63 protein-coding genes, 1 tRNA gene and 2 other annotated features (1 of these 66 only partly in view) are annotated in these 57,671 nt (G+C 32.5%); of the genes, 59 read left to right on the top strand and 5 right to left on the bottom strand.

The window, feature by feature from the left end; all coding sequences use genetic code 11:
- The 7 genes from M3005_RS00910 to M3005_RS00880 form a co-directional block, all read left to right on the top strand.
- Window positions 1–430, top strand: partial view of a RecQ family ATP-dependent DNA helicase gene (locus M3005_RS00910; RefSeq protein ID WP_293792854.1) — the final stretch only. The gene continues 1,016 nt to the left of window position 1, outside the view; the window shows 430 of its 1,446 coding nt (coding positions 1,017–1,446); its start codon lies beyond the left edge, outside the window; it ends in the stop codon at window positions 428–430.
- Window positions 431–480: 50 nt separating this feature from the next.
- Entirely contained in the window at window positions 481–1,011 is a 531-nt protein-coding gene (locus M3005_RS00905; RefSeq protein ID WP_293792852.1) for a LysM peptidoglycan-binding domain-containing protein, read from the top strand.
- 19 nt (window positions 1,012–1,030) lie between these two features.
- On the top strand, window positions 1,031–1,711 hold the full coding sequence (cmk, locus tag M3005_RS00900) for a (d)CMP kinase (RefSeq protein WP_293792851.1): 681 nt from the start codon (window positions 1,031–1,033) through the stop codon (window positions 1,709–1,711).
- A 76-nt stretch (window positions 1,712–1,787) separates the two neighbouring features.
- Window positions 1,788–3,005, top strand: a complete 1,218-nt coding sequence (gene rpsA, locus M3005_RS00895; RefSeq protein WP_293792850.1) for a 30S ribosomal protein S1 — start codon at window positions 1,788–1,790, stop codon at window positions 3,003–3,005.
- A 78-nt stretch (window positions 3,006–3,083) separates the two neighbouring features.
- A complete protein-coding gene (der, locus tag M3005_RS00890; protein ID WP_053950089.1) occupies window positions 3,084–4,391 on the top strand; it encodes a ribosome biogenesis GTPase Der in 1,308 nt (435 codons plus the stop codon).
- 171 nt (window positions 4,392–4,562) lie between these two features.
- Complete coding sequence (locus tag M3005_RS00885; RefSeq protein ID WP_053950088.1) at window positions 4,563–4,838, top strand: HU family DNA-binding protein; 276 nt, start codon at window positions 4,563–4,565, stop codon at window positions 4,836–4,838.
- 78 nt (window positions 4,839–4,916) lie between these two features.
- A complete protein-coding gene (locus M3005_RS00880; protein ID WP_293792848.1) occupies window positions 4,917–6,176 on the top strand; it encodes a tetratricopeptide repeat protein in 1,260 nt (419 codons plus the stop codon).
- Here the strand turns inward: M3005_RS00880 and M3005_RS00875 are convergent.
- The gene (locus tag M3005_RS00875) at window positions 6,168–6,998 is read right to left on the bottom strand and encodes a phage integrase N-terminal SAM-like domain-containing protein (RefSeq protein WP_293792846.1); all 831 of its coding nucleotides are present in this window, start codon (window positions 6,996–6,998) and stop codon (window positions 6,168–6,170) included. The genes M3005_RS00880 and M3005_RS00875 overlap by 9 nt on opposite strands.
- Window positions 6,999–7,120: 122 nt before the next feature.
- Between M3005_RS00875 and M3005_RS00870 the strand changes: the two genes are divergently transcribed.
- The 13 genes from M3005_RS00870 (at window position 7,121) to M3005_RS00810 (ending at window position 20,181) form a co-directional block, all read left to right on the top strand.
- A complete protein-coding gene (locus M3005_RS00870; RefSeq protein ID WP_293792844.1) occupies window positions 7,121–8,320 on the top strand; it encodes a CCA tRNA nucleotidyltransferase in 1,200 nt (399 codons plus the stop codon).
- A gap of 12 nt (window positions 8,321–8,332) precedes the next feature.
- On the top strand, window positions 8,333–10,234 hold the full coding sequence (locus tag M3005_RS00865) for an ABC-F family ATP-binding cassette domain-containing protein (protein WP_293792843.1): 1,902 nt from the start codon (window positions 8,333–8,335) through the stop codon (window positions 10,232–10,234).
- Window positions 10,235–10,243: 9 nt separating this feature from the next.
- A complete protein-coding gene (locus M3005_RS00860) occupies window positions 10,244–11,194 on the top strand; it encodes a thymidylate synthase (protein ID WP_293792842.1) in 951 nt (316 codons plus the stop codon).
- 20 nt (window positions 11,195–11,214) lie between these two features.
- Window positions 11,215–11,706: a dihydrofolate reductase gene (locus M3005_RS00855; protein ID WP_293792841.1), complete on the top strand. Its 492-nt coding sequence runs from the start codon at window positions 11,215–11,217 to the stop codon at window positions 11,704–11,706.
- A gap of 50 nt (window positions 11,707–11,756) precedes the next feature.
- Window positions 11,757–12,644, top strand: coding sequence for an SGNH/GDSL hydrolase family protein (locus M3005_RS00850; protein ID WP_293792840.1), 888 nt, complete (start codon window positions 11,757–11,759; stop codon window positions 12,642–12,644).
- Window positions 12,645–12,657: 13 nt separating this feature from the next.
- The gene (locus M3005_RS00845) at window positions 12,658–13,248 is read left to right on the top strand and encodes a YpmS family protein (RefSeq protein WP_293792839.1); all 591 of its coding nucleotides are present in this window, start codon (window positions 12,658–12,660) and stop codon (window positions 13,246–13,248) included.
- 11 nt (window positions 13,249–13,259) lie between these two features.
- Window positions 13,260–13,478 carry a YozE family protein gene (locus tag M3005_RS00840; protein WP_053950079.1) on the top strand — a complete coding sequence of 73 codons (219 nt, stop codon included), beginning with the start codon at window positions 13,260–13,262 and terminating at the stop codon, window positions 13,476–13,478.
- Between the two features lie 77 nt (window positions 13,479–13,555).
- Complete coding sequence (gene ylqF, locus M3005_RS00835; protein ID WP_293792838.1) at window positions 13,556–14,413, top strand: ribosome biogenesis GTPase YlqF; 858 nt, start codon at window positions 13,556–13,558, stop codon at window positions 14,411–14,413.
- A gap of 5 nt (window positions 14,414–14,418) precedes the next feature.
- The gene (locus M3005_RS00830; RefSeq protein ID WP_293792837.1) at window positions 14,419–15,186 is read left to right on the top strand and encodes a ribonuclease HII; all 768 of its coding nucleotides are present in this window, start codon (window positions 14,419–14,421) and stop codon (window positions 15,184–15,186) included.
- Window positions 15,187–15,228: 42 nt separating this feature from the next.
- Window positions 15,229–16,107 carry a DNA-processing protein DprA gene (gene dprA / locus M3005_RS00825; RefSeq protein ID WP_293792836.1) on the top strand — a complete coding sequence of 293 codons (879 nt, stop codon included), beginning with the start codon at window positions 15,229–15,231 and terminating at the stop codon, window positions 16,105–16,107.
- Window positions 16,108–16,154: 47 nt separating this feature from the next.
- A complete protein-coding gene (topA, locus tag M3005_RS00820; protein WP_293792834.1) occupies window positions 16,155–18,263 on the top strand; it encodes a type I DNA topoisomerase in 2,109 nt (702 codons plus the stop codon).
- Window positions 18,264–18,332: 69 nt separating this feature from the next.
- A complete protein-coding gene (xerC, locus tag M3005_RS00815; protein ID WP_293792833.1) occupies window positions 18,333–19,244 on the top strand; it encodes a tyrosine recombinase XerC in 912 nt (303 codons plus the stop codon).
- A 67-nt stretch (window positions 19,245–19,311) separates the two neighbouring features.
- Window positions 19,312–20,181 (top strand): aldose 1-epimerase family protein, encoded by an 870-nt coding sequence (locus M3005_RS00810; RefSeq protein ID WP_293792832.1) that lies wholly within the window; start codon window positions 19,312–19,314, stop codon window positions 20,179–20,181.
- A 37-nt stretch (window positions 20,182–20,218) separates the two neighbouring features.
- Here the strand turns inward: M3005_RS00810 and yidC are convergent, their stop codons facing one another.
- Window positions 20,219–21,148: a membrane protein insertase YidC gene (yidC, locus tag M3005_RS00805; RefSeq protein ID WP_293792830.1), complete on the bottom strand. Its 930-nt coding sequence runs from the start codon at window positions 21,146–21,148 to the stop codon at window positions 20,219–20,221.
- 72 nt (window positions 21,149–21,220) lie between these two features.
- Window positions 21,221–21,499: an acylphosphatase gene (locus tag M3005_RS00800; RefSeq protein WP_293792828.1), complete on the bottom strand. Its 279-nt coding sequence runs from the start codon at window positions 21,497–21,499 to the stop codon at window positions 21,221–21,223.
- A 112-nt stretch (window positions 21,500–21,611) separates the two neighbouring features.
- Between M3005_RS00800 and M3005_RS00795 the strand changes: the two genes are divergently transcribed.
- The 8 genes from M3005_RS00795 to greA all read left to right on the top strand — a co-directional run bounded on the left by M3005_RS00795 (window position 21,612) and on the right by greA (window position 29,382).
- On the top strand, window positions 21,612–22,382 hold the full coding sequence (locus M3005_RS00795; protein WP_293792826.1) for a TrmH family RNA methyltransferase: 771 nt from the start codon (window positions 21,612–21,614) through the stop codon (window positions 22,380–22,382).
- A 30-nt stretch (window positions 22,383–22,412) separates the two neighbouring features.
- Complete coding sequence (locus tag M3005_RS00790; protein WP_293792824.1) at window positions 22,413–22,904, top strand: HD domain-containing protein; 492 nt, start codon at window positions 22,413–22,415, stop codon at window positions 22,902–22,904.
- Window positions 22,905–22,916: 12 nt separating this feature from the next.
- Window positions 22,917–23,264, top strand: coding sequence for a winged helix-turn-helix transcriptional regulator (locus M3005_RS00785; RefSeq protein ID WP_435370532.1), 348 nt, complete (start codon window positions 22,917–22,919; stop codon window positions 23,262–23,264).
- 44 nt (window positions 23,265–23,308) lie between these two features.
- Window positions 23,309–23,539 (top strand) — a binding site (T-box leader).
- Window positions 23,540–23,578: 39 nt separating this feature from the next.
- Window positions 23,579–24,619: a phenylalanine--tRNA ligase subunit alpha gene (gene pheS, locus M3005_RS00780; RefSeq protein WP_293792822.1), complete on the top strand. Its 1,041-nt coding sequence runs from the start codon at window positions 23,579–23,581 to the stop codon at window positions 24,617–24,619.
- A 12-nt stretch (window positions 24,620–24,631) separates the two neighbouring features.
- The gene (pheT, locus tag M3005_RS00775) at window positions 24,632–27,043 is read left to right on the top strand and encodes a phenylalanine--tRNA ligase subunit beta (protein WP_293792821.1); all 2,412 of its coding nucleotides are present in this window, start codon (window positions 24,632–24,634) and stop codon (window positions 27,041–27,043) included.
- Window positions 27,044–27,064: 21 nt separating this feature from the next.
- On the top strand, window positions 27,065–28,189 hold the full coding sequence (gene mltG, locus M3005_RS00770) for an endolytic transglycosylase MltG (protein ID WP_293792820.1): 1,125 nt from the start codon (window positions 27,065–27,067) through the stop codon (window positions 28,187–28,189).
- Between the two features lie 22 nt (window positions 28,190–28,211).
- Window positions 28,212–28,886: a uridine kinase gene (udk, locus tag M3005_RS00765; protein ID WP_293792818.1), complete on the top strand. Its 675-nt coding sequence runs from the start codon at window positions 28,212–28,214 to the stop codon at window positions 28,884–28,886.
- A 19-nt stretch (window positions 28,887–28,905) separates the two neighbouring features.
- Window positions 28,906–29,382: a transcription elongation factor GreA gene (greA, locus tag M3005_RS00760; RefSeq protein WP_293792816.1), complete on the top strand. Its 477-nt coding sequence runs from the start codon at window positions 28,906–28,908 to the stop codon at window positions 29,380–29,382.
- A gap of 22 nt (window positions 29,383–29,404) precedes the next feature.
- Here the strand turns inward: greA and M3005_RS00755 are convergent, their stop codons facing one another.
- Window positions 29,405–32,011, bottom strand: coding sequence for a YfhO family protein (locus M3005_RS00755; protein WP_293792814.1), 2,607 nt, complete (start codon window positions 32,009–32,011; stop codon window positions 29,405–29,407).
- Window positions 32,012–32,109: 98 nt separating this feature from the next.
- Here M3005_RS00755 and M3005_RS00750 point away from each other — a divergent pair, with 98 nt between their 5' ends.
- From M3005_RS00750 to M3005_RS00720, 7 genes are all read left to right on the top strand, one after another.
- Complete coding sequence (locus tag M3005_RS00750) at window positions 32,110–34,173, top strand: peptidoglycan D,D-transpeptidase FtsI family protein (protein ID WP_293792812.1); 2,064 nt, start codon at window positions 32,110–32,112, stop codon at window positions 34,171–34,173.
- A 132-nt stretch (window positions 34,174–34,305) separates the two neighbouring features.
- Window positions 34,306–34,455: a 50S ribosomal protein L33 gene (gene rpmG / locus M3005_RS00745; protein ID WP_053950061.1), complete on the top strand. Its 150-nt coding sequence runs from the start codon at window positions 34,306–34,308 to the stop codon at window positions 34,453–34,455.
- Between the two features lie 59 nt (window positions 34,456–34,514).
- Window positions 34,515–35,045, top strand: coding sequence for a 5-formyltetrahydrofolate cyclo-ligase (locus tag M3005_RS00740; protein WP_293792810.1), 531 nt, complete (start codon window positions 34,515–34,517; stop codon window positions 35,043–35,045).
- The gene (locus M3005_RS00735) at window positions 35,014–35,709 is read left to right on the top strand and encodes a rhomboid family intramembrane serine protease (RefSeq protein ID WP_293792809.1); all 696 of its coding nucleotides are present in this window, start codon (window positions 35,014–35,016) and stop codon (window positions 35,707–35,709) included. Before M3005_RS00740 ends, M3005_RS00735 begins: the two co-directional genes overlap by 32 nt.
- Before the next feature lie 42 nt (window positions 35,710–35,751).
- On the top strand, window positions 35,752–35,949 hold the full coding sequence (locus tag M3005_RS00730) for a YqgQ family protein (protein ID WP_293792808.1): 198 nt from the start codon (window positions 35,752–35,754) through the stop codon (window positions 35,947–35,949).
- A gap of 26 nt (window positions 35,950–35,975) precedes the next feature.
- Window positions 35,976–36,944 (top strand): ROK family glucokinase, encoded by a 969-nt coding sequence (locus M3005_RS00725; protein WP_053950058.1) that lies wholly within the window; start codon window positions 35,976–35,978, stop codon window positions 36,942–36,944.
- A 23-nt stretch (window positions 36,945–36,967) separates the two neighbouring features.
- Entirely contained in the window at window positions 36,968–37,348 is a 381-nt protein-coding gene (locus M3005_RS00720; RefSeq protein ID WP_293792805.1) for a rhodanese-like domain-containing protein, read from the top strand.
- A 40-nt stretch (window positions 37,349–37,388) separates the two neighbouring features.
- Here the strand turns inward: M3005_RS00720 and M3005_RS00715 are convergent, their stop codons facing one another.
- Window positions 37,389–37,565 (bottom strand): DUF3042 family protein, encoded by a 177-nt coding sequence (locus M3005_RS00715; RefSeq protein WP_293792804.1) that lies wholly within the window; start codon window positions 37,563–37,565, stop codon window positions 37,389–37,391.
- A gap of 135 nt (window positions 37,566–37,700) precedes the next feature.
- Between M3005_RS00715 and miaA the strand changes: the two genes are divergently transcribed.
- The 24 genes from miaA to M3005_RS00595 all read left to right on the top strand — a co-directional run bounded on the left by miaA (window position 37,701) and on the right by M3005_RS00595 (window position 57,601).
- Window positions 37,701–38,618, top strand: coding sequence for a tRNA (adenosine(37)-N6)-dimethylallyltransferase MiaA (miaA, locus tag M3005_RS00710; protein WP_293792801.1), 918 nt, complete (start codon window positions 37,701–37,703; stop codon window positions 38,616–38,618).
- Between the two features lie 89 nt (window positions 38,619–38,707).
- On the top strand, window positions 38,708–39,079 hold the full coding sequence (locus tag M3005_RS00705; RefSeq protein ID WP_293792800.1) for a MerR family transcriptional regulator: 372 nt from the start codon (window positions 38,708–38,710) through the stop codon (window positions 39,077–39,079).
- Window positions 39,080–39,115: 36 nt separating this feature from the next.
- The gene (glnA, locus tag M3005_RS00700; RefSeq protein ID WP_293792799.1) at window positions 39,116–40,459 is read left to right on the top strand and encodes a type I glutamate--ammonia ligase; all 1,344 of its coding nucleotides are present in this window, start codon (window positions 39,116–39,118) and stop codon (window positions 40,457–40,459) included.
- A gap of 91 nt (window positions 40,460–40,550) precedes the next feature.
- Window positions 40,551–41,066: a hypothetical protein gene (locus M3005_RS00695; protein WP_293792798.1), complete on the top strand. Its 516-nt coding sequence runs from the start codon at window positions 40,551–40,553 to the stop codon at window positions 41,064–41,066.
- A gap of 74 nt (window positions 41,067–41,140) precedes the next feature.
- Window positions 41,141–41,214 (top strand) — tRNA-Arg (locus M3005_RS00690).
- A 99-nt stretch (window positions 41,215–41,313) separates the two neighbouring features.
- Window positions 41,314–41,388 (top strand) — a sequence feature (ribosomal protein L21 leader region).
- 18 nt (window positions 41,389–41,406) lie between these two features.
- Complete coding sequence (gene rplU, locus M3005_RS00685; protein ID WP_034531057.1) at window positions 41,407–41,715, top strand: 50S ribosomal protein L21; 309 nt, start codon at window positions 41,407–41,409, stop codon at window positions 41,713–41,715.
- Window positions 41,716–41,729: 14 nt separating this feature from the next.
- Window positions 41,730–42,071 (top strand): ribosomal-processing cysteine protease Prp, encoded by a 342-nt coding sequence (locus M3005_RS00680; RefSeq protein ID WP_293792796.1) that lies wholly within the window; start codon window positions 41,730–41,732, stop codon window positions 42,069–42,071.
- 22 nt (window positions 42,072–42,093) lie between these two features.
- Window positions 42,094–42,390: a 50S ribosomal protein L27 gene (gene rpmA / locus M3005_RS00675; protein WP_034531059.1), complete on the top strand. Its 297-nt coding sequence runs from the start codon at window positions 42,094–42,096 to the stop codon at window positions 42,388–42,390.
- Window positions 42,391–42,552: 162 nt separating this feature from the next.
- On the top strand, window positions 42,553–43,116 hold the full coding sequence (gene efp / locus M3005_RS00670) for an elongation factor P (protein WP_053950050.1): 564 nt from the start codon (window positions 42,553–42,555) through the stop codon (window positions 43,114–43,116).
- 43 nt (window positions 43,117–43,159) lie between these two features.
- Window positions 43,160–43,597 carry an Asp23/Gls24 family envelope stress response protein gene (locus M3005_RS00665; RefSeq protein ID WP_293792788.1) on the top strand — a complete coding sequence of 146 codons (438 nt, stop codon included), beginning with the start codon at window positions 43,160–43,162 and terminating at the stop codon, window positions 43,595–43,597.
- Window positions 43,597–43,998 (top strand): transcription antitermination factor NusB, encoded by a 402-nt coding sequence (gene nusB / locus M3005_RS00660; RefSeq protein ID WP_293792787.1) that lies wholly within the window; start codon window positions 43,597–43,599, stop codon window positions 43,996–43,998. Before M3005_RS00665 ends, nusB begins: the two co-directional genes overlap by 1 nt.
- A gap of 100 nt (window positions 43,999–44,098) precedes the next feature.
- Window positions 44,099–44,959 carry a bifunctional 5,10-methylenetetrahydrofolate dehydrogenase/5,10-methenyltetrahydrofolate cyclohydrolase gene (locus tag M3005_RS00655; protein ID WP_293792786.1) on the top strand — a complete coding sequence of 287 codons (861 nt, stop codon included), beginning with the start codon at window positions 44,099–44,101 and terminating at the stop codon, window positions 44,957–44,959.
- Entirely contained in the window at window positions 44,952–46,292 is a 1,341-nt protein-coding gene (xseA, locus tag M3005_RS00650) for an exodeoxyribonuclease VII large subunit (protein ID WP_293792785.1), read from the top strand. The genes M3005_RS00655 and xseA overlap by 8 nt, the downstream gene beginning before the upstream one ends.
- Complete coding sequence (locus tag M3005_RS00645) at window positions 46,292–46,525, top strand: exodeoxyribonuclease VII small subunit (protein ID WP_053950045.1); 234 nt, start codon at window positions 46,292–46,294, stop codon at window positions 46,523–46,525. The genes xseA and M3005_RS00645 overlap by 1 nt, the downstream gene beginning before the upstream one ends.
- Window positions 46,525–47,418: a polyprenyl synthetase family protein gene (locus M3005_RS00640; RefSeq protein WP_293792782.1), complete on the top strand. Its 894-nt coding sequence runs from the start codon at window positions 46,525–46,527 to the stop codon at window positions 47,416–47,418. The genes M3005_RS00645 and M3005_RS00640 overlap by 1 nt, the downstream gene beginning before the upstream one ends.
- Before the next feature lie 13 nt (window positions 47,419–47,431).
- Window positions 47,432–48,238, top strand: a complete 807-nt coding sequence (locus tag M3005_RS00635) for a TlyA family RNA methyltransferase (protein ID WP_293792781.1) — start codon at window positions 47,432–47,434, stop codon at window positions 48,236–48,238.
- Window positions 48,239–48,256: 18 nt separating this feature from the next.
- Window positions 48,257–49,948, top strand: coding sequence for a DNA repair protein RecN (recN, locus tag M3005_RS00630; RefSeq protein WP_293792780.1), 1,692 nt, complete (start codon window positions 48,257–48,259; stop codon window positions 49,946–49,948).
- Window positions 49,949–50,010: 62 nt separating this feature from the next.
- Window positions 50,011–50,628, top strand: a complete 618-nt coding sequence (gene gmk, locus M3005_RS00625) for a guanylate kinase (protein ID WP_053950041.1) — start codon at window positions 50,011–50,013, stop codon at window positions 50,626–50,628.
- The gene (gene rpoZ / locus M3005_RS00620; RefSeq protein ID WP_293792777.1) at window positions 50,628–50,831 is read left to right on the top strand and encodes a DNA-directed RNA polymerase subunit omega; all 204 of its coding nucleotides are present in this window, start codon (window positions 50,628–50,630) and stop codon (window positions 50,829–50,831) included. The genes gmk and rpoZ overlap by 1 nt, the downstream gene beginning before the upstream one ends.
- A 95-nt stretch (window positions 50,832–50,926) precedes the next feature.
- Window positions 50,927–52,117, top strand: a complete 1,191-nt coding sequence (gene coaBC, locus M3005_RS00615; RefSeq protein WP_293792775.1) for a bifunctional phosphopantothenoylcysteine decarboxylase/phosphopantothenate--cysteine ligase CoaBC — start codon at window positions 50,927–50,929, stop codon at window positions 52,115–52,117.
- Between the two features lie 18 nt (window positions 52,118–52,135).
- Window positions 52,136–54,550 carry a primosomal protein N' gene (gene priA, locus M3005_RS00610; protein ID WP_293792774.1) on the top strand — a complete coding sequence of 805 codons (2,415 nt, stop codon included), beginning with the start codon at window positions 52,136–52,138 and terminating at the stop codon, window positions 54,548–54,550.
- A 15-nt stretch (window positions 54,551–54,565) separates the two neighbouring features.
- Window positions 54,566–55,525, top strand: coding sequence for a methionyl-tRNA formyltransferase (fmt, locus tag M3005_RS00605; RefSeq protein ID WP_293792772.1), 960 nt, complete (start codon window positions 54,566–54,568; stop codon window positions 55,523–55,525).
- A complete protein-coding gene (rsmB, locus tag M3005_RS00600; protein WP_293792771.1) occupies window positions 55,512–56,852 on the top strand; it encodes a 16S rRNA (cytosine(967)-C(5))-methyltransferase RsmB in 1,341 nt (446 codons plus the stop codon). The genes fmt and rsmB overlap by 14 nt, the downstream gene beginning before the upstream one ends.
- Before the next feature lie 2 nt (window positions 56,853–56,854).
- A complete protein-coding gene (locus M3005_RS00595) occupies window positions 56,855–57,601 on the top strand; it encodes a Stp1/IreP family PP2C-type Ser/Thr phosphatase (protein ID WP_293792769.1) in 747 nt (248 codons plus the stop codon).
- The last annotated feature ends 70 nt before the right edge of the window (window positions 57,602–57,671 follow it).

Here is a 57,671-nt window from a genome sequence, read left to right as displayed (position 1 = left end):
AGATGAAGTACTACAATATCGATTTATTGATGAAGCTATTCCGACAGAAGATATGATTGATTTCTTTTACCATAATAGTGAAAAACTATTAAAAGCTAGTTTGGATGAAAAAGGAGAGTTAGTTCGCTACTATTTTGAAAAGGGATATGACTTAGAAGAAACCAAGTTCATTTTCTTTAGCAGAAAAAATGAACTTATTACATCCTTAAACGACATCGTAGAATATGTTCATTCAAATGGCTGTTATAGAGAGAAATTATTGCATCATTTTAACGAAAATTTCAATAATCATGATAATCAATGTTGTAATGGAATGCAGACGGAATTAAAATTAGACCATATGGATTTGATTTCCATTAATAAAGATATGGAAACTAATCAGAAAAGAGAAAAATGGCAGAATATTATACAATCTCTTTTTTCTAATTAGTTAAATTCATGTATAATTAAGACATAAGAAATAAATAGGAGGTCATTATTTTGAATAATAACGACGATAACAATTCATATTCAAGAGTAGAAGCTAGAAGAAAGCATCGTGGTCACAAAACCATTGCAATCGTTTTAATTACAATTCTTGTAGTAATTGGATTAAGTGCATTAGTATTTGGTATGATTAGTAGCCCAAGTAACGATAGTACAACTGATTCTACATCAACATCCACAAGTGTTTCTTCAAGTAGTCATAAGATGAAGAAAGAAAAAGAAGAATCAAGCTCAATGTCATCTTCAAGCTCAATGAGTAGTTCATCAATGAGCAGTTCAATGAGTAGCGATGCAAGTAGTAACAGTAGCTCATCAGCTAGCATGCAAAGTAGTTCAGCAAGCACAACTAGTCAATCACAAGCTGCTACAACTAATAATAGTTATGTTGTAATTGGTCAAAATGGAATGACAGACTTATATCAAGTTTCTAAACGTTATAACATTTCAGTTCAACAACTAATGAAACTAAACGGTATCACTGATGCTAACAAAGTGGTTGCCAACCAAAAAATCAGAGTAAGATAATTAAGTGGTGTTAAATTTTATGGATAATAGTAAGTTACAAGTAGCAATCGATGGACCAGCATCTGCTGGAAAAAGTACAGTTGCCAAGTTAGTCGCAACAAGATTTTCATATATTTATTGCGATACTGGTGCAATGTATAGATCAACAACTCTAAAGGCAATTAGAAACAATTTACCTTTAGATGATGAACAAGTTATTTTAAAAATGTTGAATGATACAGAAATTACCTTTGAACCAGGTGAAAAACAACAAAAAGTTTTCTTAGATGGTAATGAGGTAACTAATGATATTCGACAAGAAGATGTTACTAATAACGTTTCCACTGTTGCTAGTTTAGGAGCAGTAAGAGCTGAATTAGTTGAAAGACAACAAGAAATTGCTGCTAAAGGTGGTATTGTTATGGACGGTAGAGATATCGGAACAACAGTGTTACCAAATGCAGAAGTAAAAATCTTCTTAATTGCTAGTGTGGAAGAAAGAGCTGATCGTCGTTTCAAAGATAACGAAGAAAAAGGTATTCATGTTCCACTAGAACAATTGAAGAAAGAAATCGAAGAAAGAGACTACAAAGACTCGCATAGAGAGGTATCACCATTAACTAAAGCTGCTGACGCTATTGAAATTGATACAACATCAATGTCAATTGATCAAGTAGTTGATGCCATCTCTGATGAAATTAATAAAAAACTATCACTATAAATTAGTCAATAAACTAGATTTTATTAATAACATAGTCTAAAATAATAATTATAGTAGTCTCAAGGAGGAATATCACATGAGTGAATCAGATGAACAAACAAACAAAGATTTATTAGAAGCCTTGGATAGCGTGGACCAAGTTAATATCAACGATGTTGTTGAAGGTGAAATTTTAGCCTTTGATAAGGATCATCAATTAATTATTGGTATCGATAATGCTGGGGTTGAAGGGGTTGTTCCTCGTCGTGAACTATCATCTCAACCTGTTGAAGATGTAGAAAGCAAATTTAAAGTTGGAGACAAAGGTAAATTTGTTGTTATCTCACGTATTGGTGACGATAAAGAAGGCGGAAGCTTCCTTCTATCAATCCGTCGTTTAGAAGAACGTAAGGTTTGGGATGAATTAAAAGCTAAAGCTGAAAACAATGAAACAATTAACGTTACTGTACAAAACGCAGTTCGTGGTGGTTTAGTAGTAAATGCTGGTGTACGCGGATTTATCCCTGCATCAATGATTACTAACCATTTTGTTAGAAACCTAAGTCAATATAACGGTCAAGAATTCGAATGTAAAATTGTTGAAATCGTACCTGAAAAGAATCGTTTAGTTCTATCACATAGTGATGTCGTTGCTAAGAACCAAGAAGCAGCACGTAGTGAAGTTATGGGTAAATTAAACGTTGGTGACGTTGTTGAAGGTAAAGTTGCACGTATGACTGATTTTGGTGCATTTGTTGATCTAGGCGGAATTGATGGACTAGTTCACGTATCAGAAATTTCATACGATCGTGTAAACAAACCTGCTGATGTTCTTGAAAACGGTCAAGATGTAAAAGTTAAGGTTATTGCTATGGACGAAGAACGTGGCAGAATCTCACTTTCAATCAAACAAACTCAAGCTCAACCATGGGATGAAATTGAAGAAAAAGCACCTCAAGGTAGTACTGTTAAGGTAACTATTAAGAGAATCGTTGATTTTGGTGCCTTTGCTGAAGTAATTCCTGGTGTCGAAGGATTAATTCACATTTCACAAATTTCACACAAGCATGTTAATGCGCCATCAGACGTACTTAAAGTTGGTGAAACTGTTGATGCTAAAGTATTAGATGTTAACCCTAGTGAACATCGTTTAGCTTTATCATTAAGAGCTCTTGAACCAGAACCAGAAAATGCACAAGGTTCAAACGAACAAGTCGAAGCTACTGATAATGCTACTGAAAATGCTCCTGAAGAAGAAAATGGATTCACTTTAGGTGACATTGTTGGTAAAGGATTAGACGAAGATAATCAATAATATTTTCAATCTTTAAAAATATCCTTCATTTTTGGTGAAGGATATTTTTTTAATGAAGTAAGGAAAGGGTGAATGCTAATGGGTTTACCTACAGTTGCAATTGTTGGAAGACCAAATGTTGGAAAATCAACAATTTTTAACCGAATTGCCGGTGAGAGAATTTCGATTGTAGAAGATACTCCAGGAGTAACCCGTGATAGAATTTATTCTCACGGTGAATGGTTAGGTCACGAGTTTAGTATGATTGATACAGGTGGTATTGAAATCGGTGATCAACCTTTTGTTAAACAAATTACCGCGCAAGCTGAAATAGCAATTGAAGAAGCTGATGTAATTATCTTTATGGTTAATGGTAAAGAAGGAATTACCAACGCTGATGATAACATTGCTAGAATTTTATACAGAACTAACAAACCAATCGTATTAGCTGTTAATAAAGTTGATAATTTCGAAAGTAGATCAAGCATCTACGACTTTTATTCATTAGGTTTTGGCGACCCATATCCAATCTCTGGGGCCCATGGATTAGGTCTAGGTGATTTATTAGATGAAGTTATCAAACACTTTAAAGAAGAAACAGAAGAAGAAAATGACGATAAAATTCGTTTTAGTTTGATTGGTCGACCAAATGTTGGAAAATCATCATTAGTTAATGCTATTTTGGGTGAAGAAAGAGTTATCGTTTCTAACGTTGCTGGAACCACTCGAGATGCCATTAATACTGAATTCGAACAAGATGGCCAAGAATTCACAATGGTTGATACTGCTGGTTTAAGAAAACGTGGTAAAGTGTATGAAAATACCGAACGCTACTCAGTATTAAGAGCAATGAAAGCAATTGATAACAGTGATGTAGCGCTAATTGTTTTGAATGCTGAAGAAGGTATTCGAGAACAAGATAAGAGAATTGCCGGATATGCCCATGAAGGTGGTAAGGGAATCATTATCATTGTTAATAAATGGGATACACTTAAAAAGACCAGCAAAACTCAACAAGAATTTGAAGCTGGGATAAGAAGTCAATTCCAATACCTTTCATATGCACCAATCCTATTCGTTTCGGCACTTACCAAGCAAAGATTAAATCAAATTCCAGAATTGATTAAACGTGTTTATGATAACCATGCTAAGCGAATTTCTTCATCTATGCTTAACGATGTCTTGATGGATGCAATTGCAATGACACCAACTCCAAGTATTAATGGTCGTAAGTTAAGAATTTACTACGCAACTCAAGTGAAGAGTGAACCACCTACTTTGGTGATCTTTGTAAATGATGAAGATTTAATGCATTTCTCATATAGAAGATATATTGAAAATCAAATTAGAGAACATTTTGATTTCTCTGGGACCCCTATTAAAATAATTTCTAGAAAGCGCAAGTAGACAGTAACTATTAATTCTAACTTTTTTATAAATTATGTGAAAAAAATAATAAAATCGTTGAATTGTAGGCGTTTATGTGATATCTTGAATAAATGTAATGACATTAATTTGTTGTGATTACATAAGTCGAAAAGCATTATTGTTTTCCGAACATTGTGGGAGGTGAAACACATGGCTAATAAGGCAGAATTAGTAAGCGACGTAGCTACTAAAACTGGTTTGACTAAGAAGGATGCAACTTCAGCAGTTGATGCTGTTTTTGAATCAATCCAAGGTAGTTTAGCTAAGGGCGAAAAGGTACAATTAATCGGCTTCGGTAACTTCGAAGTACGTGAACGTGCTGCTCGTAAGGGTCGTAACCCTCAAACTGGTGCAGAAATTCAAATTCCTGCAAGTAAAGTACCTGCTTTCAAACCAGGTAAGGCTTTAAAGGATGCTGTTAAATAATAACAGCTTGCTTTATAATTAGGCTGGTCCGACAAATGTCGAACCGGCCTTTTTATTTTAATCATAGGAGTGATAAATTTGAGTTATTCGCAGAAGGCATTAGATTTTCTGGAAGACGGAAATATTGAAGAATTTAATAAGCAATATAATTTGGCACTTCATCATGATAGTGATGAAATGGTTTATTCACTCGCAGAGGAGTTATATTCTTATGGTTTCACCAACCAAGCTAAAGAATTATATGAAAAGTTATTAAAAAAATTCCCCGATGAAGACGAATTAAGAACAGACATTGCTGATATTTTAATCAGTGAAGGTAATACAGATGAAGCACTTGAACAATTAAGTAAGATTGGCAAAGATTCACCTGCATATCTTCAATCTTTAATGGTGCAAGCTGATCTTTACCAAACTCAAGAATTATTTGAGGTCAGTAGAGAAAAGCTATTAGAAGCCCAAAAAATAGAGCCAGATGAAGATGTAATTACATTTGCATTGGCTGAATTGTTCTATACGATGGGGGAATACAATAAAGCAATTCCTCAATATTTAACTTTAATTAAAAAAGGAATTATGAACTTATCCGCAGTTAATCTGGTTGAACGAGTTGGAATTTCATACGCTAATGACAGTAATTTTGAAAATGCAATTGGTTATTTAAAGCAAATTAAGACAGTTGATATGTCATCCGATGTTAAGTTTGAAACTGCATTTACGTACCTTCAGTTGAAAGAATACGATCAAGCAATTGATATCTTTAAAGAATTACGTGATAGCGATCCACAGTACGCGACCTTATATCCATACTTGGGTCAAGCACTCGAAGCAACTAATAAAATTGAAGATGCTTATAAAGTACTTCAAGAAGGTTTGAGTGTTGATCAATATAATGAAAAATTGTATTTATCTACAGCTAGAGCAGCGCTTAAATTATCTGAAACTGATGACGCACTAAAATACCTTCAAGAAGGTAATAAGATTGATCCAGATGATATTGAAATCGTATTGGAATTATCTAACTTATTTGTATTTAGAGAAGACTTTGAGGAAAATGTAAAGTTATTAAATACTTATATTGAAAATCATGAACTCGATCCACAATTTTATTGGAATTTAGCAATTTCATATGATAAGTTAGACAATTTAAAATTAGCGCATAAAAATTATTTAGCTGCTAAACCATATTTTGAAGATAATGCCGACTTTTTAAAGGAAGCTGCATTATTCTTTAGGGAATATGGTGATAAGGATAATTCATACGAATTATTGAGCAGATATGTAAAAATGCAACCTAATGATGAAGAGGCTGCATTTATGTTAGAAGAGTATTTAGATTAATTTAGCTGCTAATTGTTTATAATAATTGATTGAGGATAAATCCAAATTTAAATGTGTAGATAAGTCTATATCATTTAGGTTTGGATTTTTTTGAATGTAAAAAACAATATAGGATTGAAATAAGGTGGAAGGATTAAGTGACATGTTTAAAACATCTTCACTCGGTTTAAGGTATTTATGAAGCCCTTGAATTGTAATGTTGGGTTGCTTAGATAATCTTTGTTTCAAAAAAATATCAGAAGAACGTTGCTTTTCTTGGATGGGCTTAATAAATTCATCGAACGATGTTTTGAAAATTAATTCATTTTCAGTGAAATTAATAGAGTCTAGTTGTTTATAAAATCCTGTTTGAAGAAACTCTTCGGATTTATATCCCTTGCTAGTTAACAACATTGTCATACGGGCATAAAAATGAACGTTATTGTTCTTTAAAATAGAGTCTAGTTCATTTATCCATTTAACATTGACATCTTCCTTAGATGTCTTTTTTAAGCCTTTTAATTCAATTGTAGGTAAATTGGAGTTCAAATTATGTGTGAAAAGGTAATTAAAGTAGACGTTGATGTGCGATAAAATTTTGTTATAGGTCGAATTACTAATTTGGCGATTATTTAATAGCATATTTAAATATTCCTCAATATCTCGGTTGAATAGATTTTCAACACGATGATCTGATTGATATCCTTTATTAAACTCAGATAAATAATTAAATAATTCGGTTAATATTTTGTTATATTCATCAATTGTAACTTCAGATAAATCTTTAGATGATAAATGCTTTGTAAAACTATCTTGATAAGGGTAATTATTTTTAGCTGACAAGTTAAAATCACTCCTTCTTATATGAATATATTACAGCACTAAAACTGTTAAACTTCAATCTGTAAATTGAGGGATTAATCTGTTAATATTTAATATAGATTGTATTGAGAGTAGGTATAAAAATGAAAATCGAAAAATTACCGAACGAATTTGAAAAAGCGCGTCCTGTAATGCAACAAATTGAAGAAGGTGGCTACCAAGCTTATTTCGTTGGCGGTAGCGTGCGTGACACTATTTTAGGGTTACCAATTCATGACGTTGATATTGCCTCAAGTGCTTATCCACAAGAAATTAAGCAAATATTCAAGAAAACCGTTGATACTGGAATAGAACACGGAACAGTGATGGTTTTATACAATAAAAAAGGTTATGAGATTACAACATTCAGAACTGAATCTGGCTATCAAGATTATCGAAGACCTGATAAAGTAGAATTTGTGAGATCCTTAGACGAAGACTTAAAACGTCGTGATTTTACAATTAACGCTTTTGCCATGAGAGAAAATGGTGAAGTTACTGATTTATTTGATGGACTAGAAGACATTCAAAAACGCTTAATTAGAGCCGTGGGTAATCCTAACGAACGATTTAATGAAGATGCATTGAGAATGATGAGAGCCGTTAGATTTGCCAGCAAATTGGACTTCGACATCGAAGAAAAAACAATGAGCGCGATTAAAGAAAACAGTCACTTATTAGATAAAATTGCAGTCGAAAGAATTTACACTGAATTTGTGAAAATGATGATGGCTAATCGACCTAAGCAAGGAATTTCTGACATGCTCAATACAGACATGTATAAATACGTACCAGTATTTGGAAATTATCCAAAGCAATTAGAAGCGATTACTAAAGTTGATAATTTAACATTATTGGATGAAATTGAAGTTTGGTCATTTATCGCATTTAATTTTGCAATGAATAGAAACGAAATTAGCTCAATGCTAAAAAAATGGAAAGCATCTAATGACATTATTAAAAATACTCAACAATGTGTTGACGCTATTAATAATATTAAGCAAGACCGATTAGATGAATGGGAAATGTATCAAACGGGAGAAGATTTGTTGATAAAGGCCAACCATATCGCTAAATTATATGGTTTTGAACAAAATGAATCAGATCTAATTAGCAAATATGAACATCTTAATATTAAAGATAAGAAAGAAATGGCTATTAACGGTGGCGATTTGATAAAATCAGGCGTAGTTAAGCCAGGTCCAGAAATGGGTAAAATCTTGTTCAAACTAGAAAAAGCACTGGTATGTAATGAGATAGATAATGACAAGGAATCGTTGATAGAAGCCGCTAAAAATTTTTGAGAGAGTGATTAAATGCAAACCCTACGTGCAGAAGCATTAACTAAAACATATGGTGAAAAAACGTTATTTAAAGACCTTGATTTCATAATTAATGAACAAGATCGAATTGGATTAATTGGTACCAATGGTAGCGGAAAATCATCATTATTGAATGTGTTATCACAAGAAGATATTGATTCAACCGGAAACATCGTAACCTCTAAGACTTATACAATTGGATACCTAAAACAACAACCCAAATTGGATGAAGAACTTACAATTTTAGAAGCGGTTTTTGCTGGTAGCCAAGATGTATTTAATACAATCAGACGTTATGAACAAACATTGGAAAATTATTCTAATCATCCAGATGATCCAAAAGCCGAAAGACAGTATTTAGATGCTGAAGCTAAGATGAATGAGGATGACGCTTGGAATGCGGAAAGTGATGTTAAAACGATTTTAACGCAACTAAAAATTGATGATGTAAATCAAGTAGTTAGTACGTTATCTGGTGGTCAAAAACGACGTGTTGGATTAGCACAAGTTTTAATTCAATCTCCAGATTTGTTAATTTTAGATGAACCAACCAACCATTTGGATTTTGATTCCATCGAATGGCTACAAGAATATTTAGCCAAGTATAAAGGTGCATTATTATTTGTAACGCATGATCGATATTTCTTAGATCAAATTGCAAATAAAATCTGGGAATTATCATTTGGAGAATTGTTCGAATATACAGGTAATTATCAAGATTATTTAGCACAAAAAGCCGAAAGAGTTGATCTTGAAGTTGCAGCAGAACATAAGAAACAAAAGTTGTATAAGCAAGAATTAGCTTGGATGAAAAAGGGTGCCAAAGCTAGAACTACTAAACAACAAGCTCGAATTAATCGTTTTAATGATTTAAAAGAAAATGTTGGTAACCTTCAAACTGAAGAAGATGTTGATATTAACCTAGGTCAACAAAGATTAGGTAAAAAGGTTATTGAAATCGAGGATGCTAGTCTAAATTTAAATAATAAAATTATTTTGAGTCATTTTAGTGAATTAATCCAAAGAAATGAAAGAATTGGTATTTCAGGTGAAAATGGTGCGGGTAAATCATCATTATTAAACGTTATTGCCGATAAGTTACCACTGGATAGTGGTACCATTGAGATTGGTGAAACTGTAAAGATGGCTTACTACACCCAACAAACTGAGCCAATTCCAGACGATAAACGTGTTATTAACTACTTAACAGATGTTGGTGAACATGTTACTGATAATACCGGTAATAAGATTAGTGTTACAGATTTATTGGAACAATTCCTGTTCCCTAAATTTATGCATGGAACATTAATTAGAAAGCTATCTGGTGGGGAAAAAAGAAGACTGTACCTACTTAAATTGTTAATGCAACAACCTAATGTATTATTGTTGGATGAACCAACTAATGATTTGGACATATCTACTTTGACCGTGCTAGAAGATTATATCTCTCACTTTAGTGGAACGGTAATAACGGTTTCACATGACCGATATTTCTTGGATAAAGTGGCAAGTCGATTGCTTATTTTTAATGGTGATGGCCAAATTGAAAGTTATGTTGGATTATTTACGGATTACTTAAGAAAGTCTGCGGATAACCAAAAAGTTGAGAAAAAGAAAAATCATGAACAACATATAACTGAAAAGAAACAACAAAATGATACTTCGGATGAAAAGACGAAGAAGAAACTAACTTATGCTGAAGAAATTGAGTATAATGATTTAGAAAAAGAAATTGACGAATTAGATAGTCAAATTAGCACATTAAAAGAAGAAATGACGCACTTAGGTAATGATTACGATAAATTAGCAGATACACAAGTTCAAATTGATGAATTAACTCGTCAATCTGATGAAAAGATCGCTAGATGGGAATACCTAAGTGAATACGTAGAATAGGGGAACGTTATGTTAGAGGATGCATATTTAAAATTAGCTAGTGATGTATTAAAAAATGGTCATCGTAAAGAAGATAGAACCGGAACAGGTACAATTAGTACCTTTGGATACCAAATGCGTTTTGATTTATCCAAGGGATTCCCACTTTTAACTACCAAGAAAGTACCATTTGGTCTTATTAAAAGTGAATTACTATGGTTTTTAAGAGGAGATACAAATATTCAATTCTTACTAAAACACAAAAACCACATTTGGGATGAATGGGCATTCAAGAACTGGGTTGAATCTGATGAATATGATGGTCCTGACATGACAGATTTTGGACTAAGAGCTGAAGAAGATGATGAGTTTAAGAAAGTATATTTAGATGAAAAAAAGAAGTTTTGTCAAAGAATAGTTGAAGATGATGATTTCGCTAAGAAATATGGTGATTTAGGATTGGTTTATGGTAGTCAATGGCGTAAGTGGAAGACCACTACTGGAGATACTATTGATCAAATCCAAAATGTAATCGATGAAATTAAACGTAATCCAGATTCAAGAAGATTGATTGTCTCAGCATGGAATCCAGAAGATATTCCATTTGTTGCTCTACCACCTTGTCATACAATGTTCCAATTCTATGTAACCGATGGTAAGTTGAGCTGTCAATTGTACCAACGTTCAGGTGATATCTTCTTGGGTGTTCCATTTAATATTGCTAGTTATGCATTATTAACATCATTAATCGCTAAGGAATGTGGACTAGAACCGGGTGAATTTATTCATACTTTAGGGGATGCTCATATTTATTCTAATCATGTAAATCAAATTGAAGAACAATTACAAAGAGAACCATATGAAGCACCAAAACTTTGGTTAAATCCTGATAAAAGCAGTATTTTTGATTACGATATGGAAGATATTAAAGTAATCGATTATAAGCATCACGATCCTATTAAAGCACCAGTTGCTGTATAAAATAAAAAGGGGTAAAAATTATGATTTCTTTTCTTTGGGCTGAATCAAACGATCACATTATCGGATTAAATGGCGATTTACCATGGCATTTACCTGCCGATATGAAGTATTTTAAGGAAACTACTACTCATCAAATTATTATGGCCGGTAGAACTACTTATGAAAGCTTTAAAAGACCGCTACCAAATAGATTAAATACTGTATTAACAAGTCATGACAAATCAGAATATCCTAATGATGTTGTTGTATTTAATGAATTAAGTGAATTCTTAGAATTTGCTAAAAAATTTAGTGATAAAGAAATATTTGTCGTTGGTGGTGCTAAAATATTTAGTGAACTAACCGAATATGTTGATAGATTATATAAAACTGTGATTGATTATGATTTTGATGGTGATACAAAGATGCCAGAAATAAATTATAATGACTTTAATTTAGTATCAACTAAAGAAGGAATCTTAGACGATAAGAATATTTATCCACACCGATTCGAAGTTTATGAACGAAAATAAAAAAAGAGGTTACGGATTATTCCTAACCTCTTTTTATGGGGGATTTTAGTTTGAAAAGAATATTAAAATGTCTGCTCTTTTTATTGTTAATTGGCTGCATTGCTGGAATTAGTTTTACTGTGATGTCAGAGAAACTTAATTCAAACAATTCACGTGTTAACTTGTCAAAAAATGCTAAAGTTAATATTGTCGCACTTGGTGATTCTCTTACCCAAGGGGTCGGAGATCCCAAAAAATCAGGTGGATATGTTTCTAGAATAAAAACGCAATTGCAAAAACGTGGTTATAAAAACGTTCAAAGTTATAATTACGGAATTGCTGGTCAAAGAAGTGACCAAATCAATGCCAGAATTCAACAAAATAAAAATCAGCTTACTAATCAATTAAGAAAAGCAAATGTAATCGTAATAACCGTTGGTGGAAACGATTTACTTCAAAGTTTACAGAAAAATGCATTAATAAGTAGCGATTCTGCATTTGAAAAAAATATGGATGTTGCTATTAAAACATACCAAAATAATTTACAATCACTTTTAAGTCATGTCAGAAGAGTGAATGCAACTGCACCGACTTACGTTTATGGAATTTATAATCCGGTATATGTATACTTTCCTAACGTAACTAAGATTAGTCAATATGTGGATAAATTTAATGTCATTACAAGTCATAAAGTTAAGCAATATCGAAAAATGCATTTTGTTGACATTAGTGCCTTAACATATGGTCAATTCAAAACAAAAGACCAAAGGGAAAAGTTAGAAAATAGCAATAAAACCATTTCAATCAATCCGTTCAATTTAATTGAATTAGATGGTTCACAAGGCGAAATAAATAACTATATTTCACCAGATGATCATTTTCATCCTAACGATAAAGGTTATGATTTTATGACTAGTCAATTATTAAACGCAATGAAAAAGAATAATGATATTAAATAAGAGGCTATTAGCAATGGAAAAGAAGAAAGAAAAAAAGTTATTTAAATATTTATTTATTTTATTAGCTTTGTTAATCATTGGAAGCGCGGGTTACGTTTGGGTTCAAATGCATAGCGCTGTTGTTAACCCACAAAGTGGTAAAGTAAATAAGGACAATACACCAATATCAGTGCAACTAAATAAAAAACAAGTAAACGCACTTTCCAGTTATTATTTACAAAAATTTGAAAAGAAGAATAAGAACATGGATTATAAGTTCTGGTTGGGAAACCAGGCATATGTTTACGGTAAGATAACTATCTTAGGTTCTAAGGTTGGTTATTTATTAAGCTTAGATCCACATTTGTTAAGTAATGGTGATATCGAATTAGATGCAAGTAAATTGGAAGTTGGTAAGTTAGATATTCCAGCCAATTTTGTAATTGGTTATGTTGGAAAACATTACAAAATCCCTAAATGGGTTGAATTAGATAGTCACAATAGTAGAATCATATTACACGTTAATAAGCTTGGTGGAAAAAATGAACTATCTTATCAAGCCCAAAAAATCGATATGAATGGTGATGGAGATTTTCATTTTAAGGTTCTAATTCCTAACCAATAAAAGGAGAAATAATGAATAGTTTTTATCATTTTTTAATGACAGAAAGAAATCCAAAAAGTACTGATGCAATTGCTCAATTTGCTAATAATGCTTTTTATGATCAATCGTTCCCAAAACAATCAAATGAGTATGAAGAAATATCTGAGTATTTAGAAGAAAATGCGTCATATTTACCAAGTATGACAATATTTGATGAAGCTTGGGAAAACTACAAAAACAACAAACATTAAAATGAACCTATAATTAGGTTCATTTTTTGGTTATTAATATAGTACAATTAAAATATATAGAATAGGAGCGGATAAATATGATTCAATGGTTCCCAGGACATATGGCAAAAGCCATTAGACAATTTGAAGAAAATATTCACTTAGTTGATATTGTTTTTGAATTGGTAGATGCAAGATGCCCATATAGTTCAATTAACCCAGAGGTAGCAAGAATTAGTCAGGATAAACCTAGATTAATGATCTTAACAAAATCTGATTTAGCAAATCCTAATATCACAAATCAATGGCTATCATACTTTAGAGCACAAGGATATGCCGCAATAGCGATTGACTCCAAGAAGAATACGACTGGTAAATACATTACTAAGGTTGTTAAAGAGTTGTTAGCAGATAAGATAGATGAAGCACAAAAGAAGGGCTTTGATAAAAAAATTATTAGAGCTATTTGTGTAGGTGTTCCGAACGTTGGAAAGTCAACATTATTAAATCAAATCGTAAAACGCCGTGCAGCACAAGTTGGAAATCGAGCAGGTGTTACTAAGGGACAACAATGGTTACGTTCAAGTGATGAATTGGAACTATTAGATACCCCAGGGATACTATGGCCTAAATTCCAAAATGATGAAATTGCTAATAAATTAGCATTATCTGGTGCGATTAAAGATAGTATTTACCACAGTGATGACGTTGGACTATTTGCACTACATTTCTTTAGAGAATTCAATGGTGAAGAACTAATGAATAGATATCATTTAAGCGAAGATGATATGGACTTATCTGATGTTGATCTGCTATTGAAAATAACTGAAAAATTAGGGATGCATGATGACTATGAGCGAGCATCAATGAGAATAATATTGGATGCTAGAAAAGGCAAAATTGGTCGTTTTACATTAGACGCGGTTAGTGATTTGGATAATGAAGAGGTCGAATAGAAAAGATGACTGAATCAATTAAAGAAATTAAAGAAATTTTAAGCCAGGTTGACGACATCAATTCTGATCTAATTGCTAAGTATTGTGATGACAGCAGAACTGGAGTGCAAAAGCTAATTAGTCAAACTAAAAAAAGGATTGAAAAGCTTGAAAACCAAAAAGCTTCATTTCAAGAACGATTAAAATTTGAAAGAGACTTTTGGTCGAAAGGCGTTGAAATTGTTGCTGGTGTCGATGAAGTTGGCAGAGGTCCTTTAGCGGGACCAGTTGTGACATGTGCTGTCGTTTTACCAGAAGATTTCAGTATTTATGAAGTAAATGACTCTAAGCAGCTCTCTGAAAAAAAGAGATATGAACTTGCTAGCAAGATAAAAGAAAATGCTTTAGATTACAGTTATGGAATAGCTGATAATAAGTTAATAGATGATATTAATATTTATGAAGCTACTCGTGTAGCAATGAAGCAAGCAGTCATGGGATTGAAGAAAACTCCTGATGAATTAATTGTTGATGCAATGCAAATCCCTGTGGAAATTGATCAACTAAGATTAATCAAAGGGGATGCCAAAAGCGCCAGTGTTTCAGCTGCTAGTATTCTAGCTAAAACATACCGAGATGATTTAATGAAACAATATGACAAAGAATATCCGGAATATGATTTTGCTAATAATGCTGGATATGGCACAAAAAAACATCTAGATGCACTTTATAAATACGGTGCGACACCAATTCACCGTAAAACTTTTAAACCTGTCACAGATTTAATTAATTAATTTTTTCGTATATACCTTTAGTTAATTGGAGGTATATTGAAAATGAATACGAGATTTTTATTATTAAAGCTTAAGTTATGTGCAGGAATTGGAATTAAATCTGAATATCGGTTCTACGAATGGATGATAGACAGATATAAAACGATTCCAAAAAGCATCAATATTTCAGCAGAAGAAATTGCAGAAATACTAATGTTGAATAAAAATAATTCAAAAACGTTTATTAATTCATATAATAGTGATAAATTAAATAGTGTACTGAATCACCATATTAATCACGTTAAGTGGTTTACCATTTTGGATGACATTTATCCAGAAGCTTTAAAAGAAGCATATATGCCACCAATCGTATTATTTTACTTTGGTGATTTAGAATTATTAAAAACTAAAAATTTAGCAATAGTTGGTGCCAGAAATAATACTGAATACTCTGTCAGTGTTATAAAAGCATTAATGCCAGATATCGTTAATAATCAAATTACCGTTATTTCTGGATTGGCCAAAGGTGTAGATCGTTTGGCTCATTTAGCCGCAATTTCATGTGGTGGGCGAACTATTGCTGTGATTGGAACTGGATTAGATAAGTATTATCCAAAGGAAAACGAAGATTTACAACGGACGATTGCTAAAAGGGATTTACTGATTAGTGAATATCCGGTCGGAGTAACTCCAGCAAAACATCATTTTCCTGAAAGAAACCGAATTATCGCTGGATTGGCTAGCTCAATATTGGTAACAGAAGCTAAGTATCGATCCGGAAGTTTAATTACCGCAAATTTAGCATTACAAAATAACAGAAACATACTGTCAGTTCCGGGGAGAATTGATAGTGACCTTTCCGTAGGTTGTAATGAATTAATTTCTGCTGGTGCAAAGCCAGTACTAACTTCCAAGGATATTTTAGAAGAATATTATTATTAATATTTGCCTTTGGGAGAATCGAAAATAAATTTTAATGAGGGATGCAGATGGCGACTACTACAAAATCAACCACAAAAAAGAAGAAACAGTCGACTAAAAAGAAGTTAGTTATTGTCGAATCTCCAACAAAGGCAAAAACTATTCAAAAATATTTAGGTAGAACATACCGCGTGATTGCAAGTAAGGGGCACGTTAGAGACCTTCCTAAGAGTAAAATGGGTGTAGATGTGGATAACGAATTTGAACCACACTACATTTCTATTCGTGGTAAGGGAGATACAATTAAGGAACTAAAAGCTGAAGCTAAAAAAGCTAAAAATGTTTACCTTGCATCTGACCCGGATAGAGAAGGAGAATCTATCGCCTGGCACATTTCTCATCTACTTGGTTTAAAAGAAGAAGATAAGAATAGAGTTGCTTTCCACGAAATTACTAAGGATGCGGTTAAAGAAGCATTCAAAAACCCTCGTGAAATTGATATGAACCTGGTTGATGCACAACAAGCTCGACGTGTCTTAGATAGACTTGTGGGTTATTCAATTTCACCATTATTATGGAAAAAGGTTAAAAAAGGCCTTAGTGCCGGAAGAGTTCAATCAATTGCACTTTGGTTAATTATTCAAAGAGAACGTGAAATTAAGAAGTTCGTACCTACTGAATATTGGACAATTGATGCTGATATGAAGAAGGGTAAGGATGCATTTAAAGCAAGTTTTTACGGCGTTGACGGTAAAAAGACTGAAATTAATAGTAATGAAGAAGCTCAAACTGTTTTAGCCAAGTTTGATAAAAAGAAAACTTTTGACATTACAAGTGTTGTAAAGAAAGAACGTAAGAGACAACCACAACCACCTTTTACAACTAGTACAATGCAACAAGATGCCAATGTTAAGTTAAACTTCAAGACCGGAAAAACCATGATGGCTGCTCAACAGCTTTATGAAGGAATTAATATCGGTAAAGAAGGTAACCAAGGATTGATTACCTATATGAGAACTGATTCCACTAGAATTTCAGCGCTAGCAAAGCATGAAGCTTCTGAATTTATTCATAATGAATATGGTGCTGAATATGCTGCTACTAAGCCTGTAAAAGGTAAATTGCCAGAAGGGGCTCAAGATGCCCATGAAGCAATTAGACCAACATCAGTTAAAAGAACACCGGCAGCTTTAAAACCATTTTTAACTAACGATCAATACAAATTATATAATTTAATTTGGTCTAGATTTATGGCGAGTCAAATGACTCCAGCCATTATGGATACTATGACTGTTGATATGGAACAAAATGGTGTTAACTTCAGAGCTAATGGTTCTAAACTTAAGTTCGAAGGATTTTTAAAGGTATATAACAAGGGCAAGGAAAAGGATAATATTTTACCTGATCTTGTTAAGGGAGATTCAATTACGATGAGTAAGAATAACCCTGACCAACATTTCACTCAACCACCTGCTAGATACAGTGAAGCTAAATTGATTAGAACCCTTGAAGAAAATGGTGTTGGTAGACCTTCTACTTACGCACCAACTTTAAGTACTATTCAAAAAAGATACTATGTTAAGCTTGTTGGTAGACGTTTCGAACCAACAGAACTTGGTGAAATTGTAAATAATATTATTGAAGAATACTTCCCAGATATTATTAATGTTGATTTCACCGCGGATTTAGAAAATAATCTGGATGAAATTGAAGAATCGAAACAAGACTGGGTTAAGGTAGTTGATAAGTACTTCAGACCATTTGAAAAAGAAGTTAAAAATGCTGAAAAGAATATGGAAGATGTACAAATCAAAGACGAACCAGCTGGATACAACTGTGAAATTTGTGGAGCCCCAATGGTAATTAAGATGGGTAAATACGGTAAATTTTACGCTTGTTCTAGATTCCCAGACTGTCGTAATACTCAAGCGATTGTTAAGAAAATTGATGTTACTTGTCCTAAGTGTAAGGAAGGTGACGTCATTGAAAGAAAATCCAGGAAGAATCGTATCTTCTATGGATGTTCAAGATATCCTGAATGTGACTTTGTTACATGGGATAAACCAGTCGGTAGGGATTGTCCTAAAGACGGTAACTTCTTAGTTGAAAAGAAAATTAAGGGCGGAACACAAGTTGTTTGTCCTAATGGAGACTATGAGGAAGCAGTTCAAAAATAAAACAAATAGCCCCTAAAATATTTTGTATTTTAAGGGCTATTATTGTAAATATGATGAAGAGTGATAAAAATGCAAAAAGATAATGACATTGAATTAATTAATTGGTTCATGGATTATTTGCTTGATGAAAGACAATATTCTAACAATACAGTATTGGCATATAAATCAGATATTCTAGATTTTAAGGAGAGCTTAGCTGATGAGAATAGAAGTCTCCATCAAGCTGATGATCTAGATGTTAGCAACTACTTAACAATTCTGAAGAAGAAAAACGAAAGTAGAAATACCATCATCAGAAAAATTTCATCATTAAGATCATTCTACAAGTTTCTAAATAGAAATAATGAATTAGAAGACAATCCGTTTGATGATGTTAATTTAAAAAAGCATCCAAATCATTTACCAAGATTCTTTTATGAAAAGGAATTATATGAGCTTTTCAAGTCAGCTAAAAATGGTGAAAATAGCCAATTAGCACTTCGTAATTATGCTATCCTTGAATTGTTGTATGATACGGGGATGCGTGTTAGTGAATGCGTTAATCTTTCGTATAAGGATATTGATTTTGATAATAGAATCATAAATGTAATTGGTAAAGGGAATAAACAAAGATACCTTCCATTTGGTAAATACTTAATAAAGGCATTGGATGAGTATGAAAAGGGATGTCGACGAGAAATCATGAATAAATATAATAAAAATCATGATTTTGTTTTTATTAATCAGCATGGAGATCAGTTAACTAGTCGAGGAATTGAATATATTCTAGATGATATTGTGAAACGAACTTCTTTGACTACTAACATCCATCCTCACATGTTGAGACATACTTTCGCTACTCAAATGTTGAACAATGGGGCTGATTTGAGAACAGTTCAAGAACTATTAGGTCATAGTAGTTTATCAACAACGCAAATTTATACACACGTTACTAATGAACATTTATTAAGGGATTATAATAAATTTTTCCCACGTTCGTAGTATAATAGTTGATTTATGAAAGCGCTTTATTGTAGAATTAAATTATAAATTCGTTAGGGGTGATAACATGATAAAAACGATTAGTAATGACTATTTAAAAGTTAACATTAATACTCTTGGAGCTGAAGTTACAAGTGTTTTAAGCAATGAAGGTGTCGACTATATTTGGAATGGTGATGAAAAGTATTGGAAACGTCATGCGCCCATCTTATTTCCGATTGTCGGTAGATTGAAAAATGACGAATATACTTATAACGGTAAAACATACCATATGGGACAACATGGTTTTGCTCGTGATATGGAATTTGATGTAGTTAATGAAAATTCATCATCAATTACATTTGAGTTAAAAGCCAATAGTGAAACCAAAAAGGTTTATCCCTTTGATTTTAGATTAGAAGTTAGCTACGAATTAGTTGATCACAAATTAAAAACTAACTTACATGTTTATAATGAAGGGCAACAAGAAATGTTGTTCTCAATTGGGGCCCATCCAGCTTTTAACGTTCCGCTTGACGGTGTAGGCCAATACAGTGATTACAAAGTCGAATTAGCGAATAAAAAGTCATATGACGAAATTTTCTTTAAGGCTCCTTATGCTGACTTCGATAATGTAAAACGAATTAATTTAATGGAACCGGTGTACCTATCTCATGAAATGTTTTATGATGATGCAAAAGTTCTTAAAATCAACGATGAAGAAATCACTAGTATGTTAAGCAGTGATAAAACTGATCGCGGCGTTTCAATGACAGCATATAACACTGAATATGGTGGAATTTGGTCCAGTAAAGATGCTCCATTTGTCTGTTTAGAACCATGGTGGGGAATAACTGACGGTATTAATAGCGATGGAAAACTTGAAAATAAGATTGGTATTAATAGAATTGAAAATGGACAAGATTTCGAAGCTAAATTCGATTTATTATTTTTCTAAAAAAAGAACCTTTGAATAAAATTCAAAGGTCTTTTTTTTATCTATTTTGTTTTCCAGAGTTACGTTTTCTTAATTCATCATGATTAACGTTATTTTCTTTTGAATTGGTATCTTCAGTATCTGGTGTGATATCTTCTTCTTCGACTTCAGTTAAAATCTTTTTATCTGCATCTTCTGCTTGTTTAGCTGCTTGTGCTGCAATTTCAGCTTTCATCTTTGGACGGTATAGATTAATAATGAATGTTTGTAAACATGCAAACAATCCACTAATAAAGAAGTAAATTCCTAATCCAGCAGGTGCTGATAAAGTGAATGCTGCAATTAAAACTGGTGTGAAGTATGAAACCATCTTCATTTGTTTCTTTTGATCTTCTGGAAGTCCTTGGGTCATTAAGTATCCTTGGATAACATATGCAAGGAATGAAAGAACAACTAGAACTAAGCTTCGATCTCCTAGTTTAACACCTAAGAAGATAGTATGTGAAACTTCAGGTGAGAAACGAATACCATTGTATAAAGCGATGTAGACAGGCATTTGAATTAATAGAGGAAGACAACCGATTCCTCCAGCAACGTTAATATCATTGTCTTTGTACAATTTCATCATTTCTTGTTGAATTTTGGATTGTTCTTCTTGTGAAGTAGCTTCTTTTTGTCTCTTTTGAATTTCCTTCATTTTTGGTTTGATGAAATTCATTTTTTCTTGCATTAATGTTGATTTCTTTGTTTGACTAATCATAGCAGGAAGCAAGATCATTCTCACGATAATTGTTAAGATGATGATTGCTAATCCGTATCCACCAACAAACTTAGCAATGAAATCAAGAATGTGTTGACCAGGTAAGGCCAAGTATTGATAGGTTAATCCATATGGTTTTCCATTTGAGTCAACACGTACACATCCTGATAGGACAAGTGCCAAAGCCCCAATTATTGATAAGGCACTAAACTTTTTAATTTTTTTCATTTTAAAAAACCTTTCATGTAAATTCATTTTTAATGATAACAGAATTGAATATTTTTAAAATATCCAACTTGATTATTTTATCATAAAACCAGTTGTTTTTAGATTTTCGATATTTTTTATTTCAATGTTGTTAACATGTCCGAATGGGGTAGGTGATTGTTTGATAATATTAATAAATTTATCTACAACAGAATCGGTTCCTGAAACGTTGATTAAAACATTACCATTGCTTAAGTTAGTGACGAAACCATTTAAATTTAATTTATCAGCTTCTTTTTTAGTCGAAAATCTAAATCCAACCCCTTGAACTTTTCCGCTTACGATTATTTCTAACGATTTTTTGTCGTTCATAAGATTACCTCTCCATTTATTTATTAATGTATATAGTAACATATATGTTTTATTACTATATTATGCTAAAATAATAGTAAAGATAATTTTTTAAAGGGGCATTAAACCTGGAATGGAACAAATTATTTCTGCTAAAAACGAGCGAGTAAAAAAATGGGTTAAATTAAAAACTAAAAAGGGAAGAACAACTTTCAATCAATATATATTAGAAAGTTGGCACCTTGTTTCAGAAGCTATTAATGCACATCAAACGGTTAATGTTATCCTAACAACTGATAAACAATATGAATTACACCAAGAAGATATCGATAATTTTTCGGGTGAAGTGATTGAAATTAGTGAAGATGTTGCGAAGGCATTAGGATCTACATCGACTCCACAAGGAATATTTGGAATCGTTAATTTGGATAATGATGCTAAAGAGCAAGATATTGATTATTCAGGTGCATGGTTGTTATTAGATCAAATTCAAGATCCTGGAAACATTGGAACGATGGTTAGAACAGCCGATGCAGCTGGTTTTAAAGGGGTCGTATTTGGAACAGGAACATCTAGTCAATTTAATCCTAAAGTATTAAGATCTATGCAAGGCAGTCAATTTCATGTCAGCATATTTGAAGGTGATTTAAATCAATGGATTAGTAACTTCAAAGCTAATCATGTTCCAGTTTATGGAACTGAGTTAAATCCTCAAGCAGTTGGATACTTGGATGTTGATCCTACTGAGAACGTTGCACTTATAATGGGTAATGAAGGTAATGGAATGCAAGATGAATTACTTGACCAAACTGATAAAAATATATATATTCCTATCAAAGGAAGAGCCGAATCACTAAACGTTGCAATTGCAGCTGGAATTTTAATGTTTCATTTAAATAAATAATTATTAAAGTTGATGAAAGGAGAGATATAAATGAAGAATGACGCATGGCAGCATGATCAAGAGTATTTAAGCTATGTATCGGATTTATTAAACAATCCAGAAGTAAAAAGATTGGATAATTATATACAACACCATTCATCAACAAGATTACAGCATTGCATTAACGTTTCGTACGAAAGTTATTTGGTTGCAAAGAAAATGAATCTAGATGTTAAATCAATATCTCGTGGTGGTTTATTACACGATTTATTTTATTATGATTGGCGCACTAGTAAGTTTAATTTAGGATCACATGCTTATATGCATCCTAGAATTGCACTAAGAAACGCTGAAAAGATAACTAATTTAAATGATAAAGAAAAAGATATTATTACTAAGCATATGTGGGGATTAACATTGAGTAAGCCTAAATGTGCTGAAAGTGTAATCGTTGCTTTGGTTGATGATTACGATGCTGTAAGAGAATACATCACACCGAAGTATCGATCGCTTAAGAATAAAATAAAACGCAACGCTTTATAGGATTGGAGGTATATGTTAAAAATGCAAAGAAGTTCAGATTTAAAAACAACTATTGATTTTCATTTGTGTCCTAAATTTGAAAGAACCTTTCAAATGTTAGGAAAAAAATGGAATGGATTGATTATTGAAACTTTACTAGTTAATGGTCCACAACGTTTTAAATGTATAGCTCAAGTCGTATCAAAATGTAGTGACCGTGTTTTAGTTGAAAGACTAAAAGAGTTAGAAGAAAATGGCATTATTACAAGAAAAACATTCTGTGATTCTTCATTAATTCAATATGAATTAACTGAAAAGGGAATGGCATTAGGACCAATTATGGAACAAATTCATGAATGGTCTGATGAATGGACTGATTAGTTCAAATTGGCTTGACCAAATGCCGAAATTAAGCTATTATTTAGATAAATGTGTTGAAGAAAAAGTAGTAAGCTAATTGATAAGATTGACAGAAAGATTACATATTGTTGAGAGTAATCACCTTATTAGCCGAATTCGTTTTCTGAACTGATGTTGGGAGTTAATTAATAACGAAAAATAATCCGGTAATCCACCGTTATGGAACTTAAGTGTATGGATAATTTTTATAGTATTATTCATAAACTAGGGTGGTACCGCGAAGCTTCGTCCCTTTTGGGATGAGGCTTTTTTTGTTGAAATGAGAGGAGAATTTTATGTCTTTAGAAGATGATTTAACCAAGTTGCGTGATGACGGAATTAAACAAATTCAAGAAGCAACTGATGTTAACGAAATAACAAAAGAAATAAGAGTAAATCTACTTGGTAAAAAAGGACCTATTACTCAAGCGTTAAGAGGAATTAAGGACTTACCAGTAGAAAAAAGACCAGAAGTTGGTAGCTATGCAAACCAAATCAGAGATGATATTCAAAATGCGTTAGATACTAAATTGGTTGAATTAGAAGAAAAAGCGCTAGAAGCACAATTATCTGCTGAAAAAATTGATGTTACTTTACCAAGTACACCTGTAACTAAGGGACATCCACATGTTATTCAATCAATTATTGATGATATTTGTGATATGTTCATTGGAATGGGTTATGAAGTTAAAAGCGGTCCAGAAGTAGAAGAAGATAAGTATAACTTTGAAATGATGAACCTTCCAAAGGATCATCCAGCCAGAGATATGCAAGATACTTTCTACATTACAAAAGAAATTTTAATGAGAACTCAAACTTCTCCAATGCAAGCTAGAACTCTAGAAAATCATGACTTCTCTAAAGGTCCTCTAAAGATGATCTCACCAGGTGTGGTTTATCGTAGAGATACTGATGACCCAACTCATTCACACCAATTCCATCAAGTTGAAGGAATTGTAATCGATAAGAACATTACAATGGGTGATTTAAAGGGAACTCTTGAATACCTATTACACCAATTATTTGGTGATAAATATGATATCAGATTAAGACCAAGTTATTTCCCATTTACTGAACCTTCAGTTGAAGCAGATGTTACTTGTTTCAAATGTGATGGTAAGGGTTGTGACGTATGTAAACATTCTGGTTGGATTGAAGTTTTAGGTGCCGGAATGGTACACCCTAACGTATTAAAGATGGCTGGAGTAGATGCAGATGTATATGGTGGATTTGCATTTGGATTAGGACCAGACCGTTTTGCAATGTTGAGATATGGCGTAGATGACATTCGTGATTTTTATTTGAACGATGTAAGATTCTTATCGCAATTTAATTAAGGAGAGATACTAATGAAAATTTCATACAATTGGCTAAAGGAATATATCGACTTAGATGTATCAGCTGATGACTTAGCAGAAAAAATTGAACGTTCATCTGTAGAAGTTGATTCAGTAATCAAACCTAGCGAAGGACTTAAGAAAATCGTTGTAGGAAAGATTGTTGACATGGAAGACCATCCAGATTCAGATCATTTACACGTTTGCCAAGTAGACGTTGGCGAAGATGAACCTGTTCAAATTGTTTGTGGAGCACCTAACGCCCAAGTTGGGAAAAATGTTATTGCTGCATTATCTGGAGCAAGAGTTGCAGACAATATGAAGATTAAAAAATCAAAAATGCGTGGAATTCAATCAAACGGAATGTTATGTGCATTGGACGAAATTGGATATCCTAAAGACGTTGTACCAAAGGAATGGGCAGATGGAATTTACTTCTTACCTGAAGATGCTACTTTAGGTGATGATGTATTTAAGTACCTAGGTATGGATGATGCTCTAATCGATTTAGATGTAACTCCAAATCGTGGAGATATGTTAAGTATTTACGGTTCTGTTAGAGACCTATCTGCTATCTACAATAAGCCATTTAAATTTGATATTGATAAAGTAAGTGAAACTTCTGACAAGAAGACCAGTGATCAAATTAACAGCAAGGTTGATAACGAAATTGCATGGAGTTACTTAAACCGTGTAGTTAACAATGTTGAAGTTAAGCCAAGTCCAATTTGGATGCAAGTTAGATTATGGAATGCTGGAATTAAACCGGTAAATAATATCGTTGATATTACCAACTACAGTATGTTGAAATTTGGACAACCAATGCATGCTTATGATTTAGATAAATTAGCTGGTACTATTGAAGTGCGTTATGCTCGAGATGGCGAAAAAATTACTACTCTAGATGAAAACGAAGTTGAATTAGATGGCAATGATATCGTTATTTCTGATGATAATGGTGCAATTGCTATGGCTGGTGTAATGGGTGGACTAGACTCTTCTATTACGGCTGAAACAAAGAATGTTGTATTTGAATGTGCTGTTTTCGATCCAATCAAGGTTAGAAAAATGGCTAGAAAACATGTCATTCATACTGATGCTTCTCAACGTTTTGAAAGAGGCGTTGACCCAATGGGACTTGAAGATGTACTTTCATCTGCATCAGAAATGGCAAGAACTATTGCTAATGGTGAAGTAACAAGTGATACATTAGTAGGTAGTAAGTATGAAGCTAAAAAAGTTGAAATCGATATTACTGATGAAAGAATTAATCACGTATTAGGAACTTCACTTTCTGTTGAAGACATTACAGATATCTTCAATCGATTAGGCTTCGAAGTTGAAGTGACTGATAATAATATGCATGTTATTGTTCCAACCAGACGTGGTGATATTCATATTCAAGCAGATTTAATTGAAGAAGTTGCCAGAATTTATGGATATGATAATTTACCAAGTACTTTACCTACAACCACAATGACAACCGGTGGACTAAATGAAGAACAATTATTAATTAGAAAATCTGGCAAATTACTTGAAGGATTCGGCTTAACTCATGCGATTTCATATGCATTAACAACTGCTGATAAAGCTAAAATGTTTATGATGGATTCATCAAGTGAAACTGATTTAAGTTACCCAATGAGTAGTGATCATACTACCTTAAGAATGAACTTAGTTTCTGGATTATTAGATGATATTGCATATAATCAAGCACGAAAAGTTGAAAACGTTGCTCTATACGAACAAGGTCGTGTATTTTATAAACAAGATGATAGCCAAGTTAGACCTGATGAAATTGAACATATTGCGGGTGCAATTTCAGGTTCAATGAATGAAGGATCATGGAATCAACCAGAACAAAAAGTTGATTTCTATCAAATTAAGGGAATTGTCGAAGAATACTTATCAACAATTGGATTTGATGGTCAAATTTCTTATAAAGCAAACAGCGATTATAATGAAATGCATCCTGGTAGAACTGCTGATGTATATGTTCATGGTCACTACGTTGGTTTTGTTGGACAAGTACATCCAAAGGTTGCTAAAGAATTCAAAATTAATGACACTTACGTCTTTGATTTGAATCTAAAGACAATTATCGAATTACCAAAACAAGAACAAAGCTATGAATTAGTATCAAAATATCCATCAATTAAGAGAGATATTGCAATGTTGATCGATAAGAATGTTGAAAATGACAACATTGTTGATGTGATCGTTAAACGTGGTGGAGCATATCTTACAGATGTTAAGCTATTCGATTTATATGAAGGTGAACATGTTCCCGATGATAAAAAGTCATTAGCATACTCATTAACATTCCAAAACAAGCATGATACATTAGTTGATGAAGACGTTAACAGTGCTATGGAAAAAGTACAAAGAAATCTTGAAAAAGAATTCAATGTCGAAATTCGTTAGAATCTAGATGGGGGAATTATTTTGAACGAAGATAAAAAGACAAATGATTTCGAGAAGAAGCATTCAAATCTAGGTAAAAAGATTTCACTAAGTATCATTGCGATTTTGGTTGTACTTGGTACATGTATTTTTATAGTTGGTCACCAGTACGTAAAAGAGTCATTAAAGCCACTTAATCCTAAAAGTAATGATTTGATTCAAGTGCAAATTCCTTTGGGTGCTTCTGATAAGAAAATCGGTTCAATATTGCAAGATAGCAAGATTGTCAAAAGCGGATTGGTTTTTGATTACTTTGTTAATAGTCATAATTATGCTGACTTGAAAGCAGGATACTATGAACTATCTCCTTCAATGAGTTTACAAACAATTGCTGATAGATTAACCAAGGGTGGTTCTGATCAACCATTACAAGGAATATATGGTCGCATGTTAGTTCGTGAAGGTGATACAATTAGTCAAATCGCTAAGACTGTACAACAACGAAGCCGTTTCTCAAGCGATGATTTCTTGAAGTTGATAAGTGATAAATCATATTTAAAAGAATTAAAAGCTAAGTACCCACAACTACTTAATTCTGCTTTTAAATCTAAAAATAAAAAATATGTTTTGGAAGGATATTTATATCCAGCCACATATAATTCACAAAACAATGTTTCATTGAAGCAACTCGTTAATCAAATGATTGCAAAGACGAATCAAGAAGTGAGTCCTTATTACAAGGAAATAAAGAAACAGAATTTAACTGTCGATGAAGCAATAACATTAGCTTCATTCATCGAAGTTAATCATGTGGGAAAAATTGATAGACAAAAAATGGCTGGAGTATTGTATAATCGATTGAACAGTAATTTACCACTTGATGTAAAATCAGCAATTAAGTATGCTAATGGTAAATCATCAGTTCAAGTGCTTACTAAAAAAGATTACAATAGTACTTCTGCTTATAATCTTTATCAATATACTGGAATGGGCCCTGGTCCAATAAGCAATCCAACGATTAAGTCATTAGTAGCTGTATTGCATCCAAGAGATATGGTAAAGTCGTATTTTGCATATAGTGTAAATACTAGCAATAAAAAAGTTAAATATTATAATACTGATGTAAGTACTAATTTGTTGTTTGATAATGATAGTGTTATGAGATAAATCGGTTTATGGAGAGAATATTATGGTAGAAAAGAAAAAGCGTCCCGTTGTTATTGGAGTTACAGGTGGTTCAGGTAGTGGTAAGACCACAGTTAGTCGTGCCATTTTTAATCAATTATTAGGTCATTCAATTATGATTTTACAACAAGATTCATATTACAAGGATCAATCTCATAAGACTATGGCTGAAAGAGAAGAAACTAACTACGATCATCCATTAGCTTTTGATAGTGATTTATTGTTAGAACATTTAAATAAACTATTAAACTATGAATCAATTGAAAAGCCAGTTTATGACTATACTCAATTGAATCGTAGTACTGAAACAGTGACACAAGAACCAAGAGATGTTATTATTCTTGAAGGAATTCTAATTTTGGATGATAAACGTTTAAGAGACTTAATGGATATCAAAGTTTTTGTTGATACAGATGATGATATTAGAATCTTAAGAAGAATCCAAAGAGATACTAAGGAACGTGGTCGTACATTAGATGAAGTTATTCAACAATATCTAGAAACTGTTAGACCTATGTATAATCAATTTGTTGAACCAAGTAAACGATATGCTGATATTATTGTTCCTGAAGGTGGAAAAAACCAAGTTGCAATTGATTTATTAACTACAAAGATTCAATCAATTTTAGTAAAACACGGGAATAATAAAGTTTTAGATAATATTGATACAACAATTTAGTTAAAAGGAGAATTACAAAATGGCAAAAGACGAAACTTTTCCTATGACAGCTGAAGGTAAAAAGAACCTGGAAGCTGAATTAGAAGATTTGAGATTAAATCAACGTCCTCAAATTATTGAAAGAATTAAGATTGCTAGAAGTTATGGTGACTTATCAGAAAATTCTGAATATGAAGCCGCTAAAAATGAACAAAGTATGTTAGAAAGTGAAATTGCTAAGGTTGAACACATGCTTCAATACGCTGATGTTGTAGACAGCAGCGAATTAGAAGATGATGTTGTTAACGTTGGTAAAGAAGTAACTTTCAAAGAACTTCCTGATGAAGAACCTGAAACTTACCAAATCGTTGGTTCCGCTGAATCAGATCCATTATCTGGTAAGATTTCTAATGATTCACCAATTGCTAAAGCATTATTGGGACACAAGGTTAATGAAGAAGTTGTTATTTCAATCCCAGCTGGTGATATGAAAGTTAAAATTATTGAAGTTAAATAAGGTTAAATAAAAAGAGAATCGATTACGATTCTCTTTTTTTGTGTCTAAGCATCCATATTATTATTAGAATAATTAATGTTATTAAGCTAATTATGACACCTAGGTTTAAACCGCTAGGGTAGAATGATAAAACTAATTTATGGTTACCAGAGGTTAAATTGTCGGCACCTATAAATTGGTTATCAATTTTCTTGATGGGATAATTTTTACCATCAATTGTTAAATGCCATCCGCTAGAATAAGGGATGGATGTTGAAATTGAGTTGTTTTTGTTTGTAGTAATAATGTCTGTTTTAAATGTATTATTTTTAAAGTTAATGTGATTATTCTGATCACGGATATATTTAGTATCATTTAAATATGTTTTAAAGTTAAGATTTACTAACTTAAAATTACCTGTGAAAAGTTGATTAGTGTTAAGTTTGATTTTGATTTGGTTGCGTTTATTGTTAGGGAGACTAACTACAAAACTGCTATCAAACTTATCTGGTAAATATAGTTCTTCATTATTCATGGTAATTGATGCGTTATTTTGATTCATATTTGATGGAATCAAAAGATACGGAACCTTATTCTTTTGACCGTTGTAACTGATAGTAATGACTGCTTCTTTCAACAAGTTATTCTTTTTGATAACCTGATTGTTGATTGAAGTTATTTTATTAGTGTTTTGTGATGTAATAGTGTATTGGTTGATATCCTTAAATACGGTCGTGTTATTTAAAGAGATGTTTTTAACCATTTTATTTTGATAATCAATTGGATCAATCGCATTAATTGAACTAAATACCTTGCTGCTTGTTGAATAAATAACTGGCAAATTACTGTTAGACTTATAAGTTTGAAAAACATCAATTCGTTGAAGGTCATGTTTCAATATATCATTTCGATTACTTGATTTTTGAATCATCGAATATTGATGCCTTAAAGTTGATGTGTTAATGAAGTACTTAAAGTTCAGCATTGAATCGGTAATTAACGTTCCATTTGAATAATCGATTGATCCAGAAGTATAGGCACTACCGATGTTGCTATTAAAGTCAGTGGTGTCTTTTTGAATGGTAGAAGAAAAGGCGGAACCACCGAAGAAGTTTGACTCGATTGAATCATCTCTGGTTCTGTAAAAATCTTTGCTAATTCTATAAAAAGATGAGTCGGATTTCTTAATTGGATCAATGTGTGAGTTTAGCAAAGATGTATATCGAATGTAGTCATCATTGGAAACATAAGAGATGCTATTTAGGGATGTAAACATATTCATTCCCATATCACCAACTGAAATTATTAATAAGCAAATGAAATAATAAATACTTCGCTTATTTGACAAATGAATGATTAAAAAGCTGATGGCAATGAAGGAAAGCGAAATGAGGTACTTAGTAATGTTCATGTAATTGAATTTGTTGATTTCAATGGCAGTATATATAAATGCTGGAATAATTATTAGTGCTGAAACAATTATTGTTTTTATTTTGATGGTATTTCCTAAATTATTTAATCCAATGGCAGCAATATAAATAATCCAAAAGCAAACTATAAATGAAAATCTATATGGGTACCAGATTGGAAATTGCAATGCATGCCATATTAAGTCAAGTGGTTGAAACACCATGGAAAATAATAAAAAGGTGGTCACTACTAAGACGGCAATTTTCTTTTTTAAACCAATGCTTGAAATTCCAAAGTATGCCAAAAATCCGACAATTGCGATAGAACCGACAAAGATATTTGGGTATCCGCTTGGCATTTGGGAAAAGTTAAAAGAACCATTAAATAGCTTCGTTATCATGAATAGCGGATTATATTCAATGGTGGTCTTCATGTTTAAAAGTGTGTATGATGCCTTTCCACTTTTAAGTTCGATTAAATTAGGAATTAAAATAAATGATGATAATAATATTGAAACAATTATTGATGTTGTAATTTTACCGAACTTGATTAAGGTTGATTTAAAATTGATGTGTTTAATATATAAACTGAATATTACATAAATAGCAATAAAGATACTAATCATGTAAGCAATATAGTAGTTAATGATGATAATTCCAGAATAGGAAACAATAAACAAAGTCACGGTTTTATTGTTTAATATCTTATCAATGCCCATTATTATTAGTGGAAGTAGAATTACACCATCAAGCCACATAATATTAAGTTGGTTTGCAATCATCCATCCATTCATTGAGTACGCAATAGATAGAGTAATTATTAAAATGTTGTTTTTAACTTTTTGATTTTTCAAAAAAATTGAAAACGTTAAACCACTTAGTGCATATTTGATAATCGTGATTAATAAAACAGCGGCGTTTATAAATTTAGCAGGAAAAATGAGCAAGATTAAATTAAGAGGACTCATTAAATAGTATGCCCAAATTCCAATCATTTCACCGCCGTATCCATTTGAAAATGAGTAAAGTATTTCACTGAAGTTGTGATTTAATAGGGTTCTACGGAAGTATGCAAAAAAATCTATATACTGTTGTCCTAAATCTACTGTAAGAATACTACTATTACCAAAGGGAAACATATTGCGATATCCAAAGTAAAATGTAATAATTGTAAATGGTATAAAGAAGCTTAGGAGATATATGTAGTGTTTTTGATAAAATGTTTTTAATTTATTAATCATAATAAGCACATCCTTGTTTCAATACTAACTAACTAATAGTATACAATAAACAGATTAAAATAACGTTAAACAGATAAGATATAAGGAGTTAGATTGTTTTGAATAGTTTTTTACAAAAAATATTCCATCATAGGGATCGTGGAGCAGATACAAAAGTTCCTTTTAGATTAAATATAATATTAACGGTTGTTGGGGTATTATTTGCAATCTTAGTTATCCAATTGGCTTACTTGCAAGTAGTTAATGGAAACCAATATAAAGCAGAAGTTAGTCGTTCGGACAATTCGGTTAAATTAGGAAATGTCCAAAGAGGGATGATATATGATTCTACTGGCCGTGTTTTGGTTGGAAATAAAGCGCATCAAGCTATTCAATACACTAAGGGCTTGAGTGTTACAAGTGCTACTTTATATAAAATCGCTAATAAACTTGGAGAATACTTAAGCGTTGATTATTCAACCTTAACTCCAAGACAAGAAGCTGAATTTTATTTATCTAATCCAGACAATTTACAAAAAGTGATTGATAGCATGACTTTTGCTAAGGGTACTTCTACAAGTGATCAATACATTCAAGAACTCGCAAAAGTAATTAAAGAAAAATTATATAGCACTGATAAGAAGACTCGTAATGCAGCTGCCATTTTCCAAAAGATGAGTGGTTCATATCAATTGTCTACCACATATATTAAATCATCAGGCGTTACTACCAAGGAATTGGCAGAAGTTGGTGAACATCTATCTGAAATGCCAGGGGTACAAATTGGTGATAGTTGGACTAGAGAATATCCAAATGGGGATGCAATTCAAAGTATCGTTGGAACAGTTTCTTCAGAACGAGTTGGGTTACCAAGTGATCGTATCAATACATTGTTAGCTGAAGGTTATTCAAGAAACGATAGTGTTGGACAAAGTTATTTGGAAGCCAAATATGAATCTACTTTACGTGGTTCTAAATCTCAAACATTAATCAAGAGTGGTAGTTTAGATAAGGCTATTAAGCAATATGGTGGTCAAAAAGGTGATAACTTACAATTAACTATTAACTCTGAATTTGAAAAGAAAATTCAAAGTTTAGTGGAAAATGCCGATCGTAACACTGGTAATTCAACAGGAGCATATGCTGTTGTAATGAATCCTAATAATGGTGCAATTATTGGTTTGGCAGGGGTTAGTCGTAATCCGGAAACCGGTAAGATGACTCCTAATGCTTTGGGAACTATTAATAGTTCTATAGTAATGGGATCAGTTGTTAAAGGTGCAATGGTTTCTGGTGCGTTAATGGATAAGGTAATCACACCAACTAATTCAACTTTAACTGATAAACCAATTATTACTGGTGGAATTAAAAAAGCATCTTGGTTTAACCAAGATGGAAATCACGATATTTCTTTAGATGCATCAACAGCGCTTGAAGTATCGTCAAACTCATACATGATGCAATTAGCTATGAAAGAAGCTAAATTTAATTATTACTCAGGAGCACCACTTACTATGAATCCTGATGTATTTAACATTATGCGTGGATACTTTAACCAATTTGGATTAGGCGTTTTAACTGGAATTGATTTACCTGGTGAAACAAAAGGGATTCAAGGTCCTGGTGGATCAGCCAACATTGGTAAGGCGCTTGATTTATCTTATGGAAATTATGACGCCTACACTCCAATTCAAGTAGCACAATATATTTCTACTATTGCCAATGGTGGATATAGAATTGAACCACATATTGTCCAAAGTATTCGTGAATCTAATAAAGACGGTAAACTAGGTAGAGTTAAATACACAGTTACACCAACTGTCTTGAATAAGGTTGATATGACTGATGCTCAAAGAAAAGTTGTAACAGATGGTTTTTATAAGGTTGTTCATGGAACTAGCCAATACAGAACAGGGATTACTTTAAATACTGTAAGACCTTCTATTTCAGCTAAGACTGGTACAGCCCAAACATTCTACTCTAGTGGTAAAAAAGGTTCAAAACCGGTTGAAACAGTTACTTTGAGTTTAGGTTCATTCTCACCATCAAAGAACCCACAAGTAGTTGTAGTTGTAGCAATTCCTAACTTGCCAAGTGACGCAGAAAGTAATAATGTTAATTTGGCCGAACAAATTTATCAAGCATATTGGAAGTATGTTCAGTCCGATAGTGGCTTAAAATAATGCTGTTAAGTAATTTTGCTTAACAATATTTATATAAACTCTGGTCAAATCAAATAAAAAATGATAATATATTAAGAGTTGAAAGTTGTTTATATAAAATTAAAATACAACTAACTTGGAGGTGTAACTAATATGCGAGTACACATTACTATGGAATGTACAGAATGTCACGAACGTAATTACTTATCAACTAAGAGTCGTCGTAACAACCCTGATCGTTTGGAATTAAAGAAATACTGTCCACGTGAAAGAAAAGTTACATTACATCGTGAAACAAAATAAGGATTCGGGTTTTATAAAAAAGGCCCAATCCTTTTTTTATATCCTGGGAAGTGTTTATAGTGAATAAAAAAGATGTTAGAACACAAATTATTGAAAAAGTTAAAACTACCAGAAAACAAGAAAATTATGAACATTTATATGTAAAGCTGTTTAATTCTATTGAATGGCAAAAAGCTGAATCAATTGGCATTACAGCTAGTACAGAAATTGAAATTAATACAAATCCAATAATTCAAAAAGCCAAATTAGAAGGTAAAACAATTTTTATGCCTAAGGTTATTTCTTCAACCGAAATGGAATTCAAAATTATTGATCAAATGACTAATATGAAGAAAAGCAAATTTGGTATAATGGAGCCCGAGAACGGTAGAGTCGGAAATGTTAATGATATTGATTTATTAATTATTCCTGGACTAGCTTTTGATGTTACCACTGGAGATAGACTTGGATTTGGTGGAGGATATTACGATAGAGTATTAAAAGAATATCCTGGCAACACTATCGCATTATCCGATAGTATTAGTAAGTTTGAAAAATCAATATGGGAAGTAGATGATTTTGATCAAAAAGTTAAAAGAATTATATTCTAATGTACAAAGCACAAGATTTTACAGAAGAATAGATGCAACGCCATATATCTCAGAAATGCTGCTAGTTCTAATTGTATTTGTATACATATTCGGAATTCTTACAAATAGTAGTAACGCGATTATAGATGGTGGAGCAATGTATAGACCATTGGTAACGATGTATAACCAATGGTGGAGATTTATTACTCCTATCTTTATTCATTTATCAATTTTTCATATTTTAATGAATGGGATTAGTTTGTATTACATTGGTATCCAATTAGAAAAGATTTTCGGTCACTTAAGATTCTTTGCAATTTTTATGATTTCAGGAATCTTTGGTAATATTGCAAGTTTTGCTTTTTCTACAACGGCAAGTGCAGGTGCAAGTACAGCAATCTTTGGATTGATTGGAGCATTTTTAATGTTGGGTGAAACATTTCATGATAATATGTATGTAAGAAGAATGTCGCAAAGCTTTTTATTCTTACTAGTTTTAAATATTGGATTTGACTTATTATCACCTGATATTGATTTATCAGGACATATTGGTGGTTTAATTGCTGGATTTTTAGTTCCTTATGTAGTTGGATTACCATCAGGATATAAGGTTCCAATGGTAAAACGATTGATGGCACTGTTAGTTCTAATTATTTTTGCGATTATTTGTTTAAAAACTGTTTAAATTTTAAATTAATTAGTGCAATTTTCGTTAGGATGTGGGAAAATGAAAACGTTGTACGATGTTCAACAATTATTAAAAAAGTTTGGAATTTATGTTTATGTTGGAAAAAGAAAATGGGATATTGAAGTGATGGCACTTGAATTAGATCATTTACATGATGCTGGATTAGTATCTAAAGATGAATTCATTCAGGCTAAGCTAGTCCTAAAGCATGAACATGCTATTGAAGAAAATAAATAACAAACAATTTTTAGGAGGAAACTAAAATGGTACGTAAGTTAATCGGAATCGATTTAGGAGGTACAACAACTAAGTTGGCTTTCTTAACTGATAGCGGTGAAGTTTTAGACAAGTGGGCTATTACCACTGATGTAAGCGCTAACGGTGAAAAAATTGTTCCAAATATCATTAACTCTATCACTAAAAAGATGGAGGACTCTGATCATAAAATTGATGATTTTATCGGTATTGGAATGGGAACCCCAGGTTCAGTAAATAGAGAAGATGGAACAGTTATTGGTGCATACAACCTTAACTGGAAAACAACTCAACATATCAAAGATCAAATTGAAAAGTCATTAGGATTACCATTTGCTTTGGATAACGATGCAAACGTAGCTTCACTTGGTGAATACTGGAAGGGTGCCGGAAGCAAGGACTCAGACGTTGTATTCGTAACACTTGGAACAGGTGTTGGTGGTGGTGTTATCGTTAACGGTGAACTAGCACATGGTGTAAATGGTGGTGCCGGAGAAATCGGTCACATTACTGTAGAACCAGGTGGATTTGAATGTACTTGTGGAAAGAAAGGTTGTTTAGAACAATACGCTTCAGCTACTGGAGTTGTTAAAGTTGCTAAGCATCTTTCAGCAGAATTCACTGGACAATCAAGATTAAAAGAAATGATTAACAGTGGTGAAGAAGTTACTTCTAAAGTAGTTTTCTTCTTAGCTGATAACGGTGATATTTTTGCTAACCAAGTAGTAGACAAGGTTTGTTACTACTTAGGTTTAGCATTAGCCAACGTTGGTAACACATTAAACCCTGATAATATTGTTATTGGTGGTGGTGTTTCTAACGCAGGTAACACTTTACTACAACCAACTACTAAGTATTTCCAAGAAAATGCATTTAGACCTGTTAGAGATTCTACTAAGATTCGTTTAGCTCAATTAGGAAACGACGCTGGTGTAATTGGTGCAGGATCATTAGCATTAAGAAATATCAATAAATAATATAAATAGGGGCGTTGTTATAAATGTTTTCATCCATGATTTTAATCATTATCATATTAGCTGCTATTCTTGTATATAACTTAATTACTAGAATCAGAGCTAATAGAGTTGCTACCTTTGTTGATGAAGCTCAATTTAAAGAAGGCGGTCATCGAGGTCAAATCGTTGATTTAAGAGAAAATCGAGATTTCGAATCAGGACATATTCTTGGTGCAAGAAGTATTCCTTATTCAACAATTAAGATGTTCTACAAAAACATTCGTAAAGATATGCCCGTATATCTATATGACCAAGGCAAAACTTTAAGCATTAAAACTGCTATTTTACTTGGAAAAAATGGATACAAGGATATTTACATTTTGAAATCTGGTTTCAGAAATTGGAATGGAAGAACAAAGAAGTAAAATAAAAACACTTTGCTAAATGCAAAGTGTTTTTTTATTGCTAGTTTAAATGAGCAGAACGTTGTTTACGAACAACTCTTCTTCTGTTTTCTTCTAATTTGTCAGCTTGACCTTCAACTGGGTCAACAACTTTTTTCTTGAATGAGAATAAAGCTCCCGCAACGGCACTTGATGTTGCTAAAGCACCAACGAAAAATCCTTTTGCAAACTTTTTCATTACAAAGCCTCCTATTGAATTATTGATATACATCTATATTATGCTTTTTTTTACTTCATTTATCCAGTCTTTATTATATTTTAATTCAATATTTTATATGCTAAACTAAGATAAGCAGAAATGGTGGGATATAGAATGCATAAAGTATTAGTGATTGTTGGACCAACAGCGGTTGGAAAAACCAGCTTATCGATTAAATTAGCTAAAAAATTAAATGGTGAAGTGATTTCTGGTGATTCGATGCAAGTTTATAAAAAACTTGATATTGGTACCGCAAAGGTCACTAAAGATGAAATGGAAGGAATTCCACATCATTTAATTAATATATTGGATGTCAATCAAGATTATTCTGCTGCTGAATTTGTTAAGTCTGCTAATTCTCTGATAGAAGATATTACTAAAAGAAGTAAATTACCCATTATTGCTGGAGGTACTGGTTTTTATATTCAAGCTTTATTAGATGGTCTAGTATTAGGTGGAGAATTCGATAGTGACCCAGCTTATCGAGATAAATTACATCAATTTTCTCTCGATAATGGTAGTGAACTATTGTGGGATAAATTAAATGATATTGATCCAAAAGCTGCTGCTAAGATTCCCAAAAGTAATGAAAGAAGAATTATTAGAGCACTTGAGGTCTATCATCATACTGGTAAATTATTCTCAGAACAGAATAATAAAGAAGTTACGTTGGATGCATACGTAATTGCACTTAATACTAATCGACAAGTATTGTATGATCGGATTAATCGAAGAGTTGATTTGATGATTGAAAATGGCTTGATTGATGAAGCAAAATGGTTATGGAAGCAATCTAGTGATGATTTGCCTGCCCTTAAAGGAATTGGATACAGGGAATTTGCAGGATATTTTGATAATCAAAAAGATTTAAAGAGTGTTGTTGATTCGATAAAACAAGATTCAAGACATTATGCTAAGAGACAGCTAACATGGTTTAGAAATAAAATGAATGTAACATGGTATGATATAATTTCTGACATGGAAGATGAAAAAAAGATAGAAAAAGATGTTTTAAACTGGTTAAATAAATAAAAATATAAATAATATGTAAGAAGTTATAACATAACGTATTGACATTAGCTTAAATAATGTTATTATTATGTTGTTAGAAGGAGTTAGATATGAAAGAAAAAGATTTAAGACGTTCGCTTTCAGTTCTTCCGATTGGAACCGTTATGAAGTTAACGAGCTTGACCGCTAGACAAATTAGATATTACGAAGAACAAGGATTGGTATTTCCTGAAAGAAATGATGGAAACCGTCGTATGTATTCTTTGAATGATATTGATGTAATCCTTGAAATTAAGGACTATTTAGATGAAGGTTTGAATATTTCTAAAATTCAAGATATTTACAAAAAGCGTAAAGAAAGTAACGAGCAAAATGGTAATTCTAAGGAATTATCTGATCAAGAAGCGCGTAAGATTTTATCTGACGAACTTTTAAACATCGGAGGATTAAATTCCAAAGATGCTGAAAATAATTCTTTTTAACTAATTTAATGTTGAATACGTTAGGAGTAGGTATATATGGCTACAAAGCATGATTATTCAAAAGACGATATTCGTCGAATTGTGAAAGAACAAGATGTTAAGTTTTTACGTTTAATGTTCACTGATGTTTTAGGAACATTAAAAAATGTTGAAGTTCCAATTAGTCAACTAGATGATTTATTAAATGACAAAATTATGTTTGATGGATCTTCTATTGAGGGATTCGTGAGAATCGAAGAAAGTGATATGTATTTGCATCCTGATTTAACTACATGGATGATTTTCCCATGGAGCACAGAACGTGGAAGAATTGCTCGTGTGATTTGTGAAGTTTATAAACCAACTGGAGAACCTTTTGAAGGTGACCCTAGAAATAATTTAATTCGTGTTCTAAAAGACATGAAAGAAGCTGGTTTTACTTCATTTAATATTGGACCAGAACCCGAATTTTTCCTATTTAAGATGGATGAAAACGGAAAACCAACAATTAACCTAAATGACCAAGGTAGCTACTTTGATATGGCACCACTTGATTTAGGTGGAAATTGTCGTCGTGAAATCGTTCTTACTCTTGAAGAAATGGGATTTGACGTAGAAGCAGCTCACCATGAAGTTGCACCTGGTCAACATGAAATTGATTTCCAATACGCAGATGCATTAAATGCTGCTGACAATATTCAAACATTTAAATTAGTTGTTAAAACAATCGCTAGAAAATATGGACTATATGCTACTTTTATGCCAAAACCATTAAGTGGTATCAATGGTTCAGGGATGCATTTAAACATGTCATTATTTAATGATGATGGTGATGTATTCTATGATGAAAATGGTGAATTAAAGTTATCAGAAACTGCTTACCATTTCCTAGGTGGATTAATCAAACATGCTAAGAGTTACACAGCAATTTGTAACCCACTAGTTAACTCATACAAACGTCTAGTTCCTGGTTATGAAGCTCCAGTATATGTTGCTTGGTCAGGCTCAAACAGATCTCCATTAATCCGAGTACCAAATGCTAGAGGTTTAGCTACTAGACTAGAACTTCGTAGTGCAGATGCTTCTGCTAACCCATACTTAGCTATTGCTTCAGTTCTAGAAGCTGGTTTAGATGGATTGAAAGATGGCATCGTTCCTCCTAAGAGTGTAGATAGAAATATTTATAGAATGGACGAAGACGAAAGAGAAGAAAATGAAATTGTTAACTTACCAGATGATTTATTAGATGCATTAGAAGAATTATCATCTGATGAAACAATGAAGAAGGCATTAGGAACTAAGATCTTTAACAGCTACTTGGCTGCTAAACATCTAGAATACGATGCTTACAGAGCCCAAGTATCTGATTGGGAACGTAACCAATACATGGAAAAATACTAATAACTAACGAAAAAAGTCGGAATTTTTAATTCCGGCTTTTTTGTTTTCAATAAGATATCGAAATGATAAAATCTTATGAGAGGTGTTTAAATTGCTAAACTTAGAAAAAATGATGCAACAATCAATAACTAGATTTAATTATATGGGTCAAAAGAGAGAGTTATTGATTAATGGTAATAATAAAAAACAAAAAATATTTATTAAAATCGATACAGGTTTATCAGCTTTGGCGACTGACTCAAAAAGATTTTCAGTTTATACATATGAGCAGGGACAAATAGATCCAAACAATTACAAGAAAGTTTTACTTCAAGATGCAGTTGAAATATTAAGTTTTACTTTGTTGTATGCAAATATTTGCAACTTGTCTGATATAATTATTGATAGCCAAAAAGATATTGATAAGATTACAAATCTAAGACCTGATAGTGATTTTAATCAAATTTACTTATCAATCAAAAAAATGATGTTTAATGCTTTTTATAATCACTCCAAAAATGACTTTAAATTCTTCTGGAAAATGCTTCTAAAGTTTATTTTGGTAGACTTTAATGTCGATATGAATGAGTTGGTTAAGAACTTCGAAAAATTCAGTGACATAAGATAGTTAATATTATTTTTTAAAAATCATATTGACACGTTGTTTATAATTAGATATAATATTTTTTGTTGATTATTGATGTCGCGATAGCTCAGCTGGATAGAGCAACGGTCTTCTAAACCGTAGGTCGAGAGTTCGAATCTCTCTCGCGACATTAGAATAAATTGTTGGGGACATATCATTTCGATATGTCTTTTTTTCTTGACTAAAACTTTAAAACTATGTATACTTACTTTGTTGTATTTGTGGACTTTCACAGCTACAACCGCACGAAATGAGTATTAAGTCTCTACATGAGCGCTTAATTTCGGCGAGTCTAAGCATATTATTCAAGGAGGTGCACATTATGTACGCAATTATCGTAACAGGCGGAAAGCAATACAAAGTTGCTGAAGGTGAAGCAATCTACGTTGAAAAGCTAAACGCAAACGAAGGTGAAAAGGTTACTTTTGACCAAGTTGTTTTCGTTGGTGGTGACTCAGCTAAGGTTGGTACTCCACTTGTAGACGGTGCTTCAGTTGAAGGTACTGTTGAAAAGCAAGGCCGTGGTAAGAAGATTACTATTCTTCGTTACAAGCCTAAGAAGGGTTCTCGTTCTAAGAAGGGTCATAGACAACCATACACTAAGGTTATGATTGACTCAATCAAAGCTTAATAAGGGAAATTGAAATGATATTAGCAAGTATTAATCATGATAAGCATGATCGAATTACTGGATTCAGTATTACTGGTCATGCTGACTCAGGTGAGTATGGTAAAGACATTGTGTGTGCTGCAGTGTCGGTATTATCGATTTCTACTGTTAACGGGTTAGACGTGGTTGCCCATGTTTCTCCTAAAGTAGACAGCAATGATATCGATGGCGGGTACATGGAAGTTTCTGTACCAGAAGCTAATTCAGAACAAGATGAAATTGCTGCTCAAGCAATTTTACTAACATTTAAAAATGGAATGCTAGATATTTCTCAAAGTTATGCTGATTATATTAAATTAGATATTATTAAAGATTAAATTGTACGGAGGTGTAATTCCTATGTTAGAAATGAATTTACAATTCTTCTCTCACCATAAAGGGGGAGGTTCAACAGCCAATGGTCGTGACTCTGCAGGTCGTCGTCTAGGTACAAAGGCTGCTGATGGATCAAAAGTTACTACTGGTTCAATCATTTACCGTCAACGTGGTACTCACATTTACCCAGGTAAAAACGTTAAGCGTGCCGGTGATGATACTTTATTTGCTTTAGTTGATGGTGTTGTACGTTTCGAACGTATGGGCCGCAGCAAGCGCCAAGTTTCAGTATACCCAGTATCTGAAGCAGTTGCTAAGTAATTAGTGAATAATGTATAAAAAGCCTGATTTAATTTCAGGCTTTTTTTATTACCAAAGACTTATTTAATTAAATTTTACATGATACAATATATATAACAGTTAGAATTACAATTATATGATTGTGATTACAAGTAATTAATATTATTAGGAGGAGTTTTAATTATGGCAACTATTTCAACTGCCCAATTTAAAACAGGATTAACAATTGAAGTTGATAACGCAATCTGGCGTATCATTAACTTCCAACACGTAAAACCAGGTAAGGGTGGTGCGTTCGTTCGTACTAAACTTAAGAACCTAAGAACTGGTGCTGTTCAAGATAAGACATTCCGTGCGGGTGCTAAGATGGAACAAGCACAAATCGATACTAGCAACATGCAATACTTATATGAAGATGGTGCTGGTTACGTATTTATGGATATGGAATCATACGAACAAATTACTGTTCCTGGTGACAAGATCCAAGATGCATTGAACTACCTACAAGAAAACATGGATGTAAGTATCGTTCAATACCAAAACGAAGTTATCGGTATCGAAGTTCCAAACACTGTTACTCTAGAAGTTTCAGAAACAGAACCAAGTATTAAGGGTAACACTGCTTCTGGTGGAAGCAAGCCTGCTACTATGACTACTGGTTTAATTGTACAAGTACCATTCTTCGTTAATGCTGGTGACAAGCTAGTTATTAACACTAGTGATGCATCATACATTTCAAGAGCTTAATAGATAATTATTAATCTGTTTTTATCGATTGGAGGGAAATTCTATGGCAGAACAAACTGATGTTTCTTTAATTAAAGCTAGTTCCGAACTGGGAGATATTAAAATCTCACCCAACGTATTAGAAATTATTGCTAGTATTGCATCTGTTCAAGTTAACGGTGTAAAACGTATGCGAGGTTCATTAGCAACTAGTGTCAATGAATTATTTGGACGTAAGGAATTTGGTAAAGGTATTAAATTAAACTTTAAGGATGATAAACTTATCGTTGATGTTTATGTATACTTAAACTACGGAGTTTCCGTTCCTAAAGTTGCCTTAGAAATTCAAGAACAAGTTAAACAACAACTTCTATTTATGACTGAACTTGATTTAGGTGAAGTTAATGTTCATGTAGAAGGGATTGTTCCCGAAAGAATTGATAAAAAAACTGACTCTAATAATTTATTGAATAGCAACAGTAGCGATAAGGGTGAAAAATAGTGGAATTTACAAGACATAAAATAAGAGAGTATGCATTTCAAACATTGTTTGCTATTAATGCGAATGATACAACCGATAAAGAATTATTCTTCCATGCTATCTCAAGAACAGATGAAGATGAAAATATTCCTGAATACTACAATACTTTAGTTGATGGAGTCATCGAAAATAAAGATAGTCTGGATAATAGTATCATCTCATATCTTGTTTCCGGTTGGTCAATTAATAGAATTGCTAAAACTGATTTAGCGATTCTAAGACTTGCGTTTTTCGAAATTAATTACGTTGATGATGTTCCTGCTAAGGTAGCTATCAACGAAGCATTAGAATTAACAAAGAAATATAGTGATGATCACTCTAGAAAATTTGTTAATGGAGTTTTATCAAACACCATTGTTTAAAAAAGGGGATTTGCAAATGTTGCAAATCCTTTTTTGATACATAAAATCTTATCAGTATGCTAAAATAAAGATGAAATTAATTCTTTGGAGGTTTTTTACGATGGACAACATTATTGATGGAAAAGCATTAGCAAAAAAGGTTAATCAAGAAACTGCATCTATGGTTGAAGAGTTACATAGTAAGGAAATTGATCCATGTTTAGCTGTAATACTAGTTGGTGATGACCAAGCTAGTCACAGATATGTTCGTAGCAAGCATAAAAAGGCACAACAACTAGGTATTAAGTCAATCGTAAAAGAATTACCAAAAGAAACAACAGAACAAGAACTATTAGGTATTTTAAACGAATATAATAATAGTGAAGAAATTGATGCGATTTTAATTCAATCACCACTTCCTAAACATATTAATGAAAAATTCGTTATGAGCCAAATTAATCCAGATAAAGATGTTGATGGGTTCCAAGTTATTAATTCTGGAAAACTATTTTTAAACGATAAAAGTAATTATCCTGTGGCATGTACACCAAAGGGTGTTATGACAATGTTTGCTGAATACAATATTGAACTAAAAGGGAAAAAAGCAGTAGTGATTGGTAGAAGTACAATCGTTGGTAGACCAATGGCAGCATTATTAATTAATGCAGGAGCAGAGGTTACAGTGCTTAATCACTATGTTGATGACATGAAAGAATATACTGGGGATGCTGATATCGTGGTTTCAGCAACCGGAAAACTACATACATTAAAGGCTGAAGATGTTAAAGAAGGTGTTGTAGTAATCGACGTAGGTCAAAATGTTGATGAAAACAACAAATTAGTTGGTGATGTTGATTACGATTCAATCAAAGAAAAAGCATCATACATAACACCAGTACCTGGTGGAGTTGGTCCAATGACCATCGCTACTTTAATGAGACAAACCGTTGAGTTAGCTAAATGGAGTGATATTAATGGATAATGATTATCTTACGGTAACAGATTTAACAAACTATATAAAAAAGAAATTTGATAGAGATCCTTATTTAGGGAAGGTCTATTTAACTGGGGAAATTTCCAACTTCAGATTAAGACCAGTCCATCAATATTTTAGTTTGAAAGATGATAATGCTAAAATTAGCGCAATTATGTTTAAATCTGCATTTAGTAAGATTAAATTCAAACCTGAAGAAGGAATGAAAGTCTTAGTAACCGGAAGAATATCACTATATGAAGCAACTGGTAATTATCAAATCTATATTGAAAGTATGGAACCAGATGGCGTGGGGGCATTATACCAAGCCTTCGAACAATTAAAAAAGAAGTTATCAGCTGAAGGATTATTTAATGCTCCTAAAAGAAGTCTTGAAAAATATCCCAAAAAAATCGCAGTTGTAACTTCTCCTAGTGGAGCTGTTATTAGAGATATTATTACAACAGCAAGAAGAAGATATCCGATTGCTCAAATTGTTTTATACCCCGCAGTAGTACAAGGGACTGCAGCTGCAGAAGATATTGTTAGACAAATTAGAAGAGTAAATCAAAAAGGCGATTATGATACCCTTATTATTGGACGTGGTGGTGGATCTATTGAAGATTTATGGCCATTCAACGAAGAAATAGTCGCTAGAGAAATTGCTAATAGTAAAATTCCTATTATTTCATCAGTAGGTCACGAAACTGATACTACAATTGCAGATTTAGTTGCTGATGTTAGAGCAGCTACGCCAACTGCGGCTGCTGAATTAGCGGTTCCTGTTTTGACAGATGTTATTACTGATATTAAAAATAATGAAATTAGAATTGTTAATGCATACAAAAATATGATTATTCAATTACAACAAAGGTTAAATAAGATCACTAGTTCTTATATCTTTAAACAACCCGAAAGATTGTATGATTCTTATGTTCAAAGAATTGATATGTTAAATGAACGATTGAATAATGCGCTTCAACAAAGCATTAATGCAGCAGATAAAAGAATTAATGATTTAATTTATAACTTGAAAATTAATTCTCCTAAAAATAGGATTAATGAACAGAAACAAGTTTTAAAAGTTGAACAAAAACAATTGTTGAGAAATATATCATTACTTTTGGAAAATAAGAATAATAAAGTAAATCAATTGATTAGTTCTTTAGATCATTTAAGTCCTTTAAAGGTTATGTCTAGAGGATTCAGTTACACTACTGATAATGAAGGTAACGTGATTAAAAAAATCTCGGATGTAAAAAAAGATGATGAGATTAAGCTTAAATTAATTGATGGGACAGCTAAAGCAACTATTAACGAGGTTATAAAGGAGAATAAATAATGGCTGAAAAAGTAAGTTTTGAAGAAAATATGAAAAATTTAGAAATGATTGTTTCTGAATTAGAACAAGGAGATATACCTTTGGAAAAAGCACTTAGTGAATTTCAAAAAGGAGTAAAGCTAAGCGCAGAACTACAAGATACTTTAAAAAATGCTGAAAAGACATTAGCAAAAGAAATAACTGATGATGATAAAGAAGTTGCTTTTGAAGAGTCAGAAAGTGATGAAAAGTAATGAAAGATTCTACTTTTCTAACAGATTTTGTTAATGAATATAAAAACAGAATTGAATTAACAATTGAAAAAGAAGTTTTGAAGGACGTTAGTCAAAGTGACTTATCAGAGTCCATGTTGTACTCTCTGAAAGCTGGTGGAAAGAGATTACGTCCGTTATTAACATTAGCTGTTTTAAAAACTTTCAATCACAATATCGACGAGGATGAATTAAAAGTATCCAGTGCGCTGGAACTTCTTCATACATATTCTTTAATTCATGATGATTTACCTGCTATGGATAATGATGATTTAAGACGTGGAAAAGCAACGAATCACGTTGTATATGGTGAAGGATTAGCCACATTAGCAGGGGATGCACTGCTAACTTTATCATTTCAATGGTTAACTGATAATAATTTATCTGATGCAAAAAAGGTTCAATTAGTGTTGGAATTATCTAAAAAAGCAGGACCTTCGGGAATGGTTGCTGGACAAGCAATTGATATTCTTAATGAGAATAAACCATTAACACTTGATCAAATTAAGCACTTACATGAACAAAAAACTGGTGATTTAATCAGATACGCATTAATTGCCGGAGGAATCATGTCTGATTGCGAAAGTGAAGTTATTAAACTTTTAGATAATTTCGGGGCAGACTATGGATTAGCTTTCCAAATTTATGACGATATTTTAGACGTTACTTCTAACACAGAAGATTTAGGCAAGCCAGTCCATCAAGATAGCGTAAAAAACACTTATACTAACCAATTAGGTTTGGATAAGGCATATGAATATTTAGAAGATACATTAGATCATAGTAAAATGATTCTAAATAAAATTAGTGATTTAAATGGTATTGATGTTTCATTGCTAATGTCTTTTCTAGATTATTTTAATATCGAAAAATAGGGGTAATTTAGCAATGCAAAAAGAAAGAGTAGATGTTCTACTGGTACAACAAGGCCTTTTTGATACTAGAGAAAAAGCTAAAAGAGCTGTAATGGCAGGTGAAGTACTAGGAAAAAATGAAGAACGTTTAGATAAACCAGGCGTTAAAATTCCAGTTGACACAAAGTTACATTTAAAAGGAAAACCAATGCCATATGTTAGTAGAGGTGGATTAAAGCTTGAAAAGGCTTTAAAAGTTTTCAATTTGGATGTTAAAGGAAAAACAGTTCTGGATATTGGTTCATCAACTGGTGGATTTACTGACGTAATGTTACAAAATGGAGCTAGAATTAGCTACGCTTTGGATGTTGGAAGCAACCAATTAGTATGGAAATTAAGAGAAGATCCAAGAGTCGTTGTGATGGAACACACTAATTTTAGATATTCTAAACTCGAAGATTTTAAAGATGGACAACCAGAATTTGCGTCAATTGATGTATCATTTATTTCACTTCACTTGATTTTACCTGTTTTAAAAGATATTCTAATTGAAAATGGTCACGTAGCAGCACTAATAAAACCACAATTTGAAGCAGGTAGAGATAAGATTGGTAAGCATGGAATAGTTAGAGATCCTAAAGTACATGCTGAAGTATTAGATGATATTATCAAGTTCGCTGTCAAAAGTGGTTATTCTGTTGAAGGCCTTGATTTTTCACCAATTACTGGTGGAGAAGGAAACATTGAATTCTTAGTTGATTTAAAGTCTGTTGACAATCCATCAATTAATCCGGACATTTCAATTGAACAAACAATTAAAAATGCCGAAGAATTAAAGTAACGAAAGGAAGTCTTCTAATTGCTTGAACACTTATCAATTCATGATTTTGCGATTATCGACCATTTAGAAATTGATTTTTCAAATGGGATGACAGTGCTTACAGGTGAAACTGGTGCAGGTAAGTCTATCATTATAGATGCTGTCGGCTTATTAGCTGGTGGAAGAGGATCACAAAACTTTATTAGAACTGGAAGAAACAAGCTTCTGATCCAAGGCCTTTTTGTCTTTCCAGAAGATGGATTAACATATCAAGTTTTAGATGATATGGGAATCGAACACAGTGATAACAGTGTGATATTACAACGTGAAATCTATCGAAATGGTCGAAACATTTGTCGTGTTAATGGAATGATTGTTAATACTGCAATGTTAAAAAAGGTTGGAGAAACCATTGTTGATATTCATGGTCAAAATGAACATCAAGAGTTAATGCAACCTGAAAAGCATGTTCACTTGCTGGATGAATTTGGTAAGAAAGAAATTAAAGACTTATTGAACCAATACCAAGAAACTTTTGAACATTATCAAACACTAAAAGCGTCAATTAACGAAAAAAGAAGTAATGAAAAAGAATGGTCGCAAAGATTAGATATGCTTGAATTTCAAGAAAATGAAATTAGCAACGCTAATTTACAAATCGGTGAAGAAGAGGAACTTGTTAGCCAAAGAGATCATTTATTAAATTACCAAAAAATCGTAGATGCACTTAACTTAAGCTTTAGTGCAATTAACGGTGACGATAATATTAATCCATTAGATATTATCGGTGAAGCTAAAAATTCAATGGAATCAATTGAAGAAGTAGATCCTCAATTTAGAGAGATATCAGATAATATTAAGAATGCTTTTTATTTATTACAAGATGCCTCCGATAATATTTCTGATCAACTAGATTTACAAGAGTTTGATCAAGGTAAGTTGGAAGAAATTGAAGAAAGATTAAATACTATTTATGTTTTAAAACGTAAGTATGGAGATTCAATCGAACAGATATTAAACCATTACCAAAATGTTGTTAAAGAACTATCAACAATGCAAGCCGACCAAACTACTGGAGAAAATCTAAATGAACAGTATGAATCAACTTTAAGCCAATTGACATCATTAGCTGATGAATTAAATGTTAAACGCCATAAAGTTGCCACAAAGCTTGAAAAATCAGTGCATGATCAATTATCTGATTTATATATGGCGAAGACAGAGTTCAAGGTTAACTTTGAAAAGCTCCCAATTGGCGAATTCCATTCATATGGAAATGAAAAAGTTGAATTTTATATGAGAACCAATCCTGGTGAAGCGATGTTGCCACTAGCTAAAATTGCTTCTGGTGGTGAACTTTCAAGAATTATGTTAGCTCTAAAGACACTATTTACAAGTGTCCAAGGCGTAACATCAATTATATTTGATGAAGTTGATACCGGTGTTTCAGGTCGTGTTGCTCAAGCAATCGCTGAGAAGATAAGTAAAATTGCTCAAAAATCACAGGTGCTATGTATTACGCACTTACCTCAAGTGGCGGCAATGTCTGATCATCACTACTTTATTGAAAAGAAGATTGAAAAAGATCGCACTATGACAAGCATAGTAAAATTATCAGTACAAAAAAGAGTTCAAGAGTTGGCAAGAATGTTATCTGGAACAACAGTTACCGATTTAACATTACAACATGCAAATGAATTACTTAAATTGGCTGATGAAACAAAAAAATAGTTTGAAAAATTCGTAAAAATAGACCATAATAGAAGTATTATAAATTTTTGAGGGGTTTTAGAATGGCTAAAAGAGGAATGTTAATTGTTCTTTCAGGTCCTTCCGGTGTTGGTAAGGGAACTGTTAGAAAAGCCTTATTTAATGAAGAAGATGTAGACTTCAAATACTCAATTTCTATGACTACTAGAAAGCCTCGTGAAGGTGAAGTAAATGGAAAAGATTATTTCTTTGTTACTAAAGAAGAATTTGAAGACCACATTAAGAATGGTGAAATGCTTGAATATGCTAAGTATGTTGATAATTACTACGGTACACCATTGAACTATGTTAACCAAACTTTGGACGAAGGACATGACGTCTTTTTAGAAATTGAAGTAAATGGTGCAATGCAAGTTAGAGCAAATTGCCCAGAAGCAGTTTTTGTATTTCTTACCCCACCAGATTTAGTGGTATTAAAGAATCGTTTAATCGGTCGTGGTACTGATGACATGGATGTAATTGATAAACGAATTCAAACCGCTGTTTCAGAAATTAAAATGATGAGAAATTATGATTATGCTGTATTAAACGATAAAGTTGAAAATGCAGTTGATCGAATTAAAACTATTGTAAATAGTGAAAGACTTAAAGTTAACCGTGTTATGCCGGATTACTTATCAATGTTAGGAGAAGAAGATTAATGTTATTATACCCATCTGTAGATAAACTACTTGAAAGAGTTGATTCAAGATATTCTTTAATTATGTTAGCAAGTAAGCGCGCACATGATATTGATGCAGGTTCACCATTACTTTTGGATGAATACAAATCAAGAAAAACTGTTGGTAAAGCTTTTGAAGAAATTGCTGATGGTAAAGTTGAATTAACTAGAGATAAAAAATAATTAATTGAAACCTTTGCAGCAGTGCAAAGGTTTTTATTTTGTTTTTTTGTTACAATATACTTATTAGAAACTATGAGAAAATAGGAGGTTACAAGATGAAAAACATGAAAGTTGCTCTTTATGTTACAGGTAGCATTGCTGCATATAAATCACTTACGTTAGCAAGACTATTAGTTAAAAATGGTGCAGATGTTAGAGTTGTGATGAGTAATGGTGCACAAAAATTTGTAACTCCACTTGCATTTCAAACTTTAACTAAAAATAATGTATTTGTTGATACATTTGATGAACCTAATCCAAAAGAAATAACACACATTGATATCGCAACATGGGCAGACTTATCTATTGTCGCTCCAGCAACAGCAAACACAATTGCAAAAATCGCAAATGGCATTGCTGATGATGTTGTATCAACCACGCTTTTAGCTACTCCTACTCAAAAAATTGTTGTTCCAGCAATGAACAACAATATGTGGGATAATCTAGCAACGCAACGTAACATTAAACAATTAGAAGATGATGGAATTGATATTTTATATCCAACTGATGGTTTCTTAGCTGAAGGATATGCAGCTAAAGGTAGAATGATTGAACCTGAAGAAATTATTCTACAAGTACAACAAATTATGAAAAAATCTGAAGTATTGGCTGGAAAAAAGATTTTAGTTACTGCTGGTGGAACGAGTGAACCAATTGATCCAGTTAGATACATTACTAATAGGTCATCAGGAAAGATGGGTTACGCTATTGCTGAGGCGTGTGCTAATGCTGGTGCTGAAGTGAAATTAATCACGGCTTCGGATATGCAGGTCTCAAATCCAAATATCGAAGTAGAAAGAGTAATAACATCTAACGATATGTTGGATGCTGTAAAAAATAATTTCGATAGTATCAATGTTTTAATTATGGCTGCCGCTGTTTCAGATTATAAATCTGAAGTTGTCAGTGACCAAAAGATTAAGAAGAATGGCGATTATTTAGAAATCAGACTAAAGAAAACACCAGATATTTTAAAAGAAGTAACCAAACAAAAAGGTAATCAATTTATTGTTGGATTTGCTGCTGAAACACAAGATTTAATAGCTAATGCAATTAAAAAGTTAGAAACAAAGAAATTAGATTTATTGTTAGCTAACGATGTAAGTAACGATAATATTGGTTTTAGTAGTGATAATAATCAAATCTCATTTATTGATAAAAATGGGGTTTTTGCAAAAACCAATATTGAATCGAAAGCGTCTATTTCAAGTAAATTAGTAAAAATTTTAAGCGAAAGATTAGATTAAAGTAGAGGGGGAATTAGCTTGAATTTAGCAAAAGTGATTGTTGATGTGCCAACCATGCAAACTAATGACCCATATACTTATTTAATACCGGATGAACTAGCAGATAAAATCCAAAATGGAATGAGGGTAGTTGTTCCGTTTGGTTCAGGTGGTAGAAAAATCCAAGGAATTGTTGCTGATATTGACCATAATGGTGATTTTGATGGTGAGTTAAAAGAAATCGATGGATTGTTAGATTTAGATTCAGCATTAAATGATGAGTTATTGTCGATGTCTGAATGGATGGCTAAAAAGACCTATTCTTTTCAAATTAGCTGTATTTTAACGATGTTACCAAGTGTTATGCGGGCTAAATATGAAAAAGAACTTATTATCAATGATAATGAAGGAATCGATGATGAGGTTTTAGGTTTATTTGATGGATCCGATTCAATTGATTTTAAAGTTGAAGATATTAATTCCAGTATGCTAAGAAGAATCATTCAATATCGAAAAGAAGGTAAATTAATCGTTAGATATAAAGTGAATGATAAAGCTAAGGCGAAAAAGGTTTACGCTGTTAAGCCGATTATCAGCATAAACGAAGCTGAAACTGAATTAAGTAATCTCCGAAAAAACTCTAAAAATCTAGCTAAATTACTAGATTATATTATTAATAATAATGAGACATCGATTCCGCAAAGAAAATTAGTAAATGATTTCAATATTCCAGAAGCGACTATTAAATCGGGAATTGAAAAAGAATGGTTAACTAGATTTTGGCAAGAAGAATATAGAAATCCATACGAACAAGAAGTTAAACCTAATTATCCTTTAAAGCTTAATGATGATCAGCAAAAAGCGGTCGATGCAATCAGTGAAGCTACAACTAATGACCAAAGTGACGTCTTTTTACTAGAAGGAGTTACTGGTTCAGGTAAAACTGAGGTTTATTTACAAGCTATTCAAAAAGCACTAGAAAATCGAAAAACAGCATTAATGTTGGTTCCTGAAATATCTTTAACTCCACAAATGGTTAAGCGAGTTAAGGGTAGATTTGGTAATAAAGTTGCAATGTTACATAGCGGACTTTCAAGTGGTGAAAAATATGATGAATGGCGTCGAATTAATAATGGCGAAGCAGATGTAGTGGTTGGGGTTAGATCAGCCATTTTTGCTCCATTAAACAATATCGGAATCATTATCATGGATGAAGAACATGAGGCGAGCTATAAACAAGATGATGCACCTAGATACCATACTAGAGATGTGGCGAAATGGCGTTGTGACTATCATAATTGTCCATTGGTTCTGGGAAGCGCAACACCTAGTTTAGAATCTAGAGCTAGGGCAACTAAAGGTGTTTATAAGCTCCTTTCGTTACCAAAAAGAATTAATAATCAATCTCTTCCAGAAGTTAGAATCATTGACATGAAGGAAGAAATAAAAACCACAGGGGATGAAGATTTCTCTCAAGAACTTTTAGCGGCAATGAATAATAGATTACAAAAGCATGAACAAATCGTTTTAATGTTGAATAGACGTGGATATTCATCTTTTGTAATGTGTAGAAGTTGTGGTTTTGTATTGCACTGTCCTAATTGTGATATTTCGCTAACTTTACATATGGATAGTAAAACCATGAAGTGTCATTATTGTGGTCATGAAGAATCAATTCCTAACAAGTGTAAGAACTGTGGTAGCAAAAAGATTCGCTATTATGGTACAGGAACCCAAAAGGTACAAGAGAAATTACAAAACTTGGTTCCCAACGCTAGAATTTTAAGAATGGATGTTGATACAACCAGAAGAAAAGGCGCCCATGAAAAAATTTTACAAAAATTTGGTAACCATGAGGCTGATATTTTATTAGGAACTCAAATGATTGCAAAAGGTTTAGATTTTCCAAACGTAACTTTAGTTGGTGTTTTAAATGCAGATACTTCACTAGATTTACCAGATTTTAGATCAAGTGAAAGAACCTTTAACTTATTAACTCAAGTAAGTGGACGCGCAGGAAGAGCTGATAAAGAAGGACTAGTTTATATTCAAACATTTAATCCTGATCACTATGCAATTCGATTAGCCCAAAAACAAGATTATGAATTGTTTTATCGCAAGGAAATGTCAGTAAGGCACCAAACTAATTACCCGCCATATTTCTTTACAGTAAAGATTACAGCTTCTGATGTTAACGAAGCTAAGGCTGCAGCCAAAATGTTTGAAATTCAAAAGATTTTAAAGGCCAAGTTAAGTGATAAAGCGTTAATGCTAGGACCATCGCCTAGTTCAATTTTAAAGTTAAAAAATAAGTACTATTATCAAATAATTATTAAATATAAAAATGAGCCAAACTTAAGCGAATGCTTAAATTATATTTTGAACCATTATCAAAAAGATGCTCAAAAAGGATTGTATGTAAATATTGATCCAGATCCATTGAATTTTATGTAAGGATGTCGATAGTTAATGAAAACAGTTGTATTTATGGGAACCCCTTCGTTTGCGGTCCCAATTTTAAACGGAATAAATGACAGTGATGAATATCAAGTAAAAGCAGTAGTCACTCAACCAGATAGACCTTTTGGTAGAAAAAGAGTTTTAAAACCATCTCCTGTTAAAGAGGCTGCCATTGAACTAGGGATTGAAGTTTTACAACCAGAAAAAATAAGCGGTAGCGACGAAATGGCTAAAATTATAGAAATTGCACCAGATTATATTATTACCGCAGCTTTTGGACAATTTTTACCAGAAAAATTATTAGCAGCAGCTAAAATCGCAGCGGTTAATGTACACGGTTCATTATTGCCTAAATACCGTGGTGGAGCACCGGTTCAATATTCATTAATCAACGGAGACGAAGAAACTGGTATTTCTATTATGTATATGGTTAAAAAAATGGATGCAGGGGATGTTTTAAGTCAACAATCATTAAAGATTGAATCAGATGATGATACCCAATCATTATTTGATAAATTAAGTCTGATTGGTAAAGACTTATTATTAGAAACATTACCTAAAGTAGCCAACAATAGTATTACTCCTGTTCCTCAAAACGAAGACGAAGTGGTATTTTCTCCAAATATTACTCGAGAACAACAAGAATTAGACTTTAATAAGTCAGCATTTTTAGTTGATAGGAAGGTCAGAGCGTTAAGACCATCTCCTAATGCATTCGCAATTTTAAATGGCGTTAGAACTAAATTTTGGGCAACTAAGCCAACTGATGAAAAAACTGATTTGCAACCAGGTACTGTTGTAGAGAAAACTAAAAAGACATTAAAAATTGCTTGTGGGGATGAATCTGTCTTAGAAATATTAGAACTTCAACCATCAGGTAAACCAAAGCAAGAAATCAACGCTTTCTTAAATGGAGCAGGACAATCAATTAAACAAGGAGATATGGTGATCACCGATGCCAACAAGTAATCCAAGACTATTAGCTGTTAAAACACTTAGTAAAATATCTAATGGTGCATATTCAAACCTACAATTGAATCAAGTAATTGAAAATAGTGATTTATCTTCAAAAGATATTGGATTACTAACAAACATTGTCTATGGGGTAATCCAACATAGATTAACATTAGAATATTATCTAAATCACTTCTTAAAAAATGCTGATAAGGTTGATGATTGGGTTAAGGAACTATTGTATTCAGCCATTTATCAAATGGAGTATCTAGATAGAGTTCCCGATAGAGCGGTTTTTAATGAATCAATTAAGATCGCTAAAAAAATGGGCCATGATGGAATTAGAAGACTTGTTACCGGTGTATTGCATCAAATTCAAAGAAATGGTCTGCCTAGCTTTAACGAGATTAAAGATCCAATTGAAAAGCTTTCAATTGAGTATAGTGTTTCTGAATGGATTATTAATGAGCTAATTGATCAGCTTGGCAAAGACAAAGCCTTATCAATATTAGAAAGCATTAACGAACCTTCTAAACAATCAGTTCGTTTTAATTCTAAATTAATAACTAAGCAAGAATTAGTTAAAAAATTAACTGATGAAGGTTATGAAGTAGAAGATAGTAAGTTAGTGGAGTCGGGATTGATTTTATCTAAGAAGTCTGCAAGTTATAGTCAAACTTTCAAAGATGGTGAAATGACTATTCAAGATGAAAGTGCCATGCTTCCGGTTGAATCAATGGATATTAATGCAGGCGATAATATTTTAGATGCCTGTTCTGCGCCGGGTGGAAAAACAACTCAAATAGCGGAACATTTAAATGTTGATGATGGTGGAAACGTTACTGCTTTGGATTTACATGACAGTAGATTAAGGCAAGTGAAGAAGAATGCTAAACGACTAGCTGTTAATGATGTTCTATCAACTAAAGCGTGTGATGCAAGAAAATTAGACGACTTTTATGAAGACGATTTTTTTGATCAAATCTTAATTGATGCACCATGTTCTGGAATCGGATTAATTCGTCGTAAACCAGAAATTAGATATGAAAAGACAATTAATGATGTTAATAAGTTAGCATCTATTCAAATTGATATTTTAAACTCAGCTGCAAAGAAACTAAAGATTGGTGGCAAGTTAGTTTACAGTACTTGTACAATCTTAAATCAAGAAAATTCAGATGTGATTGATAAGTTTTTATCTGAAAATAGTAATTTTAAAAAAGTACCAGTTGTATCTAAAATGGATGTAAAATTAAGTGATGATTATTTAAGAATTTTCCCTGATGATTTTAATTCAGATGGATTCTTTGTATGTAATTTAGTTAAAACTGGAGGTGAATGATAATGGAAGTTGCTGCAAATTCAGTTATTGGTAAGCAAAGAACAACTAATGAAGATTACATTGGTTATTTTTATAATAGTCAAAACGCTATGATTGCAATTTTAGCTGACGGTGTTGGTGGAAGTAACGGTGGCGATATTGCTGCATCAATGGCGGTTGACTATATTGGTAATCAGTTTGAAAATTATCAAATAAAATCAATCAATGAAACTAAAGAATGGCTTAGCGATGTTATTAAGAACATCAATAGTCAAATTATTGAAATTGGGATGCATGATGAAACACTAAGCAAAATGGCTACAACACTTGTAGTTGCTTTGTTTTTTGGTAACCAATTTATGCTAACTCATTTAGGCGATAGTAGATGTTACTTACTTAGAAATGAACAATTGCAACAACTTACCATTGATCATTCATATGTAAACTTCTTAGTGGAAAAGGGTGAACTTAATCCCGAAGAAGCTGCTAGTTCAGAAATGAAAAACGTAATTGTGAAGGGGTTAGGTGTATCTTCCAACGCCGAAGTTGATATTTCCACGATTCAAATAAAACCAAATGATGAGTTGCTAATATGTAGTGACGGGCTAACTAAAATGATTGATAACGATAAAATTCAGTCAATATTGCAAAGTAGGGTTCCTACTAAGCAAAAGCTAGAGATGCTTATTAATCAAGCCAATGATAACGGTGGATTGGATAATATATCAGCAATTGTAATTAATAATTTGTTAGGAAGTGATCATCTATGAAAAAAGGATTTATTCTAAGTGATCGCTACGAAATTATTGATAAAATTGGTGAAGGTGGGATGGTAAATGT

The organism is Apilactobacillus sp. (genome assembly GCF_025290035.1).
In the GTDB taxonomy this organism is placed as follows: Bacteria; Bacillota; Bacilli; order Lactobacillales; family Lactobacillaceae; genus Apilactobacillus.
Note: the sequence above shows the minus strand (reverse complement) of the source record. Positions and strands in the feature narration are given on the sequence as shown.

Bases quoted from the DNA above. Each gene is read 5' to 3' on its own strand.
- M3005_RS00725 (WP_053950058.1), top strand. From the start codon at position 35,976: ATGGTACGTAAGTTAATCGGAATCGATTTAGGAGGTACAACAACTAAG.
- M3005_RS00855 (WP_293792841.1), top strand. From the start codon at position 11,215: ATGATTTCTTTTCTTTGGGCTGAATCAAACGATCACATTATCGGATTA.
- M3005_RS00795 (WP_293792826.1), top strand. From the start codon at position 21,612: ATGGAACAAATTATTTCTGCTAAAAACGAGCGAGTAAAAAAATGGGTT.
- glnA (WP_293792799.1), top strand. From the start codon at position 39,116: ATGGCTACAAAGCATGATTATTCAAAAGACGATATTCGTCGAATTGTG.
- miaA (WP_293792801.1), top strand. From the start codon at position 37,701: ATGCATAAAGTATTAGTGATTGTTGGACCAACAGCGGTTGGAAAAACC.
- rsmB (WP_293792771.1), top strand. From the start codon at position 55,512: ATGCCAACAAGTAATCCAAGACTATTAGCTGTTAAAACACTTAGTAAA.
- M3005_RS00840 (WP_053950079.1), top strand. From the start codon at position 13,260: ATGAATAGTTTTTATCATTTTTTAATGACAGAAAGAAATCCAAAAAGT.
- gmk (WP_053950041.1), top strand. From the start codon at position 50,011: ATGGCTAAAAGAGGAATGTTAATTGTTCTTTCAGGTCCTTCCGGTGTT.
- rpoZ (WP_293792777.1), top strand. From the start codon at position 50,628: ATGTTATTATACCCATCTGTAGATAAACTACTTGAAAGAGTTGATTCA.
- M3005_RS00790 (WP_293792824.1), top strand. From the start codon at position 22,413: ATGAAGAATGACGCATGGCAGCATGATCAAGAGTATTTAAGCTATGTA.
- M3005_RS00655 (WP_293792786.1), top strand. From the start codon at position 44,099: ATGGACAACATTATTGATGGAAAAGCATTAGCAAAAAAGGTTAATCAA.
- rpsA (WP_293792850.1), top strand. From the start codon at position 1,788: ATGAGTGAATCAGATGAACAAACAAACAAAGATTTATTAGAAGCCTTG.
- rpmG (WP_053950061.1), top strand. From the start codon at position 34,306: ATGCGAGTACACATTACTATGGAATGTACAGAATGTCACGAACGTAAT.
- dprA (WP_293792836.1), top strand. From the start codon at position 15,229: ATGAATACGAGATTTTTATTATTAAAGCTTAAGTTATGTGCAGGAATT.
- M3005_RS00860 (WP_293792842.1), top strand. From the start codon at position 10,244: ATGTTAGAGGATGCATATTTAAAATTAGCTAGTGATGTATTAAAAAAT.
- ylqF (WP_293792838.1), top strand. From the start codon at position 13,556: ATGATTCAATGGTTCCCAGGACATATGGCAAAAGCCATTAGACAATTT.
- coaBC (WP_293792775.1), top strand. From the start codon at position 50,927: ATGAAAAACATGAAAGTTGCTCTTTATGTTACAGGTAGCATTGCTGCA.
- rplU (WP_034531057.1), top strand. From the start codon at position 41,407: ATGTACGCAATTATCGTAACAGGCGGAAAGCAATACAAAGTTGCTGAA.
- M3005_RS00715 (WP_293792804.1), bottom strand. From the start codon at position 37,565: ATGAAAAAGTTTGCAAAAGGATTTTTCGTTGGTGCTTTAGCAACATCA.
- M3005_RS00845 (WP_293792839.1), top strand. From the start codon at position 12,658: ATGGAAAAGAAGAAAGAAAAAAAGTTATTTAAATATTTATTTATTTTA.
- M3005_RS00810 (WP_293792832.1), top strand. From the start codon at position 19,312: ATGATAAAAACGATTAGTAATGACTATTTAAAAGTTAACATTAATACT.
- der (WP_053950089.1), top strand. From the start codon at position 3,084: ATGGGTTTACCTACAGTTGCAATTGTTGGAAGACCAAATGTTGGAAAA.
- pheT (WP_293792821.1), top strand. From the start codon at position 24,632: ATGAAAATTTCATACAATTGGCTAAAGGAATATATCGACTTAGATGTA.
- M3005_RS00635 (WP_293792781.1), top strand. From the start codon at position 47,432: ATGCAAAAAGAAAGAGTAGATGTTCTACTGGTACAACAAGGCCTTTTT.
- M3005_RS00665 (WP_293792788.1), top strand. From the start codon at position 43,160: ATGGCAGAACAAACTGATGTTTCTTTAATTAAAGCTAGTTCCGAACTG.
- topA (WP_293792834.1), top strand. From the start codon at position 16,155: ATGGCGACTACTACAAAATCAACCACAAAAAAGAAGAAACAGTCGACT.
- M3005_RS00785 (WP_435370532.1), top strand. From the start codon at position 22,917: ATGTTAAAAATGCAAAGAAGTTCAGATTTAAAAACAACTATTGATTTT.
- M3005_RS00645 (WP_053950045.1), top strand. From the start codon at position 46,292: ATGGCTGAAAAAGTAAGTTTTGAAGAAAATATGAAAAATTTAGAAATG.
- cmk (WP_293792851.1), top strand. From the start codon at position 1,031: ATGGATAATAGTAAGTTACAAGTAGCAATCGATGGACCAGCATCTGCT.
- rpmA (WP_034531059.1), top strand. From the start codon at position 42,094: ATGTTAGAAATGAATTTACAATTCTTCTCTCACCATAAAGGGGGAGGT.
- M3005_RS00865 (WP_293792843.1), top strand. From the start codon at position 8,333: ATGCAAACCCTACGTGCAGAAGCATTAACTAAAACATATGGTGAAAAA.
- yidC (WP_293792830.1), bottom strand. From the start codon at position 21,148: ATGAAAAAAATTAAAAAGTTTAGTGCCTTATCAATAATTGGGGCTTTG.
- greA (WP_293792816.1), top strand. From the start codon at position 28,906: ATGGCAAAAGACGAAACTTTTCCTATGACAGCTGAAGGTAAAAAGAAC.
- M3005_RS00870 (WP_293792844.1), top strand. From the start codon at position 7,121: ATGAAAATCGAAAAATTACCGAACGAATTTGAAAAAGCGCGTCCTGTA.
- xerC (WP_293792833.1), top strand. From the start codon at position 18,333: ATGCAAAAAGATAATGACATTGAATTAATTAATTGGTTCATGGATTAT.
- M3005_RS00595 (WP_293792769.1), top strand. From the start codon at position 56,855: ATGGAAGTTGCTGCAAATTCAGTTATTGGTAAGCAAAGAACAACTAAT.
- pheS (WP_293792822.1), top strand. From the start codon at position 23,579: ATGTCTTTAGAAGATGATTTAACCAAGTTGCGTGATGACGGAATTAAA.
- M3005_RS00830 (WP_293792837.1), top strand. From the start codon at position 14,419: ATGACTGAATCAATTAAAGAAATTAAAGAAATTTTAAGCCAGGTTGAC.
- M3005_RS00730 (WP_293792808.1), top strand. From the start codon at position 35,752: ATGAAAACGTTGTACGATGTTCAACAATTATTAAAAAAGTTTGGAATT.
- udk (WP_293792818.1), top strand. From the start codon at position 28,212: ATGGTAGAAAAGAAAAAGCGTCCCGTTGTTATTGGAGTTACAGGTGGT.
- M3005_RS00640 (WP_293792782.1), top strand. From the start codon at position 46,525: ATGAAAGATTCTACTTTTCTAACAGATTTTGTTAATGAATATAAAAAC.
- efp (WP_053950050.1), top strand. From the start codon at position 42,553: ATGGCAACTATTTCAACTGCCCAATTTAAAACAGGATTAACAATTGAA.
- M3005_RS00800 (WP_293792828.1), bottom strand. From the start codon at position 21,499: ATGAACGACAAAAAATCGTTAGAAATAATCGTAAGCGGAAAAGTTCAA.
- M3005_RS00705 (WP_293792800.1), top strand. From the start codon at position 38,708: ATGAAAGAAAAAGATTTAAGACGTTCGCTTTCAGTTCTTCCGATTGGA.
- xseA (WP_293792785.1), top strand. From the start codon at position 44,952: ATGGATAATGATTATCTTACGGTAACAGATTTAACAAACTATATAAAA.
- M3005_RS00755 (WP_293792814.1), bottom strand. From the start codon at position 32,011: ATGATTAATAAATTAAAAACATTTTATCAAAAACACTACATATATCTC.
- M3005_RS00885 (WP_053950088.1), top strand. From the start codon at position 4,563: ATGGCTAATAAGGCAGAATTAGTAAGCGACGTAGCTACTAAAACTGGT.
- M3005_RS00680 (WP_293792796.1), top strand. From the start codon at position 41,730: ATGATATTAGCAAGTATTAATCATGATAAGCATGATCGAATTACTGGA.
- M3005_RS00720 (WP_293792805.1), top strand. From the start codon at position 36,968: ATGTTTTCATCCATGATTTTAATCATTATCATATTAGCTGCTATTCTT.
- fmt (WP_293792772.1), top strand. From the start codon at position 54,566: ATGAAAACAGTTGTATTTATGGGAACCCCTTCGTTTGCGGTCCCAATT.